Source organism: Pantoea graminicola (genome assembly GCF_048452665.1).
Taxonomy (GTDB): Bacteria; Pseudomonadota; Gammaproteobacteria; order Enterobacterales; family Enterobacteriaceae; genus Pantoea.
The window spans coordinates 516,800-573,061 of the sequence record NZ_JBLWSJ010000002.1 but is presented as its reverse complement, the minus strand read 5'-3'; the positions used below and the strand labels follow the sequence as shown (position 1 = coordinate 573,061).

Genomic DNA, 56,262 nt, shown 5'->3' with positions numbered 1-56,262 from the left:
GCCAGCGCCTCGGTGCCGTTGCTGGCTTCGGCAATCACCGACAAACGGGGCTCCAGCGCCAGCAGCTGACGCACACCGCGGCGCATCAGCGGATGGTCATCCACAATCATCAGGGTTAAAGCGGGCTGTTGCATAGTTTCTCCTGTTTTCGGTTTCAGACGATGACGGCGCAGGGGGGGGGGCACTGTCTGTGCTGTCCCGTAACGTCTGCTGTCAGGCTAAAGGATCGTTTTAATCGGGCCCGGCGCGCTACTCCAGCGCGCGTGCGGGCTGCGGTGGAAAGCGCAGCGCAACCTGGGTGCCGCGCTCCCGGGCGAGAATGGTCAGCTCGCCGCCGAGGCGCTGGGCGCGTTCCGCCATAATCGTCAGTCCGTAGTGGCCGGGCGGTTCCTTCGTGCTGCCGATCCCCGTGCCATCATCCGTAATTGTCAGTAAGTGCTCACCTTTATCGCTGTGCTGATAATCCACCCGGATGACTCTGGCGCTGGCGTGCCGGATGGCATTCAGTAACGCCTCCCGGGCAATCTGCAGGAGATGTACCTGCTGCTGCGCCTCCAGCGTCTGCAGGCCGCGCTGATAGTTAAATTCGATCGCTGCGCTGCTCTTCTCCTGCAGCGAGGCGATCATTGCTTCCATCGCCGCAACCAGATCTGCCTGTTCGATGGTGAGACGGAAAGTGGTCAGCAGCTCACGCAGCTGGCGATAGGCGTCGGCCAGCGCCTGATCGAAATCCGCGATAATGGTATGTGCGGCGTGGTCCTCTTTATTCACGGTGCGGCGCAGCAGGGTCAGCTGGATGCGTAAAAAGGAGAGGGACTGCGCCAGCGAGTCATGTAACTCGCGGGCGATCGTGGTGCGTTCTTCAATCAGCAGCATCTGCTGGTACTGCTGCTGCGTCTGCCAGATCCAGAGTGTTCGTCCCAGCATCCCCGCCAGGCTGCGCATCAGCGCCTCCGGCGGAGAGAGAGCGGCGATCTGCCAGCGCAGTTCGCCAATCGGCTGATCGGCCTGCTGCAACGGCAGGGCGTGCCACTCACCGGCGGCCTGTTCACTACCGGCGGAGAACGAAAACTGTTTGCTGTCGAGCCGGATGGCCCTCAGCTTCTCGCGCTGCAGCACCGTGGTTAATACCGCTTCAAACAGCGCCGGATGCAGTGGACTGGCGGTCAGCATCTGGGAGCTTTCATAGAGCAGCGACAGGGTGCGATTGGCCTGGGTCAGATCTTCCGTTTTCGCGCGTACCGTGCTTTCCAGCAGCTGGTAGTGCGAGTGCAGACGTGCCGCCATGCCGCTGAAGGCGTGCGAGAGTACCCGCAGTTCATTCTGCTGCTCCACCTCTAGCGGCGGAAAAGCGAAATTGCCGCTCTCGACGTAACGGCTGGCCGTGACCAGCGCATTCAGAGGGCGCACCACCTGCTGACGGGTAAAGCGAATCGTCATCAGCGCCAGCGCCACAATCGCAATGACCCCCACCAGACTGCTGGCGGCCACCAGGTGCATCTTCAGTTCGGTATAGCGTTGCAGGCTCAGCACAAAGCGGTCGATTTCGCCGACATAGATTGGGATCTGCTGCTGATAAGCCGCAATGTTTTCCTGCTGTAGCTGCTGCTGCAGCGCGGGCCAGGCGGCGCGCAGACGTTGATAGCGAACGCTTACTTCACGAGGTACCCAGGGCCGATCCAGTTTCTGCAACACCGGGGCATCCAGCGTTTGCTGATAGCGTGCCAGATGAACAGGCAGATTCTGCGGCTGACGGCTGGCATCCCAGGCCATGCGATAGCTCTGCATACGCAACGAGCCCGCCAGATTGATCGCCTCTGCATCACGCTGGCTGCTGAGCAGCGTGACGAGTGCCAGGCCGGTGGTCAGCAGCGACAGCAGAACGATGGCGCTGAGCGCCTGAGCGATGCTCTGAGTTACGGAACGTTTAACAATCACATGAATAGCCCTGTCTGAAGTGTGGGAATTATAAGAGGGCCGTCACCTCACGCCAATGATCCATTCCCTGTTTATCGCACAGGGCATTACACATCGCACACAAAATGACCGCAACTGACAGTTCCCAGGAATAGCTGCGGTTTGGCGGCTAAAAAACGAACAGGTTTACATCGGCCCGATGTTGCTTTTCATTGCAGCGCCAATAATTTCTCCAGTCATTACTCACCACCTCAATCCCTGAATGCAGATTAAGGAGCACCCAATGAAAAAACTGACTGTTGCACTGGCGGGCGCACTTCTGGCTGCCACCTCATTTGGTACCTTTGCCGCCGCGCCGGTCGACCCTTCTCAGGCGCAGAACATGCAGAGCCTCGGCAGCGTATCGGTATCCGGTGTACGTGGCTCACTGGATGACGCCAGCCGCCAGCTGTCGCAAAAAGCGGAGGAGATGGGCGCCAGTCACTACCGCGTGATCGGTGTCGATAACCCCGGCGACTCCAGCCTCTGGAGCGGAACCGCAGAGATTTACCGCTAACCTTACCCTCCTGTTTCCATCCCTGTAGCGTTTACCGGCCTGAATTGGCCGGTTTTTTTGTTTTTGTGCATCAGGATGGATTCTTACAAATCAGCCTGTGCATTCGCCCGGTATATTTTGCTTCGTTCTTGCAGAACGGGTAGGATTCATCGCCGTAAATTCCCGCGTTGCCTGGCACTCACTCACTGGCCAACGCATAGAGGAAATACCCCATTTCACAGAGCATTACGCCTGCACTGGGGTAGCAACGACTGATGGTTCGGACAAACAGGAATGCTATGAAATCTATAAAGAAAACCCCAGGCGAGATGCGCGCTGCGAAACGACGCTGGCTCAACTCTCATGACGCCGGTTACCAGAAGGCGATGGGTAACCGTCACGTACAGATGATTGCGATCGGCGGTGCCATCGGTACCGGTTTGTTCCTGGGCGCAGGGGGCCGTTTACAGGCTGCCGGCCCTGCGTTAGCCATTATCTATCTGGTCTGTGGCATCTTCTCCTTCTTTATTCTGCGTGCGCTGGGCGAACTGGTGTTACACCGTCCGAGCAGTGGCAGCTTCGTCTCTTATGCCCGTGAGTTCCTCGGTGAAAAGGCCTCCTATGTGGCCGGCTGGATGTATTTCGTCAACTGGGCGATGACCGGCATCGTCGACATCACCGCTGTGGCGCTCTACATGCACTACTGGGGCGCGTTTGGCGATGTGCCGCAGTGGGTCTTTGCGCTGGGTGCGCTGGCGATTGTCGGCACCATGAACATGATCGGTGTGAAATGGTTCGCCGAGATGGAGTTCTGGTTCGCGCTGGTCAAAGTGCTGGCGATTGTGGTCTTCCTGGTGGTGGGTGTCATCTTCCTGGGCACTGGCAAACCGCTGGATGGCAACAGCACCGGCTTCCATCTGATCACCGATAATGGCGGTCTGTTCCCGCACGGCTTGCTGCCTGCGCTGGTGCTGATCCAGGGTGTGGTATTCGCCTTTGCCTCTATCGAGCTGGTGGGCACGGCTGCGGGAGAGTGTAAAGATCCCAAAACCATGCTGCCGAAAGCGATTAACAGCGTGATCTGGCGTATCGGCCTGTTCTACGTGGGTTCTGTGGTTCTGCTGGTGCTGCTGCTGCCGTGGAACGCCTACCAGGCGGGTCAGAGTCCGTTCGTGACCTTCTTCTCGAAGCTCGGCGTGCCCTACATCGGCAGTATCATGAACATTGTGGTGCTGAGCGCGGCGCTCTCCAGCCTTAACTCGGGCCTCTACTCCACCGGACGTATCCTGCGCTCCATGTCGATGGGCGGTTCTGCGCCGAAATTTATGTCAAAGATGAACGGTCAGCAGGTGCCTTACGCCGGTATCCTGGTCACCATCTGCGTCTACGTGATCGGTGTGGTGCTGAACTACTACGTGCCTTCTCAGGTGTTTGAGATCGTGCTGAACATCGCCTCGCTGGGCATCATCTCCTCCTGGGCCTTTATCGTGATTTGCCAGCTCCGTCTGCGCAAAGCGATCAAAGAGGGCAAGGCGGATGATGTCAGCTTCAAGCTGCCGGGTGCGCCGTTTACCTCATGGCTGACGCTGCTGTTCCTGTTCAGCGTGCTGGTACTGATGGCGTTTGACTACCCGAACGGCACCTATACCATCGCCTCCATTCCGCTGATTGCCGTGGTACTGGTGCTGGGATGGTTCGGAGTGCGTAAGCGTGTGAACGCGATTGCCGCGACAGAACACGATCACCATGAAGAGGATGCGAAGCCTGCACAGCTGGCTGACGACACCTCACGCTAACCGGCCCTGCCGCGATCAGGCCAGCCTCCGGGCTGGCCTTTTTTATGCGCGCCGCCCGCCACGCGGCGGGTGAAAATAGGATAGTTTTTCCGCCAGCCAGCCCCTATGATGACAGGCTCCCTGTATGCGGTAGCGGAGTCATCGTGTCCTTTAAGATCAACATTATCAAAGACAAACTCCTGTCTGAAAACTGGTTTGTACTGCGTAACTACACCTATGAGATCACCGATGGCCGGGGTGAGCCGATCCGCCATAAACGCGAGGTTTACGATCGCGGAAACGGGGCGACCATTCTGCTTTATAACCGTGAAAAGAATAGCGTGGTGCTGACGCGCCAGTTCCGCATCGCCACCTACGTCAACGGAAACGAAGGCGGCATGCTGATCGAAGCCTGTGCCGGTTTGCTGGACGACGACTCCCCGGAAGATTGCATCCGCAAAGAGGCGATTGAAGAGACGGGCTATGCGGTAGGCGAGGTGGAGAAGCTCTATGCCTGTTACATGTCGCCGGGCGGCGTGACGGAACTGATCCACTTCTTTGCCGCCGAATATCACGAATCGTTGCGCGAAAACGCAGGCGGCGGCGTCGACGATGAGGCGATTGATGTGCTGGAACTGCGCTTCCCCGAGGCGCTGGCGATGGTCGCCGATGGCCGGATCTGCGACGGCAAAACGGTGATGCTGTTACAGCATGCGCTGATCGCGGGCTGGCTGACGCCCTGACCGGGCCTTTAATCGTGCTGAGCAGAGTAGCAGCAGAACTTAATGCTTTTATGCACGCTTTTTAAGCAGTTAGCTGCGCTTTTTGCACCGGTTCACAGAATGCGAACTCTGCCTGGCGCATTGATGCGCTATCCTCTTCTCTCTGGCTATTCGGAGATCGATTTTCTTAATGTCGTACTGGATGAAATCGCTGTGGCTGTTGCCATCTTTGTGGGCTGCCTCTGGTCAGGCGGAACCGTTGCAAAAGTCATTCAACGACTGGCAAATCACCTGTAACAACGAGGCCTTTTGCGTGGCACGCAATATTCCGGGCGACAAAGGGCTGGTGATGACGATTTCGCGTCATGCGGGCGTCAGCGATCGCCCGTTGCTGCGAATCGACTACGGCAGCGCCTACAGCGGGGCGTTGCCTGGCGGTCCGCTTAAAGATAACCTGCTGCTCGATCAGCGCCGTCTGAAACCCGACCTCAAGCACTGGACGGTCGAACCTCATCATCTCGCGACCAGCAACGCCATCGCCATCGACGAATTTCTCGATCTGGTAATGGAGGCGAAAGCCCTGCAGCTCACCTACGACCCGAATGCACTCATCTCCCTGCGGGGCATGAAAGCGGCCCTGCTACTGATGGATGATACACAGGGGCGGATTAACAGCATGAGTGCCTGGGTCAGGCGTGGCAATCGCGCCAGCTGGGACGTTCCACCGCCGCCTGCGCTGCCGCCTCTGCCGCCGGCCGTGATGCCGCCTGCGGCACTGACGCGCGAAGAGACCAGCGGCTTGATCGATTATGGCACCTGGCGGGTGAATACCGACGCCTGCTCGCTGGACCCGCTGCGCCGTGAGGTCAGCGTGGCACCGCTGACCGACCAGCGCGCGCTGCTGCTGGTGAGCTGTGAGATGGGGGCCTACAACGTGATCGATCTGGCATTTGAAGTGACGCGCAGCCCGCCTTTTGTGGCGCGCGGTATCACGCTGACGCTGCCGTTCACGCCACCGGGTGCCAGTGATCGGCAGCTTGAGCTGATCAACGCCGATTATGATGCGGCCAGCGGTCAGCTTTACACCTTTGGCAAGGGTCGGGGGCTGGGGGATTGCGGCAGCGCCACACGCTGGCAGTTCGATGGCACCCGCTTTGTGTTAGCGGAGTATGCGGAAGAGTCCACCTGTGACGCCTGGCACAGCAGTGACGACTGGCCAACCCTGTGGGTCAGCCAGCCTGATGGCGGTGTACAGCAGCGTTAGCGGATCGCCTGCACCATCATCGGGGAGCCGGACTGGTTGCCAACCAGTTCGGCCAGCAGGTTATTCACGCCGTCGCTCATCGGCGTAAAGCGGGTCAGCGGTGAGCGGGTCACCACCACAAAGACGCCCACGTTATGCTGCGGCACCATCGCCATATAGGTAATGAATCCGCCGCCGCCGCCGGTTTTCTGGATGATGCCAGGGCGACCGCTTTTCGGCCCCATATAGACCCAGCCCATACCCAGCGCATCCGCCTTGCCCGGCACATCCATGCCTTCCACTTTGTTCAGCTGGTCGCGACGATAGATCAGCGTCTGCAACCGGTCGATCTGCGGCGTGCGGTGGTTAACCGAAGAGTTCAGGAACTGCTGCATCCAGCGGCCCATGTCATCCGGGGTAGAGTAGACGCCGCCGCTGCCAATCGCCGCCAGGGTGTTGTTGCAGGGGCTTGCCCCTTTTTCCGCCACCATCAGGCGGCCGCACTGCTCTGGCGATGGCGTAAAGGTGGTATCTTTCATGCCGAGCGGGCGGGTGATTAACTGCTGAAACAGCGCCGGATAGGGGGTGCCGCTGGCGCGTGCCAGCGCATCGCCCAGCAGATCGTAGCCCAGGTTAGAGTAAGCAGCGCTGCTGCCCGGGGCTGCTTTGAGGTTCGCGTGCGACAGCCAGTTCCAGCGTTCGCTGCGTGTCGGCCAGACAAAGACCGGACGCTGCGCTTTACCGCCAGGCTGCTCACGCGGCAGTCCGCTGGTGTGGGTCGAAAGGTTAATCAGGCGAATCGGCTGGCCGTTCCAGGCGGGCACGCGGGTGCCGGGCGGCGCATATTTACTCAGGGGATCGTCGAGCCGAATCTGTCCGCGCTCCGCCAGCTTCACCATCACCTCGCTGGTCATCAGCTTACTCAGCGAGGCGATGCGAATCAGCGAATCTTTCTGCGGACGGATGTTGTTGCCGGGGCGGGTTTCACCGAAGCTGGCAAAGACCCGCTGATTGCCATCAATCGCCACCAGCGCCATGCCGGTCGCGCCACTGCCGTAGAAGATATGCTCGGCATAGCGATCGACAATCTGTGAAGCCAGCAGCGGATCGGGCGCGACCTGCGCCATGCTTTTCAGGGGAAGCAGTAAAACTATCAGGGCCAGTAAATAGGGAGTGCGCATGTTCAACGGAGGTAGCTTCGCTATAAGAATCAGTGGAAATCTGCCTTAACCCGGCGGGAACAGACCCGGTCAGCAGGGTGTCAGCCCGGGGAAACAACCGCAGGAACAGACGCACAGCCGTGCAGAGGCAGCATTAAACAGGTGTTCTATAGTAATCAGTTTACGCAGGGCGTGAAGGGGGGCGGGGAGATTTTTTTCGGTGGCGGACAATAAGATGAAATGGCCCTTCCCGCCGCAACGGAAAGGGCCAGTGCATTATGCAGGTTTCAGAAGTGCTTCAGCGTGGCTGACGATGTTCTCTACCGTGAAGCCAAACTCCGCGAAGAGATCGCTCGCTGGCGCGGATTCACCGAAGGTGGTCATACCGACGATCGCGCCTTCCAGGCCCACATACTTAAACCAGTAGTCGGCAATGCCCGCTTCGACCGCCACACGCGCTTTCACGCCAGAAGGCAGAACGGATTCGCGGTACGCGGCATCCTGTGCATCAAACAGATCAGTCGACGGCAGTGAGACGACACGGACCTTGTGACCGCCCGAGGTGAGCTTCTCCGCCGCGCCCAGGGTAATCTCCACCTCTGAACCGGTGGCGATCAGAATCACGTCCGGCGTACCGTCGCAATCCTTCAATACATAGCCGCCGCGTTTGATGTTGTCGATCTGCGCCGGGGTACGTTCCGGTTGCAGCAGATTCTGACGGGAGAGGATCAGCGCCGTCGGACCGTGATGGCGTTCGATCGCCGCTTTCCACGCCACCGCCGTTTCCACCTGATCGCACGGACGCCAGACGCTCATGTTCGGCGTGAGGCGCAGGCTGGCGATCTGCTCAACCGGCTGGTGCGTCGGGCCATCTTCGCCCAGACCGATGGAGTCATGGGTGTAGACCAGAATCTGACGGGCCTTCATCAGCGCCGCCATACGCGCAGCGTTACGCGCATATTCCACGAACATCAGGAAGGTCGCGGTGTACGGAACGAAACCGCCATGATGCGCGATGCCGTTACCAATCGCCGTCATCCCGAATTCACGGACGCCGTAGTGAATATAGTTACCGGCCGGGTCCTCTTTAATCGATTTAGAGCCTGACCAGATGGTAAGGTTACTCGGCGCGAGGTCAGCGGAACCGCCCAGAAATTCAGGCAGTAATTTGCCGTAGGCTTCCAGCGAGTTCTGCGAGGCTTTACGGCTGGCGATTTTCTGCGGATTCGCCTGCAGTTCCTGAATGAAGCGGGTCGCTTCAGTCTCCCAGGTGGAAGGCATCTCGCCGTTCATGCGGCGTTCATACTCTTTCGCCAGTTCAGGATGGGCCGCTTTATAGGCCGCAAATTTCTCATTCCAGGCTTTTTCGCGCTCGGCTCCGGCGGCTCTGGCATCCCACTGCTGATAGATTTCAGCCGGGATCTCAAACGCCGGATAGTTCCAGCCAAGCTGCTTACGCGTCAGGGCGACTTCGGCCTCACCCAGCGCGGCACCGTGCGACTCCTCTTTACCGGCCTTGTTCGGTGAACCGAAACCGATAATGGTGCGGCAGATAATCAGCGACGGCTTATCAGTCACGCTCTGCGCTTCCTCGATTGCCGCCCGGATAGCGTCGGCATCATGGCCGTCAATATCGCCGATGACGTGCCAGTTATAGGACTCGAAGCGTTTATGAGTGTCGTCGGTGAACCAGCCTTCGGTTTCACCATCGATCGAAATGCCGTTGTGGTCGTAGAAGCCGATTAATTTGCCCAGACCCAGGGTGCCTGCCAGTGAGCAGACCTCGTGCGAAATCCCCTCCATCAGACAGCCATCGCCCATAAACACATAGGTGTGGTGGTCGACGATCTCGTGGTCCGGACGGTTAAACTGCGCGGCCAGGGTGCGTTCAGCAATCGCTAAGCCCACTGCGTTCGCCAGCCCCTGGCCCAGCGGACCGGTGGTGGTTTCCACGCCGGGGGTGTAGCCGATCTCCGGGTGACCCGGCGTTTTAGAGTGCAGCTGACGGAAATTCTTCAGCTCTTCAATCGGCAGGTCGTAACCGCTCAGGTGCAGCAGGCTGTAGAGCAGCATCGAACCGTGGCCGTTGGAGAGAATAAAGCGGTCGCGGTCAAGCCAGGCGGGATTGGTCGGGTTGTGCTGAAGGAAGTCGCGCCATAACACCTCGGCGATATCGGCCATGCCCATCGGGGCGCCGGGGTGGCCGGAGTTTGCCTTCTGTACCGCATCCATACTGAGTGCACGGATCGCGTTTGCCAGTTCTCTGCGTGAGGACATAAAGTTCTCCCTTATTAAGCATCAGGGCGGGAAAGTCCCGCCCGACTAAAATGAAGACTACAGGCGTGCGGCAAGCACATCTTCCAGCTTCTGCTGGTCAACGGCGAACTGACGAATACCGTCAGAGAGTTTTTCCACGGCCATCGGGTCCTGGTTATGTTCCCAGCGGAACTCCGCTTCGGAGAGCGGCGACGGCTGATGGAAGCCTTCGGTAGAGGGCTCCAGCTTGCGCTCCAGCGGCGCATCGCTGTTCTGCAGCTCTTCCAGCAGGTTAGGTGAGAGGGTCAGGCGGTCGCAGCCGGCCAGCGCAATGATCTGCTCCACTTTACGGAAGCTGGCACCCATGATGATGGTGCTGTAACGATGCTTTTTGTAGTAATCGTAGATACGACGCACGGATTTCACGCCCGGATCTTCATCCGCCACGTAGGGTTCCATCGGTTTACGCGAGTTATACCAGTCGTAGATACGGCCTACGAACGGCGAGATCAGATAGACGCCCGCTTCGGCACAGGCACGCGCCTGAGCAAAGGAGAAAAGCAGCGTCAGGTTACACTGGATGCCGTTCTTCTCCAGCTCTTCCGCCGCGCGGATGCCTTCCCAGGTGGAGGCCAGCTTGATCAGCACGCGGGAGCGGTCGATGCCGTGCTCTTCATACATCCTGATCAGTTTTTCTGCTTTGGTCACACACATGCCACGATCGAAGGAGAGGCGCGCATCCACTTCGGTCGAAACACGGCCCGGTATGCTTTTGAGGATCTCCATACCGAGATTAATCGCCACTTTGTCGCTGGCGTTGATGATCTGCGTCTCTTTGCTGCCACCCTGCTTTTTCGCGTACTCAATCGCATCATCCATCAGGTGCTTATACCCTTCGAGACCGGACGCTTTCAGAATGAGTGACGGGTTGGTGGTGGCATCTTCCGGGTGATAATGACGAATCGATTCGATATCACCACTGTCAGCCACCACGGTGGTGAACTGTTTTAGGGCTTCTAGCTGGTTCATCTCTAAACTCCTTGAAAAGAAAAGTGACAGCGAACAGGGAGCACCTCAGGCCTTGCAGCCGGTCTGTGGCGAATTCTGCTACCGGTAACGTGAACCCATAACATTGCAACAGCGCGTTTCTGATGAAAATGCGGTTTCTCTGATTGTTGCGCTGCGAGGCGGTGCGAAGAAGCCGTCATGCGGTGTAAACCGTGGGGTGCGCCATATTCCATCCTTAAGCATAGCAGTCAGGACAAATGACGCAGGCAACACTGTAGCAATCCGTGCCCTGTGATTCGGGAGATGCAGAAGGGGAGAGCGGTAAGCGCAGCGCGGGGTCAGGCCCGCGCTGCGGCGGCAGGCGCAATCAGCGGGGCAGGTTGAGCCAGTTTTTCACCGGCAGGAAATCGCGATAGAGGGCGGCTTCCGGCGAGCCCGGCTCGGGCTGATAATCATATTCCCAGCGCACCAGCGGCGGCATCGACATCAGGATCGACTCCGTACGGCCACCGGTCTGCAGACCAAACAGCGTGCCGCGGTCCCAGACCAGATTGAACTCGACATAGCGGCCACGGCGATAGAGCTGGAACTGGCGCTCGCGCTCGCCAAACGGGTGATCTTTGCGGCGCGCCACAATCGGCCGGTAGGCGTCGATGAAACCACGGCCCACCGCCTGCATAAAGCTGAAGCTCTGCTCAAAGTCGGGCGTATTGAGATCGTCGAAGAACAGACCGCCGATGCCGCGCTGCTCATCCCGGTGTTTCAGATAGAAGTAGTCGTCGCACCACTTTTTATAGCGCGGATAGACATCCTCGCCAAACGGCTGGCAGAGATCGGCGGCCGTCTGATGCCAGTGCAGCGCATCTTCTTCGAAGCCGTAGAAGGGCGTCAGATCAAAGCCGCCGCCAAACCACCACACCGGATCGGCTCCTGGTTTCTCGGCGATAAAAAAGCGCACGTTGGCGTGGCTGGTGGGCACGTAAGGGTTGTTCGGGTGGATCACCAGCGACACGCCCATCGCTTCAAAGCTGCGACCCGCCAGTTCGGGACGGTGTGCCGTCGCCGAGGCGGGCATCTGATCGCCGTGCACATGGGAAAAGTTTACGCCTGCCTGCTCAAATACGGCACCGTTGCGCAGAACGCGGCTCTGACCGCCGCCGCCGCCGGGACGCTGCCAGCTATCCTCGGCAAACTGCGCACCGCCATCTTCAGCCGCCAGCTGGTTACAGATCTCATCCTGCAGGGCGAGCAGGAACGCTTTTACGCGGGAAATATCAGCCATCTTTTCGCTTATCGTTTGTCAAAGTCTGACGCGATTATACGCCAAACCGCGCCGCTTGCATGAGTGTGGCGCGCGGCAGGGCGCAAACCGGCCCGTCGCATCAGGCATTGCGCCGGTCAAACTCATCAAAGTAGTTAACGATGCCGCTGGCAATCGCAGAGGCGATTTTCTGGCGAAATGCGGTGGTGCCGAGCAGTTGCTCTTCGCGCGGATTGGTAATAAAGGAGGTTTCGACCAGCACCGACGGAATCGACGGTGACTTCAGCACCGCGAAGGCCGCCTGCTCCGTATGCTGGCTGTGGAGATGATGCACCGGACGGATCTGATCCAGCACATGCTTGCCCAGCGTCAGGCTGTTCCTGATGGTGTCGGTCTGCACCAGGTCGAACAGAATCTGCTGCAGATAGTGATCCTGCTGCTGCGCTTTCACGCCGCCCACTTTGTCCGCATCATTCTCGCGCTGAGAGAGGTAGCGCGCCATCGAGCTGCTGGCTCCGCGATTGGAGAGCGCAAACACAGAGGCGCCGCTGGCCTCAGGGCTGGTAAAACCGTCGGCGTGGATGGACATAAACAGATGCGCGCCGTGCTGATGGGCGATCTCCACCCGCTGATAGAGCGGAATAAAGTGGTCGCTGTCGCGGGTCAGTCGCACTTCGATGCGTGGATGGCTCTGAAGCTGGCGTTTCACATTACCGGCAATCTCCAGCACGATGTGCTTCTCTTCCGATCCCTCTTCGCCAACGGCACCCGAATCGATGCCGCCGTGACCGGGATCGATCATCACGATGCGCTTACCGTTTTTAGCCGGTGGTGCCGGGCGCGGATGACGCGGGTTCTCTGTAAGAGCCGACTGCTCTCTGGCCTGAACCGCGCGCGGCGATAAAATGGCCAGCGCCAGCCCGGAAAGCAGTAACTGACGACGGTGAATCAAACGTTTAAGCAGATGCATGTGCGGGTCCGGTAACAAAAATCCTGCCGGTGTTATAGCCTAAGGCTCGGCTGCCTGCGATCACAGAACCATTTCAGGGCATTACTTTGTATTGCAGGCCGCAAACGGAAAATTTGCGCTTTTTTGTTTGCCGCCACTCAGACCAGGGTTGCGTGTAGCAGAGAATGCGTGATAATCAGCAAATTGTGCTTATTTACAGGTAAAGAAGATGGAAATCCGCGCCTTCCGCCAGGAAGATTTTGAAGAAGTGATCACCTTGTGGGAACGTTGCGATTTGTTACGGCCATGGAACGATCCGGAGCTGGATATCGAACGCAAAATGCAGCACGACCCCGATCTCTTTCTGGTTGCGGAAGTGGGCGGGGTGGTCGTGGGCACGCTGATGGGGGGGTACGATGGTCATCGCGGTGCGGCCTATTATCTGGCCGTGCATCCTGACTATCAGGGACGCGGCTTTGCCAATGCCCTGATGAACCGGCTGGAGAAGAAGCTGATTGCGCGTGGCTGTCCGAAACTGCACCTGATGATCCGCGAAGAGAACGATCAGGTTGTGGCGTTCTATGAGAAGCTCGATTACGAACCGGTGGACGCGCTGCTGTTTGGCAAACGCCTGATCGAAGATCGTGAGTACTAAACCGTCGCCGCGCTATCTGCCGGACGAATATGATGCGAGAGGGCAGCTGCGGCTGCCGTTTCTTTTCTGGCTGATCCTGTTGCTTCAGGCGCGGACATGGCTGCTGCTGGTTATGGCCGGTGCCTCGCGTCAGCAGGGCAACGATCTGCTGGCGCTCTTTTATCCGGATCGTCAGGCGTTCTGGATTGGCCTGGCGCTGGGCCTGCCGGCGCTGGTCGGGCTGCTGCTGACCGGCTATCGTCTGCGCCTGCCGCGATTCTGGCAGCACTGGCGCAGCGTGCTCTCGCTGTCGCTGCTGGTGAACCTGATCTGGCAGACCATGCAGTTTATTCAGGGCGACCTGCTGAGTTCACCGCTGCCCCTGATGCTGACGCTGTTCGACCTGCTGGCGCTGCTCTGGCTGCATTTCAGCCAGCGCTGCCGCGACTGCTTTCTGCCCGAACATCATCTTAATTAAACTTTTTGGCGCTTTGCGACTCCAATCAGTTCCGCCTTTCCGGCCTCGTATTAACAGGAGTTTTCATGAAAGCTGTTCGTTCCACGTTACTGCTCGCCGCTGTGGTGTTGAGCGGCTGTGCCAGTTCGGGTTCCGGCACAGACAGCAGCCAGCAGGTAAGCTGGTGGAATCCGCTCAGTTATCACTGGTCCTCGGCGCTGCCGTGGAACTGGTTTGGTGGCACGTTAACCGCGACCGAACAGGGTGTGGGCGGCCTCACGGCCTCGACCGCCATGAAAGAGGACGCGATTAACGCCGGGCTGAACGGTGACTATACGCTGCGTCAGGGGATGCGCAGCCAGAATGGCCAGGTGGTCTCTTTCTGGCAGGCGCTCCGTGATAGCAGGGTCAGGCTGGTGATCGAAGGGCAGTCGCAGGTCGAGCGCATTGAGGTGATGGACAGTGCGATTGTCAGCCACGACGGCAGCAAAGTGGGTGACGCCTTCAGCGACAGGTTCACGAAAGCCTTCAACAACTGCACCCTGGCCAGCGGCGCCGATGCGCGTGACGTGGCCTGTCGTGCGCCGGGCAGTCAGCATCTGACCTATCTTTATCACGGCGACTGGCATGGCCCAGAGGGACTGATGCCTTCTGACGATACGCTGAAAAGCTGGAAAATCAGCAAGATTATCTGGCAGCGTTAAGTGCCCGCCCTGTCAGCGTGCCGCCCGCGAGGCGACCGCTGACGCACGCCCCATCCCGCTCCGCACACCGCTTATCATCCCCATCGGCTTTTGCTGAATTCAGCATAAACTCTGCCGCCGTCTTATGCTTTTTTCGACTTTGAAATCATCAAACGATATATAAAACCGTTACTCGTTTTCACGGAGTTATAAATAAACTGATGCATCAGCGGGCGAGATCCGCATCAAACTTTTTCAGGGTGCCAAATGACATTACAAGCGATGAATAAAATCGTGAGCGGTATCGCGTTGTCGCTGAGCCTGGCTGGCGCAGTCAACGCCACTGAACTCCTTAACAGCTCTTACGATGTGTCGCGGGAGCTGTTTGTTGCCCTGAATGCCCCCTTCGTTAAACAGTGGGATGCCGCGCATCCGGCCGATCCGCTGACCATTAAGATGTCACATGCCGGTTCATCGAAGCAGGCGCTGGCGATTCTGCAGGGACTGCGTGCGGATGTAGTGACCTATAATCAGGTCACGGACGTGCAGGTGCTGCACGATAAAGGCAACCTGATCGCCGCAGACTGGAAAAGCCGTCTGCCGAACAACAGCTCGCCTTTCTACTCCACCATGGCGTTTCTGGTGCGCAAAGGAAATCCTAAACAGATTCACGACTGGTCCGATTTAACCCGCAGCGATGTGAAGCTGATTTTCCCCAATCCGAAAACCTCCGGCAATGGCCGCTATACCTATCTGGCCGCCTGGGGCGCAGCAGATAAGGCGGACGGTGGCGACAAGGCTAAGACCCAGGCCTTTATGACGCAGTTCCTTAAGAACGTGGAAGTGTTCGACACCGGCGGCCGCGGCGCGACCACAACCTTTGCCGAGCGCGGACTGGGTGACGTGCTGATTAGCTTTGAGTCGGAAGTGAACAACATCCGCAACCAGTACGGCAAAGATGAATATGAAGTCATCGTGCCAAAAACCGATATTCTGGCGGAGTTTCCGGTTGCCTGGGTGGACAAGAACGTTGTCCTTAATAACACCAAAGACGCCGCCAGTGCCTATCTGAACTACCTCTACACGCCTGAAGCGCAGAATATCATTACCCGGTATTACTACCGCGTGAACAACCCTCAGCTGATGTCGGCGCAGAAAGATCGCTTTCCGCAGACGACGCTGTTCCGGGTAGAAGAGGCGTTTGGCGGCTGGGATAACGTGATGAAGACCCATTTCGCCAGCGGTGGCGAGCTTGATCAACTCTTAGCGGCGGGGCGCGGATAATGTTTGCAGCCAGCCATAAACGTGTTCTGCCTGGTTTTGGCCTCAGCCTTGGCACCAGCCTGCTCTTTACCTGTCTGATTCTGCTGCTGCCGATCAGCGCCGTCATCATGCAGCTGTCGCAGATGACGCTGCAGCAGTACTGGGATGTGGTGACCAATCCGCAGCTGGTAGCGGCCTATAAAGTCACGCTGCTCTCGGCTGGCGTCGCCTCTCTGTTTAATGCGGTGTTCGGCATGCTGATGGCGTGGATCCTGACCCGTTATCGCTTCCCGGGCCGCGCGCTGCTGGATGGCCTGATGGATCTGCCGTTTGCGCTGCCGACCGCAGTCGCGGGTCTGACGCTGGCCGGCCTCTTCTCCGTCAGCGGCTGGTACGGACAGTGGTTCGCCCATTTCGACATCAAAATCTCCTACACCTGGATCGGTATCGCCATTGCAATGGCCTTTACCAGCATCCCGTTTGTGGTGCGTACCGTACAGCCGGTGCTGGAAGAGTTAGGCCCGGAGTATGAAGAGGCGGCCGAAACCCTGGGCGCGACGCCGTGGCAGAGTTTCCGCCGCGTCGTGCTGCCGGAAGTGGCGCCGGCGCTGCTGGCGGGCACGGCGCTCTCGTTTACCCGCAGCCTGGGCGAGTTCGGTGCGGTCATCTTTATTGCGGGCAACATTGCCTGGAAAACGGAAGTGACCTCGCTGATGATTTTTGTCCGTCTGCAGGAGTTTGACTATCCGGCGGCCAGCGCCATCGCGTCGGTTATCCTGCTGGCCTCGCTGATTCTGTTGTTCGCTATTAACACATTACAGAGCCGCTTTGGCCGTCGTCTGGGAGGTCACTAATGGCTGAGGTTTCGCAACTCAATCACGCGGCGCGTCAGCCGGTGAACTGGAGCAAATGGCTGCTGATTGGCATCGGGGCGCTGGTCTCGATTCTGCTGCTGGTGGTGCCGATGATCTCCATCTTCTGGGAAGCGCTGAATCACGGGCTGATTGCGGCCCTGAGCAATCTCTCCGACCCGGACATGCTGCACGCGATCTGGCTGACGGTAATGGTGGCGCTGATCACCGTACCGGTTAACCTGGTGTTCGGTACGCTGCTGGCCTGGCTGGTGACGCGCTTTACCTTCCCGGGACGCCAGCTGCTGCTGACCCTGTTCGATATTCCTTTTGCCGTGTCGCCGGTGGTGGCCGGTCTGATGTATCTGCTGTTCTGGGGCGTCAACGGCCCGGCGGGCGGCTGGCTGGATGCCCACAATATTCAGATTGTGTTTGCCTGGCCGGGCATGGTACTGGCGACGGTGTTTGTGACCTGTCCGTTCGTCGTTCGCGAGCTGGTGCCGGTGATGCTGAGCCAGGGCAGTCATGAAGATGAAGCGGCGGTGCTGTTGGGCGCTTCCGGCTGGCAGATGTTCCGTCGTGTGACGCTGCCGAACATTCGCTGGGCGCTGCTGTACGGCATCGTGCTGACTAATGCCCGTGCGATTGGTGAGTTTGGTGCGGTCTCGGTGGTCTCGGGATCGATTCGCGGTGAGACCTATACGTTACCGCTTCAGGTTGAATTATTGCATCAGGACTACAACACGGTGGGCGCCTTTACCGCGGCCGCGCTGCTGACCCTGATGGCAATTGTGACGCTGTTTCTGAAAAGCATTCTACAGTGGCGCTTAGAGCAGCAGCACAAACGTCTGCAACAGGAGGGAAATCATGAGCATTGAGATTAACAAGATCAACAAATCCTTTGGTCGCACCTCGGTGCTGAACGATATCTCTCTGGATATTGCCTCGGGTGAAATGGTGGCGCTGCTTGGTCCATCAGGCTCGGGTAAAACCACGCTGCTGCGCATTATTGCCGGGCTGGAGCATCAGAACAGCGGCCAGATCCGCTTCCATGGTAACGATGTCAGCCGCCTGCATGCGCGCGATCGCCAGGTCGGCTTTGTGTTCCAGCACTATGCGCTGTTCCGTCATATGACCGTCTTCGACAACATCGCATTTGGTCTGACCGTTCTGCCACGCCGTGAGCGCCCTTCCACGGCGGAGATCCGGCAGCGTGTCACCCGTCTGCTGGAGATGGTGCAACTGGGCCATCTGGCGAACCGTTTTCCGGCGCAGCTTTCGGGCGGTCAGAAACAGCGAGTGGCGCTGGCGCGTGCGTTAGCGGTGGAGCCGCAGATCCTGCTGCTGGATGAACCTTTCGGTGCGCTGGATGCACAGGTGCGAAAAGAGCTGCGCCGCTGGCTGCGCGAGCTGCACGAAGAGCTGAAATTTACCAGCGTGTTCGTGACCCACGACCAGGAAGAGGCGATGGAAGTCGCCGATCGCGTGGTGGTGATGAGTCAGGGCAACATTGAGCAGGTCGGTACGCCAGACGATGTGTGGCGTGAACCGGCGACCCGTTTTGTGCTGGAGTTCCTGGGCGAAGTGAATCGCTTTGATGGCGAGATTCAGGGATCGCAGTTCCACGTCGGCGCGCACCACTGGCCGCTGGGCTACACCTCTGCCCATCAGGGCGCGGTGGAGCTGTTCCTGCGTCCGTGGGAGATCGACGTGTCGCGCCGCAGCAGCCTGGAAACGCCACTGCCGGTTCAGGTACTGGAAGTCAGCCCGCGCGGCCACTTCTGGCAGCTGGTGGTTCAGCCTGCGGGCTGGCAGAGCGAGCCGTTCTCGCTGGTGTTTGAAGGCGAGCAGACGGCCCCGATTCGCGGTGAGCGTCTGTTTGTGGGATTACAGCAGGCGCGCCTCTACAAGGGCGATAAGCCGCTGCGCGCAGTTGCCTTTGCGCAGAGCGCCTGATATTTTCACCTCAACAGCGGGCGGGAGTCTCACTCCCGCCTTTTTTTCGCCTCTCGTTTGTAACAGGCCAGGAACCACACCGTGACGACTCTTGAGAACACCATCGGCAATACGCCGCTGATCAAATTGCAGCGCCTGACGCCCGCCAACGGCAGTGAGGTCTGGCTCAAGCTGGAGGGCAATAATCCGGCCGGTTCGGTGAAAGATCGCGCGGCCTGGTCGATGATCCATCAGGCGGAACTGCGCGGGGAGATTTCACCCGGCGACCAGCTGATCGAAGCCACCAGTGGCAACACCGGCATCGCGCTGGCGATGATCGCGGCCATGAAAGGCTACCGTCTGCGTCTGCTGATGCCGGACAACATGAGTCAGGAACGGCAGGATGCGATGCGGGCCTACGGCGCAGAGCTGATTCTGGTGCCACGGGAGCAGGGCATGGAAGGCGCCCGCGATCTGGCGCAGGCGATGGCCGCACGCGGTGAAGGCCGGGTGCTGGATCAGTTTAACAATCCCGACAACCCGCTGGGCCACTATCAGACTACCGGCCCGGAGTTGTGGCAGCAGTCGAACCAGCGCATGACCCATTTTGTCTCCAGCATGGGGACCACCGGCACCATCACCGGCGTCGGACGCTATCTCAAAGAGCAGAACAGCGGTGTGCAGGTGATCGGTCTGCAGCCCAGTGAAGGCAGCAGCATTCCCGGCATCCGGCGCTGGCCGCTGGCCTATCTGCCGGGGATCTACCGGCCCGATCTGGTGGATGATGTGATAGATATGACGCAGAAAGAAGCGGAAGAGACGATGCGGGAGCTGGCACGACGCGAGGGGATTTTCTGCGGCGTCAGTTCAGGCGGTGCGGTCGCGGGGGCGCTGCGTATTGCGCAGGCCAATCCGGGCAGCGTGGTGGTGGCGATCGCCTGCGATCGCGGCGATCGTTATCTCTCTACCGGGCTTTATCATCAGTAATCTTCACTGAGACGGCATCAGATCTGTGCGCGCGTGCATCGCCCACAGGTCTTTTTTTTGGCCAGAATCGCCTGCTGCGGGGATAATGAATCTGTAAGGATCGCGTAAAACAGGCTGCGTGAACGCCGGCTACAGGACAAAATAGCGCCAGTTCTGCTGAGAGATAACAATGAAAATTTTGCTCGTTGATGATGATGTTGAGTTAGGCACGATGTTAAGCCAGTACCTGATTGCCGAAGGGTTCGATGCCCAGCTGGTTCTGACCGGCAGCGCCGGAATAGAGGGGGCGCTTTCGGGGGCGTTCACCGCCCTGATTCTGGATATCATGCTGCCCGATATGAGCGGCATCGATGTGTTGCGTCAGGTGCGTCAGAAAAGCCGGATACCGGTGATTATGCTGACCGCGAAGGGCGACAACATTGATCGGGTCATCGGTCTGGAGATGGGGGCGGATGACTATATGCCTAAGCCCTGTTATCCACGCGAACTGGTAGCGCGTCTGCGTGCAGTATTACGCCGTTTCGAAGAGCAGCCGCTGCAACCCGAGTCGAAAGAGCCGCTGCGCTGGGGCGAGCTTACGCTCAATCCCGCGACCCGCATCAGTGAGTGGCAGGGTACGCCGTTTGACCTGACCGCCTCGGAATTTAACCTGCTTGATCTGCTGCTGCGTGCACCGGACAGAGTGGTCTCTAAAGATGAGCTTTCAGAAAAGGGGCTGGGGCGCCCGCGCGAAGCTTATGATCGCAGTGTTGATGTGCATATCAGCAATATCCGCCAGAAGCTCAGTGCGCTGACGGCAGACAGCATTAATATCGAAACCGTTCGCAGCATCGGCTACCGCATCCGATGAAGCAGAGTTACCGGGGACGCATGTTCTGGAAGATCTTCATCGGCTTCTGGATCGTGTTCGTCATCATGAGCCAGCTTATCTGGCTCGGTTTTACGCTTTCGGGTAAACGGCATGAGCCGCCTGAAATCGTGGCGATTCGGCGCATTGTCGATCTGCAGATGACCTCTGCCGCGTCGGTGCTGGAGCGCAACGGTCCTGAGGCGCTGAATGCGATGCTGTCGGACTGGAATGAGAGTGACCGGCAGTTCTTCCACGTCACCCGGCAGGCACAACCGTTGCCCGCTGAGAATCGCGTCAATCAGGATATCCGTGGACGTTTTCCTGAAGAGGTGGTGCGCCAGGTGCAGGGCGCGGATGGCAACGCCTATCAGCTGCGCTATGACCTGGATGGCATGCGCAAAGACAGCATCATGAACAGGATGCCACGCCGGTTCCTGAACATCCCGGAACCGATGTTTATCTTTGCCGGCTCAGTGGGACTGCTCTTCAGTCTGCTGCTGGCCTGGAACCTGACGTGCCCCCTGCGTCAGCTGCGGGAAGGCTTTTCCCGGGTCGCAGAGGGGGATCTGCGCGTCCGGCTATTTCCGGCCATGCGTAAACGCCGCGACGAACTCTCTACCGTTGCGCAAGCTTTTGATGCAATGGTCGAACGGCTGGATACCCTGGTGCGCGCCCGTGAAGAGCTGCTGCACGACATCTCTCATGAGCTGCGTTCACCGCTGGCGCGGCTGCAGCTGGCAACCGGACTGGCACGCCAGACGCCCGAAAATGTCAGCAGTTCACTCGATCGCATTGATGAAGAGGCGCGCCGGCTGGATAAGATGATCGGTGAGCTGCTGACGCTGTCACGAGCCGGGCATGAAAGCATCCCGGATGAGCAATATTTCGATCTTACCGGCCTGCTTGAGGCCGTAATCGCCGACGTGCGCTATGAAGCGCAGATCCCTGGCGTGCAGGTGGTGCTGCAGGTGGACGATCGGGCGGATTACACCGTTCGCGGTAACGCGGAGCTGATACGGCGCGCCACCGAGAATGTGCTGCGCAACGCGCTCCGCTTCTCCCTGCCGGGGCAGCGTATCGACGTGCATCTGCGCACGGATCAGCAGTGGCTGGCGATTCAGGTGCGCGATCAGGGCCCGGGCGTGGATGAGGAGAAACTCTCCAGCATCTTTGACCCCTTTGTCCGGGTTAACTCTCCGCTGATGGGGAAGGGGTATGGTCTGGGGCTGGCTATCGTGCGTAAGGTGGTGCTGGCACATCATGGGGAAGTCGAGGCGCGGAATCGTCCCGAAGGGGGGCTGGAGCTGACGCTGCGTCTGCCACGCTGGCAGCCTTAAGCCTTAAGCGCGTACAGCAGAAACAATAACGGCACCCGCAGGTGCCGTTATGTTACAGATAAACGCTTACTTTCTGATGCGAATTACCGGGGTTTCCCCCACGGTAACCTGGCCAGACAGCTTAATCAGTTCCTTGATCTCATCCATGTTGGAGATGACGACCGGGGTCAGGGTTGATTTTGCTTTCTCTTCCAGCAGCGGCAGATCGAACTCGATGACCACATCGCCTTTTTTGACCTTCTGGCCTTCTTCAGCGATACGCTTGAAGCCTTCGCCTTTCAGTTCAACGGTATCGATACCGAAGTGGACGAACAGCTCAATGCCGTTGTCAGATTCGATCGAAAAAGCGTGATTGGTTTCAAAAATCTTGCCGATAGTCCCATCAACAGGGGCAACCATTTTGTTGCCGCTTGGCTTGATGGCAATACCGTCGCCCACGATTTTTTCTGCAAACACCACATCTGGTACGTCTTCAATATTCACGATTTCGCCTGACAGAGGCGCTACGATATCAATAGTCCCAGCGCTATCCGTTTTTTCGCCAAAAAGTTTAGAAAACAAACCCATGATCTTCTCCTAAGCAGTAATTTGGGGCCAGCATCATGCAGATTAGCAGAGCGTTTTTTCCTTAATGAATCTGTTGACCAGGTTCATTAAATCTTCCGCAGTCGGTTGAGCCAGTGCCTGCTCTGCTAATGCCTTCGCATCTTCAAAATTAGTATTACGAATGATTTTCTTGATGCCAGGGATAGAAATGGCACTCATGCTGAACTCGTCCAGCCCCATTCCCAGTAACAGTAGTGTAGCACGTTCATCACCTGCCAGCTCACCACACATGCCGGTCCATTTACCTTCAGCGTGAGATGCATCAATGACTTGCTTAATTAAGTTAAGCACAGACGGCGTCATTGGGTTGTACAGGTGCGAGATCAAATCATTACCACGATCGACCGCCAGAGTATACTGCGTCAGATCGTTTGTGCCGATACTGAAGAAATCAACTTCTTTCGCCAGGTGGTGGGCGATCACAGCTGACGCCGGGGTTTCCACCATGATGCCGACTTCGATGCTTTCATCAAAGGCTTTGCCCTCTTCGCGCAGCTGCGCTTTCAGCAGTTCGAGTTCGGCTTTCAGGCTGCGGACTTCTTCAACCGAGATGATCATCGGGAACATGATGCGCAGTTTACCGAACGAGGAGGCGCGCAGGATAGCACGCAGCTGAGCATGCAGAATCTCTTTGCGGTCCATGGCGATACGGATTGCGCGCCAGCCGAGGAACGGGTTCTCTTCTTTTGGCAGGTTCATGTAAGGCAGATCTTTGTCACCGCCGATATCCATGGTACGCACGATAACGGCCTGTGAACCCATCGCTTCCGCGACGGCTTTGTATGCCTGGAACTGCTCTTCTTCGCCTGGCAGCGAGTCGCGGTCCATGAACAGGAATTCGGTGCGGTAGAGGCCTACGCCTTCTGCGCCGTTACGCTCAGCCCCGGCGATATCGCGCACGGTACCGATGTTGGCACAGACTTCAACCTGATGACCATCCAGCGTGACCGCGGGCAGATCTTTCAGCTTGGCTAATTCATGTTTTTCCGACAGATACTGGTTCTGTACGGCTTTCAGCTCTTCCTGAATCGCTTCTGAAGGGTTGACGTGAATCGTGTTGTTGACACCATCCAGAATCAGGAAATCGCCGTTTTTGATCGTGGCGGTGACGTTACCGGTGCCGACAATGGCCGGGATCTCCAGCGAACGCGCCATGATAGAGGTGTGCGAGGTACGGCCACCCAGATCGGTAATAAAGCCCAGCACCTTTTTCAGGTTCAGCTGTGCGGTTTCTGACGGCGTTAAGTCTTTGGCCACCAGAATGGATTCTTCCTGAATCGCGCTCAGGTCAACGATGTGCAGACCGAGAATGTTTTGCAGCAGACGCTTACCGATGTCACGCACGTCAGCCGCACGCTCTTTCAGGTATTCATCATCTAACTCTTCCAGTGCTTTCGCCTGGCCATCGATGACTGAGTAGGCAGCGGCATCGGCAGACGCGTGATCTTTCTTGATCAGGTCAATGATTTCCTGCTCCAGCTCTTCATCTTCCAGCAACATGATGTGGCCTTCGAAGATCGCTGCTTTCTCTTCACCCAGGGTTTCACCCGCTTTGACGCGAATCGCTTCCAGTTGTGTTGCCGCTTTGCTACGGCCATCAAGGAAGCGCTGAACTTCCTGCTCAACCTGGTCATCAGAAATTTTCTTGCGATTGATGACGATCTCGTCTTCTTTCAGCAGCAGTGCTTTGCCGAAAGCGATACCTGGTGATGCTAAAATGCCTGAAATCATAACGCTACCTTTTAATCACGATGGCTGATGGGACTCTTTGCGGTGCCATTGTCGCGGGACACGTACTCTACGAAAGCAATAACGCGGACAGGTTGTCCGCGATCAAGATGTTTGCACTCAATGGCGCAGAGGAGTCGATTTGCTGGAGAGCTGAGCGGAGATTACTCCAGTTCAGCCATCAGTTTGACCAGATGTTCAACGGCCTTCTGCTCATCTTCACCTTCTGCAGAGAGTGTCACGACGGTGCCCTGAGTCAGACCCAGCGTCTGCAGTTTGAACAGGCTTTTCGCACTCGCTGATTTACCGTTAGAGGTCACGGTAATTTCTGACTGGAAAGCTTTGGCTTCTTTAACGAATTGCGCAGCTGGGCGAGTATGCAGGCCGTTTGGTGCAGTAATAGTAACTTCTTGCTGGAACATTCTATTTCCCCAACGTTATCAGAATGAGTTTTATGGATCTAAAGTCTAGCCTGGAGCCTCTACTTTAGCCTGTGTCGGTGCGCGGGTATAGCATCCTGCTGACCAGAGACGCGCATGCGTCAATACGACAATCCGTTGCGTCTCAAAACCGATTCTACACGTCACCGGTTAATTATGCCGTGATTCGCCGTTTCACTGAATCCGTAAATCGATTCAGCTTGATCCACTTCAAACGCGGATTAATTTCAGGCATCGAAATAATTGGCAGTCTAAATACCAGAGCGGCATCACTGAAATCAATCTGCCGGGTGATGAAAGTGAGATCTGCGCCACAAAAAAGCACCCGTGCGGGTGCTTTTTTATCCATTTTAAGACTTTCGCCGCGACTAGGGCTGCAGCTCTTTTTCGGTGAAAAGATCGGCAAACAGCGCAGTACTCAGGTAACGTTCACCGGAAGAGGGGAGGATGACAACGATATTTTTGTTGGCGAAGGTCTCATCTTCCTGCAGCTTCAGCGCAGCAGCAACCGCAGCACCGGAAGAGATACCGGCCAGAATACCTTCCTCTTCCATCAGACGACGCGCCGTGCTGATCGCCTCTTCGTTGGTAATCGCCACGACGCGATCCACCAGGTTCAGCTCCAGGTTACCTGGAATAAAGCCTGCACCGATGCCCTGAATCTTGTGCGGGCCTGGTTTGATCTCCTCACCGGCCATCGCCTGAGCAATCACCGGCGAATCGGTCGGTTCAACCGCAACGGTAATCAGATCTTTTTTGCCTTTGGTGTTTTTGATGTAGCGGCTCACGCCGGTCAGCGTACCACCGGTGCCGACACCGGCAATAAACACGTCTACTTCGCCATCGGTGTCTTCCCAGATTTCCGGGCCGGTAGTCTTTTCATGAATTTCCGGGTTGGCCGGGTTGCTGAACTGCTGCAGCAGAACATATCTGTCTGGATCGCTGGCGACAATCTCTTCCGCTTTGCCGATAGCGCCTTTCATACCCTTTGCGCCTTCGGTCAGAACCAGCTTCGCGCCCAGCGCTTTCAGCAGCTTACGACGCTCAACCGACATGGTTTCCGGCATGGTCAGCGTCAGTTTATAACCGCGTGCGGCTGCCACATAGGCCAGCGCGATACCGGTGTTGCCGCTGGTCGGCTCCACCAGTTCAACACCCGGTTTCAGAATACCGCGTTTTTCTGCGTCCCAAATCATATTGGCACCGATACGGCATTTTACGCTGAAGCTCGGGTTACGGGATTCAACTTTCGCAAGGATGCGGCCGTTACCGATGCGGTTCAGTCGAACCAATGGCGTATGACCAATTGTCAAAGAGTTGTCTTCATAGATCTTACTCATAGCCTGTCCTTAACTGTATGAAATATTGGGAACCCTATGAGCATACCTGTTCTGCCTGGGGGCGGAAGGAAAGAAATCGTATATCTATATGTCACCCGGCAATAAGCCTCTGTGAAAAGAGCATAAGGCGCGCTGATGGTTTCAGCGCACGTCGCTGCGAGCCAGCTGCGACCGATAGCGATCCACCCACATAGCCGTCGCACCGCAGACGGCCACCGGCATGATGACCAGGTTCAGCACCGGAATCATGGTGAACAGGCTGGTCAGCGCGCCAAACTGCATGTTGGCCGTTTTGTGCTGACGCAGGGCATTACGCATCTGCCGGAACGGCACTTTGTGGTTATCGAACGGATAGTCACAATACTGGATAGAGAGCATCCAGGCGCTGAACAGAAACCAGAGCACTGGCGCAATGGTCTGACCAAACCCCGGAATAAAGTAGAGCAGCAGCAGGCCCAGCGCGCGGGGCAGGTAGTAGCCCAGTTTCTGCAGTTCCCGCTTCATGATGCGCGGCACATCTTTCACCATCGCCGCCCAGCCGCTGTCGGGCAGTGGTTTACCGGTCAGACGCCCTTCAAGCTGTTCTGCCAGCAAACCGCAGAACGGGGCGGCAATCAGGTTGGCCAGCGTCGAGAAGAAGTAGCTGAACACCAGCACAATCGCGATAACCGACAGCGGCCACAACAGATAACTCAGCCACTGCAGCCAGTCGGGAATATGGGCCATCAGGCGCGGGATCCAGTCGCCCAGCCGATAGAAGAGCCAGACGAAAGCGCCGCCCAGCATGATGATGTTGATCAGCAGCGGCATCACGACAAAGCGGCGAAGGCCAGGCAGGCGCACCAGTTTCCAGCCCTGGTTAAAATAGTGCATGCCATTAAAATCTGAGACGGAATTCTCACGGGCCATAAAGCCATTTCTCCTGAAGGTGTGAAGGCGCGCTCACTATAACCTGGCTTTTTCTCCAGTCCAGGTACCGTTTGGGTAAAAAAACAGCGAAAAAGCGTGGGTTGCCTATCTTATTTGTCAGAAAATAGTGCACAGACTTGCACTTGTGTAGCAGGGCAAATACAGTTAGAGGATAAAGTTTGCCGCGGTGGCAAGGTATTGGAACAACAGAGAATACAATGATGCAGGATTTGCGTCTGATATTAATCGTTGTTGGCGCGATCGCCATTATAGCGCTCCTTCTTCACGGACTGTGGACCAGCCGTAAAGAGCGTTCGTCAGTGTTTCGCGATCGCCCGCACAAACGTCTGAAACAACGTGATGACCATGATGAGCAGGACCTGACAGACGACGAAGATGACGGCGTCGGCGAGGTTCGTGTTCGTTCTGAGCGCAGCGTACACCAGGAACCGCGTTTCGATGCGATCCGCGACCCTCAGCCAGAAGCGCCGCGTCAACAAGCGCCTGCTGAGCCTGTGCGTCAGCCTGCGCCACGTCCCGCACCGCAGCCCGAACCTGAAAGCGATCCGCTTTTCAGCTCAGCACCGCAGCCTGCTCCGCAGCCGCGTCCTGAACCGGTTCGTCAGCAGCCTGCGCCGACTTTTGTCGCGCCGCCTGTTCAGGCCGATCCGCTGCTGGATCTCGATCCGCTGGAACCGGTACAACCTGCACCGCAGTACCAGGCAGAACCTGAGCCTCAGCCTCAGCCTCAACCCGTGCAGCCTGAACCGGCCCCGGCGCCTGCGCCAAAAGCCGCAGCGGAAAAACCGAAAGAAGCGGTGCTGGTGCTGCATGTTGCCGCGCATTCGGGTGGTGAGCTGAACGGTGAAGCGTTGCTGCAGGGGATTCTGCAGGCGGGCTTCCAGTTTGGCGAAATGAACATTTTCCACCGTCATCTTAGTCCGGCAGGCAGCGGTCCCGTGCTGTTCAGCCTGGCGAACATGGTTAAGCCTGGCTCGTTCAACCCGGACCTGATGACCGATTTCAGCACGCCAGGCATCTCTATCTTTATGATGGTGCCTTCTTACGGCGATGCGAATCAGAACTTCAAGCTGATGCTGCAGTCGGCGCAGCGTATCGCTGATGATGTCGGTGGCGTTGTGCTGGATGATGAGCGTCGCATGATGACGCCGCAGAAGCTGGAAACCTACAAAGCGCGAATCCGCGATGTGACTGGCGCCTGAGCATTGCGCTAATCACTGTCTGAATTGTTAAAACAAACCCCCGCCTGTCGGGGGTTTTTTATCTGATGGGGCTTTATGAAATCCGTCCAGGATCACATCACCGAACTGCGCACCACGTTGCGCCATCATGAATACCTCTATCACGTCATGGATGCGCCGGAAGTCCCGGATGCTGAGTATGATCGCCTGATGCGCGAACTGCGTCAGCTGGAAGAGGATCACCCCGAGCTGGTTACCCCTGACTCGCCCACCCAGCGCGTCGGGGCGGCACCGCTGACGGTATTTGAGCAGGTACGTCATGAGGTACCGATGCTGTCGCTGGACAACGCCTTTGATGAAGCCACCTTTATGGCCTTCAACAAGCGCGTGCAGGACCGGCTGAAAAGCAGCGATGATCTGACCTACTGCTGTGAACTCAAGCTCGATGGCGCGGCGGTCAGCCTGATGTATGAAAATGGCCTGCTGGTCCGGGCCGCCACGCGCGGCGACGGCACCACCGGTGAGAACATCACCGCCAACGTCCGCACCATCCGCGCCATTCCACTGCGGCTGAAAGGGGACAACATCCCGGCCCGGCTGGAAGTACGTGGTGAAGTCTTCATGACGCAGCGTGGCTTCGAAAAGCTGAACGAGGAAGCGCGCCGAACCGACGGCAAAGTCTTTGCGAATCCGCGCAACGCGGCAGCAGGATCGCTGCGTCAGCTGGATCCGCGCATCACCGCCAGACGCCCGCTGACCTTCTTCTGCTACGGGTTTGGTCTGCTCGAAGGCGGCGAAATGCCGCACAGCCACATGGGGCGTCTGCAGCAATTTAAAGCCTGGGGCCTGCCGGTCAGCGATCGCATTAAGCTGGTGCATAACGCGGAAGAGGCTCTGGCGTTCTACCGCGATATTGAGCAGCAGCGGCCGACGCTGGGCTTCGACATTGACGGCGTGGTCATCAAGGTCGATTCGCAGGCGCTGCAGGAGCAGCTGGGCTTTGTGGCGCGCGCCCCGCGCTGGGCGATTGCCTTTAAGTTCCCGGCGCAGGAGCAGCTGACCTGGGTGCGGGATGTTGAATTCCAGGTCGGGCGCACAGGGGCGATTACGCCGGTTGCGCGTCTTGAACCGGTGCAGGTGGCGGGCGTGATCGTCAGCAATGCCACCCTGCACAATGCGGATGAGATAGAACGCCTGGGCTTACGCATCGGCGATCGGGTCGTGATTCGCCGCGCAGGGGATGTGATCCCGCAGGTGGTCAACGTCGTTACCGCCGAGCGCCCCGCAGAGACGCGTGAGGTGGTGTTCCCGGCGCATTGTCCGGTCTGCGGCTCCGAAGTAGAGCGGGTCGAGGGCGAATCGGTCACGCGCTGCACCGGCGGCCTGATCTGCGGCGCTCAGCGTAAAGAGGCGCTCAAGCACTTTGTGTCGCGCCGGGCGCTGGATGTGGACGGTATGGGCGACAAGATTATCGACCAGCTGGTCGAGAAAGAGTATGTCAGTACGCCAGCCGATCTGTTCCGGCTGACGGCGGGCAAGCTGACCGGGCTGGATCGCATGGGGCCGAAATCGGCACAGAACGTGGTCGACGCGCTGGAAAAAGCGAAATCAACCACCCTGGCGCGCTTCCTTTATGCGCTGGGGATACGCGAAGTCGGCGAAGCGACCGCGGCGAATCTGGCCAACCATTTTGGCGAGCTGCAGAAGGTTATGGATGCTGATCTTGATGCGCTGATTGCGGTGCAGGATGTCGGCAAAGTCGTCGCTACTCATGTGCGCAACTTCATGGAAGAGGAGAGCAACCGCGAAGTTATCCGCCAGCTGACAGAAGAGATCGGCGTGCACTGGCCGCAGGTGGTGGTGGTGAAGGCTGACGAGATCGACAGTCCGTTCGCCGGTAAAACCATTGTGCTGACCGGTTCCCTGTCACAGATGAATCGCGATGATGCCAAAGCACAGCTTATCGCGCGGGGGGCTAAAGTCAGTGGCAGCGTTTCGAAGAAAACCGATCTGCTGATCGCCGGTGAGGCGGCCGGGTCAAAGCTGGCGAAAGCGCAGGAGCTGGGCATTGAGGTGATTGATGAAGCCGAAATGATCCGTCTGCTGGGAGCCTGAGATGGATGAGCACCAGCTGGTGGCGATAGCCAACACGCCGATGCCGTTTGGCAAATACAAGGGGCGGATGCTGATCGACCTGCCGGAGCCTTATCTGCTCTGGTTCGCCCGCAGTGGCGATTTTCCATCCGGTCAGCTGGGCGATCTGATGCAGCTTACGCTGGTCATCAAAACAGAGGGTCTGGAGGGGTTAGTCAGACCGCTCCAGACCCGCAGCTAATCGTGCCCGCGCAGGCGGGCCCGGTTACTTCTGTGACTCCATTACGGAACCTTTCACCTGCAGCGCCTGCTGCTTCTCGTTGCTCTTCTTGTAGCGTCCGGCAATAAACGAACAGACCATCAGCTGCACCTGATGGAAGATCATCAGTGGCAGCACGATAATCCCCACCGTACTGGCCGGGAACAGGATGTTCGCCATCGGCACGCCATTCGCCAGACTCTTCTTCGAGCCACAAAACAGCACCACGATCTCATCGGCGCGTTTAAAGCGGAACAGGCGCGACGCCAGCAGATTGATAATCAGCACGGCCGCCAGCAGCAGAACAGAACCCGCCACGATCCACATCAGCGTCGTCAGACCCACGCGATGCCAGATGCCGTTCACCACCGCTTCGCTGAAGGCGGAGTAAACCACCAGCAGGATCGAGGTCTGGTCGGTTTTACCAATCAGGCTGCGGTGTTTCTCAATCCAGCCGCCAATCCAGCGACGTGAGAGGTGGCCCAGCACGAACGGGACCATCAGTTGCAGCATGATTTTGCCAATCTGCTCCAGACCGTCGCTCGGCGCGCTGCTGTGAATATCCATCACCAGATTGACCAGTAACGGCGAAATAAAGACGCCCAGCAGACTGGATGCCGAGGCGCTGCAGACAGCAGCCGCAACGTTACCCCCGGCCATGGAGGTAAATGCAATGGCGGACTGCACTGTGGCAGGCAGGATACAGAGATAGATAAAGCCGGTATAAATTTCCGGGCCGACATCGACCGGATGCCACCAGACCAGCAGCAGGCCCAGCGCCGGGAAGAGCACAAAGGTGCTGAACATAATCCAGAGATGCAGCTGCCAGTGGCTGCTGCCGGCGATGATCTTTTCTCGCGACAGTTTGGCACCGTGCATAAAGAACAGCAGGGCTATCGCGGCCGTCGCAAGGTAGCTGAAGATATCGACATAGATCCCTTTTGCGGGCAAAAAGGAGGCCAGTAACACCGTGATGATGAGTTTCACCATCATCGGATCAAACTTTAAAAATCCCATTGTTAAATTCCGGTAAATTTTCAATAGGGCGATTGTGCGTGAAACGTGTTTAGAAATAAAATTGATTTATTAAATTAATCTATGAGCGTAATCGATGAATTATACCCTTCGGCAGCTTCGCACCTTTATCGCCGTCGCACACTACGGGGGTTTCAGTCAGGCCGGACAGGCGATAGGTCTGAGCCAGTCGGCGGTCAGCCACAGCATCAAAGAGCTGGAGGCGGAAACCGGCGTCCGTTTGCTGGATCGCACCACCCGCGAAGTGATGCTGACCGAAGCGGGTAAACAGCTGGCGTCACGCATGGAGCGGCTGCTGGAGGAGATCCACACCACGCTGCTGGATATCCGCAGTTTTGGCGAGCAGCGCAGCGGCACGGTCAGAGTCGCAGCCAGTCAGACTATCTCCGCCCATCTGATGCCCCAGTGTCTGGCCGCCAGCCAGCACCATTTTCCCGATATCAAAGTGATCCTGCACGATCGTGCTCAGCATTGGGTGCTGCAGAGTGTGCGGAATGCGGAAGTGGATTTTGGCATTGTGATCGGGCCACTCAGCGACACCGACTTCGACAGCATCGCGATTCTGGATGAGCCTTTCCTGCTGTTATGCCGTGAAGACGATCCGCTGGCGCAGGTGGAAAGGGCGGAATGGCCGATGCTGGAGGGGCGGATGATGGTGTTGCAGGATTACGCCTCCGGCAGCCGGATACTGATTGACGCGGCAATGCAGCAGCAGAATGTCAGGGCCGAAGTGGTACAGGAGATCGGCCATCCCGCAACGCTCTTCCCGATGGTGGAAGTGGGGATTGGCATCAGTATTCTGCCCGCGCTGGCGTTGCCGTTGCCCGCCGATCGCGCATTAACGGTGCGGCGGATCTACCCGGAAATTAATCGCAGCCTGACCCTGATAAAACGGAAAAACCGCTCGCTGACGCCCGCAGCCGAAGCGATCTGGCAGGAGGTGCGCCAGCAGGCGGCGCTGCTGGCGCAACAACGCGCGGCCAGACCGGCGTTTTAGGGTCAGATATAAACGTTTACTTTATTGCTGTCGGTTGGCCGGTTAATGCCATCCGCCTTGTTCTCACTGACGGTCATCGGGTCACTTTTCGGCTGATCCTGCTCGGCCTGCTTCTGTTCCAGCTGTGCAATCTGAGCCTGAATCATGGTGATTTGTGACTGGTACATCTGCTGCATTTCGGCTTTCTGTTCGTCAGTCAGCTCGTGGTTGTCGGCCAGTTCTTTAACCTGGGTTAAAACGTTCTGAATCTGTTTATTCAGCGCAGAGATCTGCGAGGCAATACTGCCACCGCTGCTGTCACCGCCACTGACGGCACTGCTTAAAATTCCGGAAATTGAAGACATCATTTTCTCCCTGTAAGTCGTCACCTACGTTATCGGCACGCAGCGAAACGACTTGAATGAATAGGGTAGTAAAAGGACGTAAAGAGGAAAGCCCGTAAATGGCGGTTCAGCAGAAACGAAAAAAGCGCCTTAAAGGCGCTTTCTTCTGAATGGGTGGGTCGTGCAGGATAGCCATCAGCCCGATGGGTGAGGCTGTCGCCTCAGCCTGAATCGCCTGCGATTCAGTCGAACCTGCTGCAGGTTCTCATCCTGCACGATTATCACTGTGCGTCAGAAACGAAAAAAGCGCCTTAAAGGCGCTTTCTTCTGAATTGGTGGGTCGTGCAGGATTCGAACCTGCGACCAATTGATTAAAAGTCAACTGCTCTACCAACTGAGCTAACGACCCGAAGTGGTGGGTGATGACGGGCTCGAACCGCCGACCCCCTCCTTGTAAGGGAGATGCTCTACCAACTGAGCTAATCACCCACTTCGTACTTCAGTACTGCTTTAACAGATAAGATATGGTGGGTGATGACGGGCTCGAACCGCCGACCCCCTCCTTGTAAGGGAGATGCTCTACCAACTGAGCTAATCACCCATATCTTCATACCTGTTCACTGCGGGCACCCTGTTAAGAGTGGTGGGTGATGACGGGCTCGAACCGCCGACCCCCTCCTTGTAAGGGAGATGCTCTACCAACTGAGCTAATCACCCCCGCTGTGTGGAGTCGCATTATAGGGATAGTTGATTTTGAGTCAACGCTTTTTAAAACATAAATGTGCGTTCGGTTTATTTTTAAACATCCTGTCGCGCTTTTAGCCAATGTGCTGGTTTTTCTGGCAGAAAAGCGCCTTTTCACGGCGGCCAACTGGCGGGCACGCATTGAGGATTCACCATCAGATGCTAGAATGTGCCCACTGTTTTTCGCGTCTAACCTGTTTTTTGTCATCCAGACAGAGAACCTGCGCATCTAAGGCACTATTTAATGAAAATCAAAACACGCTTCGCGCCCAGCCCGACGGGCTATCTGCATGTCGGTGGCGCTCGTACCGCTCTTTACTCCTGGCTCTTTGCCCGTCACAACCAGGGCGAGTTCGTACTGCGCATCGAAGACACCGACCTGGAACGCTCCACGCCGGAAGCGATCGAAGCCATCATGGATGGCATGAACTGGCTGAGTCTCGACTGGAATGAAGGCCCTTACTACCAGACTAAACGTTTCGATCGCTACAACGCGGTCATTGATGAAATGCTGGAAGCCGGTACAGCCTATAAATGTTACTGCTCCAGAGAGCGTCTGGACGCGCTGCGTGAAGAGCAGATGGCGAATAATGAAAAGCCGCGTTATGACGGCCGCTGCCGTGACAGCCATGAACACCACGCCGACGATGAGCCGTGCGTCGTGCGCTTCCGCAATCCGCAGGAGGGGTCGGTGATCTTCGACGACCAGATCCGTGGCCCGATCGAGTTCAGCAACCAGGAGCTGGATGACCTGATTATCCGCCGCACCGATGGTTCGCCAACCTACAACTTCTGTGTGGTGGTGGATGACTGGGATATGGGGATCACCCATGTTATTCGCGGTGAAGACCATATCAACAACACGCCACGTCAGATCAACATCCTGAAAGCGATTGGTGCACAGGTTCCGGTTTATGCTCACGTTTCAATGATTCTGGGCGATGACGGCAAAAAACTCTCCAAACGTCATGGTGCGGTCGGGGTGATGCAGTATCGTGATGATGGCTATCTGCCAGAAGCCCTGCTCAACTACCTGGTGCGTCTTGGCTGGTCACATGGCGATCAGGAAATTTTCAGCGTAGCCGAAATGGCAGAGCTGTTCACCCTGGATGCCGTCAGCAAGTCCGCCAGTGCGTTCAACACCGAAAAACTGCAGTGGCTGAACCACCATTACATTAATGCGCTGCCGCCGGAATATGTGGCAACCCATCTGCAATGGCATATCGAGCAGCAGAATATCGATACCCGCACCGGCCCCGAGCTGGCGAAGCTGGTGAGTCTGCTGGGCGATCGCTGCAAAACGCTGAAAGAGATGGCGGCATCCTGTCGCTACTTCTATGAAGACTTTGCTGAGTTTGACGCCGATGCGGCGAAGAAACATCTTCGTCCGGTGGCGCGTCAGCCGCTGGAAGTGGTGCGTGACAAGCTGGCTGCCATCACGGAGTGGACAGCAGAAAACGTGCACCAGGCTATTCAGAGTACCGCAGATGAACTGGAAGTCGGGATGGGCAAAGTCGGCATGCCGCTGCGTGTCGCCGTGACCGGTGCCGGTCAGTCACCCGCTCTGGATGTCACCGTCGAGGCGATTGGTCGCAGCCGTAGCGTGGCCCGTATCGAGCAGGCGCTGGCCTTTATCAGTGAGCGTGAAGCGCAGGCTTAATCTATACAGCCGGAAGCATCACGCTTCCGGTTTCTTTATGCTTCCTCACCAATACCCAGTCGCTGCAACACGCCTTTAATCCCTTCACGTAAGATTAATGCGGTGAACTGATCCTGCTCATCCTGACTCATTTGCTGGACTGAACTTATCAATAACGCAGGTAACGAATTGGTGACCGCGCCATAGGTTGCTGCGGGTTCATTGAGATTGCGGGTTGACTGAATAAAACTTTTTACACGTTCGTCAATATGGATAAGACGTGCCTTACCGCCCTGTACGCCGGGCTTTGGCGTGGTTGTCCAGTTTTCCCGCTTGATCCATTTATTTACCGTTTGCCGACTGTAACCCGTTTCTGCAGCCAGCTCTTCGGGAGTAAGCCATTCCTTTTTCACGATGCTGTCCCTGTTCAATACATTAGCGGTACATATTACAGCAAAACGTAACGGGAGAAAGTAACTGAAGCTGAAATTGCCTTTTGTCACCGGACAAAAGGCAAAACAGAATTACTGCGGATTGCTGACAGGTTCAGCGGCAGGACGGAAGGCCAGGAAGTAGGCCAGACCGACGAAGACGGCACCACCCACAGCATTACCCAGGAAGACGGCAACAAAGTTTGGCAGGTATTCTGCCCAGCTCATCTGACCGGCAAAAATGGCGGCAGGGATGATAAACATGTTGGCAACAACGTGCTGGAAGCCGATCGCGACAAACGCCATAACCGGGAACCACATACCGAAGATCTTGCCGACCATATCTTTACTGGCAAACGCCAGCCACACCGCCAGACAAACCAGCCAGTTACAGCCGATACCGGAAATAAAGGCGTGCAGGAAATCGGCATGGACTTTGGCAGAAGCGATTGCCACGGTTTTCTTCAGGTAGTCACCTTCAGTCATGCCCAGCATGTGTCCAAAGAACCACGCCACGGCCACGCTGCCGATAAAGTTAGCCAGGATAACCCAGAACCAGTTGCGCGCCACGCTCGTAAAACGGATGCGGCGGGCGAACCAGGCGACTGGTAAGGTCATCATATTGCCGGTCAGCAGTTCACCGCCAGCCAGCACGGTCATGATGATCCCGACCGGGAACACGGCCGCGCCTAACAGGCCGCCAAAGGAGCCCCATTCGGCAGGCAGGGAGTTAATCACATGCAGATCCAGCAGGAAGCCGGTCGCAATAAATGCGCCCGCCATAAAGCCAAGGATCAGGAGGGTGCTGACAGGCGAACGGCTTTTAGCCACGCCTGACTGGATCGCCAGTTGGGCGATTTCTTTGGGTGTATGCAGCGACATAGTATCTCAGTAATTTTTTATGATTAAGGGGACGTTAACGCCTGGTGGACGCGGGGTGCGCGGGAAAGGGTCCCGGCTGCCATTCAATTAGCGGGCTAAGTTTTGCATGTGAAAAAGCCGAAGACAAGAAAATTCCTATAACATATTTAACCGGGAATTAACCTGAGGAGAGTCTTAATAACAGTTCAGAGGCGCTATCTGTTGAGCTGGCACGATTTTCCCCTGCGGCATGCTACTGAAATCTGGCAGGTTGCCGCCTTTTTCAGCGATCAGACACAGAATGTCATTTTGCCGTTGACACCCAGAGGGCGGTTTCATATTATGCCGTCCGTCGCTTAACGCGATAGTTTTTCGGTTCGGGGCTATAGCTCAGCTGGGAGAGCGCCTGCATGGCATGCAGGAGGTCAGCGGTTCGATCCCGCTTAGCTCCACCAAACTTCTTCCCAAAAGTTTGGCACTGAAAAACGATTCCAGATGTGGGGGTATAGCTCAGCTGGGAGAGCGCTTGCATGGCATGCAAGAGGTCAGCGGTTCGATCCCGCTTATCTCCACCATTTTCTGACACGTCGCTGTCAACTTTCTGCTTATCAATCATCACGTCGTCGTTTCGCACGGATCTGAATCGCTGTTGCGTATTCTGCTGCAATCCAGTTGTCGTCTTAAATCGCTTTACTGTCGCATCTGGCAGGGCTTTGTGCTGTCTGTGGCATGGCGCTAAGACGTGGTCATGGCGTGCAAGCGAGAGAGGACAGAAGGGGATTCAGGGGGGCAGAGAAGAGAACGGTAGAGAAGGGCGAGACCGGCTCGCCCTTTTATCGCTGGAAGCGTGCTTAGAAGGCCAGAACCAGACCGGCGATAGCGGCAGAGAGCACGCTGACCAGGGTTGAGCCGTAGAGCAGTTTCAGACCAAAGCGGGAGACCACGTTGCCCTGTTCTTCGTTCAGGCCTTTGATCGCACCGGCCACAATCCCGATAGACGAGAAGTTAGCGAACGACACCAGGAACACGGACAGAATCCCTTCTGAGGTCGGCGACAACTGACCGGCGATTTTCTGCAGATCCATCATGGCCACAAACTCATTCGAGACCAGCTTGGTCGCCATAATACTGCCGACCTGCAACGCTTCACCAGACGGTACGCCCATCATCCAGGCAAACGGATAGAAGACAAAGCCCAGCACGCCCTGGAAGCTGATGCCGAAGATCAGGTCAAACAGCGCATTCAGACCGGAGATCAGCGCGATAAAACCGATCAGCATCGCAGCTACGATAATCGCAACGCGGAAACCGGCCAGGATATATTCACCCAGCATCTCAAAGAAGCTCTGACCTTTGTGCAGATCCTGCAGCTGCAGATCTTCTTCGTTCTCGACGCGGTAAGGGTTGATCAGCGACAGCACGATAAAGGTACTGAACATGTTGAGTACCAGCGCGGCGACCACATACTTCGGCTGCAGCATGGTCATGTAGGCACCGACGATAGACATCGAAACGGTCGACATCGCGGTTGCGGCCATGGTGTACATGCGGCGCTGTGACATCTTGCCCAGGATATCTTTATAGGCGATGAAGTTTTCTGACTGTCCCAGTATCAGCGAACTCACGGCGTTGAAAGATTCCAGTTTTCCCATGCCATTCACTTTCGACAGCACCGTACCGATAGCGCGGATAACCCACGGCAGGATACGGAAATGCTGCAGAATACCGATCAGGGCAGAGATAAAGACGATAGGGCAGAGTACGTTCAGGAAGAAGAAGGCCAGACCTTTGTCGCTCATGTTACCGAAGACAAAGTTGGTTCCCTGTGCAGCATACTTCAGCAGGTGGTCAAAGAAGCCGGCGAAGCCTTTGACAAAGCCCAGTCCCGCTTCGGAGGTCAGGAAGAACCAGGCGAGCACAATCTCAATCACCAGAAGCTGTATAATGTAGCGAACGCGAATAGATTTACGATCGTGACTGACCAGCAGGGAGAGTATCCCGACCACCACCAGTGCGAGAAGAAACTGCAAAATATGGGACATGATTGCTCCAAATTTGAGGAGGATTGTATTTTGCTGCGTATTCTATGTAACGCGTTACTTAAAAACGAGATCTGAACCACAATATAAGTATTCGCTATCGCTATATTTTCCAGAAAAGTTCCAGAGATCACGTCCTGTTTACAAATCATTCACCTCAAATATCCACATAATGATTGTCTATATTTTACTCCGGGCGTAGAGTGACATCATTGCTCACATTTTTAGCAATCACGTCCTTTACTGTAAGATATAGCAATGGCTATACTTTATAGCAGCATCTATTACACCGATAACAATAAACAAATTTCACTTGCACAGGCTAACCCCTAAGCTGCCGGGGCAGGCTAATCGTCGACAGGGTACCGGATATGTTTGAGAGTCGTACCGCCGAGCGTGCCGCTCGCGGAGTCAGAAAAGTCAAACTCGCACTGCTGGGGCCCGCCTTTATTGCCGCTATCGGCTATATCGATCCGGGTAACTTTGCCACTAACATTCAGGCGGGCGCAGCCTATGGCTATAAGCTGCTGTGGGTGGTGGTGTGGGCCAACGTTATGGCCATGCTTATTCAGCTGATGTCCGCCAAGCTGGGTATCGCCACCGGCAAAAATCTCGCCGAACATATCCGTGACCGCTTTCCCCGTCCTGCCGTCTGGTTCTACTGGGTGCAGGCGGAGATCATTGCGATGGCGACAGACCTGGCGGAATTTATCGGGGCGGCCCTGGGGTTCAAACTGCTGCTCGGCATTTCATTGATGCAGGGCGCGGTGCTGACGGGGATCGCCACCTTTCTGATACTGATGCTGCAGAGCCGTGGACAGAAACCGCTGGAGCTGGTGATTGGCGGGCTGCTGCTGTTTGTAGCGGCAGCCTATATTGTCGAACTCTTCTTCTCTCAGCCCAATGTCCGGGAGCTGGTCGCGGGTATGGCCGTGCCCGCATTGCCAACGTCGGATGCCGTTCTGCTGGCGGCGGGCGTGCTCGGCGCCACCATTATGCCGCATGTGATCTATCTGCACTCTGCACTCACCCAGGGCAAGAGCGAGGACAGCAAAGCGCAGCGTTACTCTTCGACCAAACTGGATGTGGCTATTGCGATGACCATTGCCGGATTCGTCAATCTGGCGATGATGGCGACTGCTGCGGCGGCCTTTCACTTCAGTGGCCACAGTAAAATCGCTGAACTCGACCAGGCCTACCTGACGCTGCAACCGCTGCTGGGTCAGGCGGCGGCGACGGTATTCGGTCTCAGCCTGGTAGCCGCAGGCTTATCTTCAACGGTAGTGGGCACCCTGGCGGGACAGGTAGTGATGCAGGGCTTTATCCGCTTTCATATTCCGCTCTGGGTGCGGCGTACTATAACCATGCTGCCCTCTTTTATTGTGATATGGGCTGGCTGGGACCCGACCCGGGTGCTGGTCATGAGTCAGGTGCTCCTGAGCTTCGGTATTGCGCTGGCGTTGATTCCGCTGCTCGCCTTTACCGGCAATCGCGAGCTGATGGGGGAGGATATGGTTAACTCCCGTCTGATGCAGAACACCGGACGGCTGATCGTCGTGCTGGTGATCGCGCTGAATCTCTATCTGCTGGTGGGAGAGGCGCTGGGGCTGTAAGGGCTTCGCAAAAGAAAAAACGCCCGGGTTTGCCGGGCGTTTTTTTAGTGGCGATCGTGACCGTGCGGGCCGGGACCACCGGGACCACCGGGGCCATGAGGCCCAAAGCCGTGCGGGCCAGGGCCGCGATAGTCATGACGATCCCAGTCGCGATCGCGGCGATGCTGATGTTCCCAGCGGCGTTCACGGTCGCGCTCATGCCAGCGGCGCTCACGCTCCCACTGCTGGCGACGACGCCACTCCTCATGACGCCACCAGCGCCGTTCGTTGTAGGTATAGCGGTCATTCCACCAGCGTGGTTCACGCCAGCGTCCCCCATCCCAGTAATATCCCCGGCGATCGCGATCGCCAAGATTCAGGGTGACGCCAGGAGCCAGAGTAATAGAGGCGCTGGAGGCCTGGGCTGTGTGGTGTGCCAGCGGCGACAAGGTGGCCAGCAGGGCAGCAAAAATAAGCGCTTTTTTCATTTTATTCTCCTCATCAACAGTCTGATGCTGTTGCGGCGCAGTCAGCCTGCGTAGTGCTGTTGTTACCACATTATTGTGTCGGAAAATTGTGAGGAAATTGGGGAGAAGCGGGGGTTTGAGACTATTCTGGCGCAGAAATCGCCCGGCCTGCACCGGGCGGTAAAACTGTTACAGCAGGGCCGCGTCAATCGCCGCTAATTCGCTGTCACTAAACTGACGGCGTGCCAGCATCGCCACCGCGTCATCGATCTGCGCTGTTTTACTGGCACCAATCAGCACCGAGGTAACACGTTCATCGCGCAGGACCCACGCCAGTGCCATCTGCGCCAGCTTCTGTCCGCGCTGCTGCGCTATCAGGTTCAGCTTACGGACCTTCTCCATCTTCTCTTCGGTCAGCTGACTCTCACTCAGGAATTTGCTGCCGCTCGCCGCGCGTGAATCATCCGGGATGCCCTGCAGATAGCGATCGGTGAGTACGCCACCGGCCAGCGGCGAGAAGGCGATACAGCCGACGCCTGCATCTCCCAGCGTCTGAAGCAATCCCTGCTCGGGCGTGCGTTCAAACATCGAATAGCGCGGCTGGTGAATCAGGCAAGGCGTGCCGAGATCGCACAGGATCGCGATCGCCTGCGCAGCCCGATCTGCCGGATAGTTAGAGAGGGCCACATACAATGCTTTTCCCTGGCGCACAACGTGGTCCAGCGCCCGCATCGTCTCTTCCAGCGGTGTGTCCGGGTCGGGACGATGATGATAAAAAATATCGACATACGACAGCCCCATGCGCTTCAGGCTCTGGTCCAGGCTGGCGACGAGATATTTGCGCGAACCCCAGTCCCCATACGGCCCCTCCCACATGGTATAGCCCGCTTTGGTTGAGATAATCAGCTCATCACGATGGGCACGAAAATCTTCGCGCAGGATCCGGCCAAAATTTTCTTCCGCAGAACCGGGTGGCGGGCCGTAGTTGTTGGCTAAGTCAAAGTGCGTGATGCCCTGGTCAAACGCGTGACGCAGCAGGGCACGGCTGTTATCGACCCGGGTCGCGTCACCAAAGTTATGCCAGAGCCCCAGCGAAATAGCGGGCAGTTTAATACCACTGCGACCGCTGCGACGATATTCCATCTGTTGATAGCGATCGGGATGAGGAAAAGAGGACATTCAACGCTCCAGGTTAAAAAACGGGAATTTGTGCCAGAACGCTATCAGTGTATACGGTTACACTCAGTGACAGCGCGCTGCAGATCGCGCTTTTACAGAATATTCCGCCAGCGTAACGCCGGCTTTCCAGGCATTGTGGCTGGCGAAAAGCGTTCTACACCTCGCTAATTTAATCGTCTGTCAGATACTTAACCCAACTCTTCCCTGAAAGGAATGCACAATGTCCACGTTCACTGTTGGAGATTACCTGCTGACCCGTCTGCAGGAGATTGGTATCAGGCATCTGTTTGGCGTGCCGGGCGACTACAACCTGCAATTTCTCGATCGGGTTATCGCGCATCCGCTCATCAGCTGGGTGGGCTGTGCCAACGAGCTGAATGCCGCTTACGCGGCAGACGGCTATGCCCGCTGCAAGGGCGCAGGCGCGCTGCTGACCACCTTCGGCGTCGGTGAGCTCAGTGCGATTAACGGCATCGCAGGCAGTTATGCGGAGTATCTGCCGGTGATCCATATTGTCGGCGCACCGGCGACCCAGGCGCAGCGTCAGGGTGACTGTGTGCATCATTCGCTGGGGGATGGCGATTTTCAGCACTTCATTCGCATGGCCGGAGAGGTGAGTGCGGCTACGGCACTGCTTACCGCCGATAACGCGACGGCCGAAATTGATCGGGTGATTGCCAGTGCGCTGCAGGCCCGCCGCCCCGGCTATCTTTCAATCGCTGTTGACGTCGCGGCCCATGAAGTCGCTCCGCCGACGCAGCCGCTGCAGATCGTGCAGCCCGCATCGGCGGCGGTTCGTCATGCGTTCCGCGAGGCGGCGCAACGCCTGCTGGCACCCGCAGAGCGGGTTTCCCTGCTGGCTGACTTTCTGGCGCTGCGCTGGCAGCAGCAGTCTGCGCTGGCCGCGCTGCGCAGAGAGCGTGCCATTCCCTGTGCCTCGCTGCTGATGGGTAAAGGAGTAGTGGATGAGCAGCAGCCCGGTTTCGTCGGCACCTATGCCGGTGCGGCGAGCGCGGGTCAGGTTCGTGAGCAGATAGAGCAGGTGGATGTGGCCATCTGCGTTGGGGTGCGCTTTACCGATACTCTGACCGCAGGCTTCACGCAGCAGTTTGACGCGGCACGACTGATCGATCTGCAGCCGTTCAGCGCCACGGTGGCGGGTGAAGATTTTGCGCCGCTGTCGATGGCGGACGCGCTCGCTGAACTGCAGCCGCTGTTCAGGCGCTATGGCGCGCAGTGGCAGCTCGCCGCCGCGCTGCCTGAAACGTCGTCAGCTGAACCGGCGGCCGCGATCAGTCAGCACGCCTTCTGGCAGGCGATGCAGCGCTTCCTGCAGCCGGGCGATCTGATCGTGGCCGATCAGGGTACCGCCGCCTTTGGCGCGGCGGCGCTGAGGCTGCCTTCGCAGGCGCAGCTGCTGGTCCAGCCATTGTGGGGCTCAATCGGCTATACTCTTCCGGCAGCGTTTGGCGCACAGACCGCCCATCCCGATCGCCGGGTGATCCTGATTATCGGCGACGGTTCGGCGCAGCTGACCATTCAGGAGCTGGGTTCAATGCTGCGCGATCGGCAGCCGCTGATACTCTTTTTACTGAACAATGAAGGGTATACTGTCGAACGCGCGATTCATGGCGCCACGCAGCGCTACAATGATATCGCGCAGTGGAACTGGACAGCCCTGCCGCACGCCTTCAGCCTGCAGGAGCAGGCGCAGAGCTGGCGCATCAGTGAAACGGTGCAGCTGGATGAGGTAATGGCGCGGCTGGCTGAACCTCAGACGCTGTCGCTGATTGAAGTGATCATGCAGAAAGAGGATCTGCCGCCACTGCTTCGAAAAGTCACCGCCTGCCTGAATCAACGCAACGGCGGCTAAGATTCAGATAGTTGCCGCTGTGCAGGGTGGCCTATCGCGGTTAGGCTGTAGCGCACCTGAGTAAGACGCTCACCAATCGCACCGGTGAGCGTTGTTGTTTTATGGGCAGAAATTTATAGTGTCCTCCAACTCTTAAGACCCCAAGCGGAGCAACAGAAGAATGACAACTTATGCCTTGGTCGGCGATGTCGGCGGTACTAACGCACGCCTCGCCCTTTGTGAGGTGGACAGCGGCAGCATCACCCAGGCCAAAACATTCTCAACATCAGAATACGACAGCCTCGAAGCCGTCATCCGCCACTACCTTGATGAACAACAGCAGGATGTTAAAGATGGCTGTATTGCCATTGCCTGCCCGATTACCGATGACTGGGTTGAAATGACCAACCACGACTGGGCGTTTTCCACGCGCAAGCTCAAAGAGAACATCGGTTTTGAACACCTGGAAATCATTAACGACTTCACCGCGGTATCTATGGCGATCCCGATGCTGACTGCCGATAACGTGATTCAGTTTGGCGGCACCGAGCCGGTTAAGGATAAACCTATTGCGATTTATGGTGCCGGAACCGGACTGGGCGTCAGCCATCTGGTGCACGTCGACAAGCGCTGGGTGAGTCTGCCGGGCGAGGGCGGTCATGTCGATCTCGCGGCCAACAGTGAGGAAGAAGATCAGATTCTGGAAGTGCTGCGCGAAGAGCTGGGCCATGTTTCAGCCGAACGTGTGCTGTCAGGCGCGGGTCTGGTTAACCTCTACCGGGCGATTGTGAAGGTCGATAATCGCGTGCCGGAAAACCTGAAGCCGAAAGATGTGAGCCAGCGTGCGCTGGATGACAGCTGCATCGACTGCCGTCGTGCCCTGTCAATGTTCTGTGTCATCATGGGGCGTTTCGGCGGTAATCTGGCGCTGAATCTCGGCACCTTTGGCGGCGTCTATATCGCGGGCGGCATTGTGCCTCGCTTCCTGGAGTTCTTTAAGGCTTCCGGCTTCCGTGCTGCTTTCGAAGATAAAGGACGCTTCCGTGACTATGTGGCCAGCATCCCGGTCTATATGATCACGCACGATCAGCCAGGCCTGCTGGGCGCGGGCGCGCATCTGCGTCAGACGCTGGGTCGCATTCTCTGATTCTGCTTTATCCCGCCTGAATTTCCGGTCCGCCCTGTCTGACGACGCCGGATCGGAAATTCCGCCACCCTTATTATTCTCTCTCCTGCCTGACCAGGTCTACAGACGCATCAGCTGTCGGAACTGCTTCACCTTACTGCGGCTGACGGGCACCTGAAACTCCAGATCGCGCAGCTTCAGCAGATAGGTATTATTAAACCAGGGTTCGATTTCGCGAATCTTGCTGAGGCTGACGCAGAAGGAGCGGTGGCAGCGGAAAAACTGCTGTTCCGGCAGGCGTGAGCAGAACTCGGTGATGTTCATCGACATCACGTAAGATTCGCGCCGGGTATAGACAAACGTCAGCTTTTCATGCGCTTCCACGTAGTAGATATCATTCACGTCAGTAACGATAATCCGCTCATCCTTAATCAGGTTCACCGTCTGCGGCGCGGAGGCGGCGTGAAGCGGATTGACCGCCTGCTGCGCCTGAGCCGTGGCCTCCAGTTTGTTCAGCATGGTGACGATCCGCGACTCCTGATAGGGTTTGAGTATGTAATCAAACGCCTCCAGCTCAAACGCCTCCACGGCATGCTCTTTCCACGCGGTGATAAAGACAATCAGCGGCTTATGCGCAAACTGATGGATATTCTTCGCCAGCAGCATCCCATCCAGTGAGGGGATGTTGATGTCGAGGAAAATCACATCAACCCGATGCTGCTGCAGATACTTCAGCACGTCGAGGCCGTCGTCGAAACAGGCCGCAATCTCAATGTTGCTGTGATGCTGGATCATCCAGCTCAGCTCCTGCTGGGCCAGAAATTCATCTTCCACAATAATGGCTTTCATAACAGATTCTCCGCCAGGCGCTGGCCGTTCTTGCTGAGCGTAAAGGCTATCTCTGTGCCTGGCTGATGACGCTCGATCTGTAATCCCTGGCCCGACAGCAGTTTAACCCGGTGATGAACGTTGAGCAGGCCGATTTTATTGCCGGGCATCTCGTTGCGCGCCACCCGCGCCATCACATCATCGCTGATGCCCTGGCCGGTATCCCGCACCGCGATCCGCACCCGATCGCCCAGATCCCTCACGCTCAGCGTCACCACGCCTTTACCCTTACAGGGCTGGATGCCGTGCACGATGGCGTTCTCCACCAGCGGCTGGATCAGCAGGCTCGGCAGAAGAAAGTGCAGATCGTCATCAACGTCATAGATCATCGTCAGCTTGTCGCCAAACCGTGCCTGCTCAATAGCGATGTAATCTTTGACCTGCCAGAGCTCCTTGCGGATGTCGATCAGCTCGTCGTCATTCAGCTCCAGGTTGTAACGCAGATAGCGCGACAGGTTAATGACCAGCTGGCGGGCAGTATCAGGATTGAGGCGGATAGAGGAGGAGATCGCATTCAGCGCGTTGAACAAAAAATGGGGATTTATTTTGCTTTGCAGCGCGCGCAGTTCCGCTTTATTGGCCATCTCGCGCAGCTGCTCCGCGCGGGAGACCTCAAGCTGAGTGGAGATGATTTGCGACAAGCCGATCGCCATCTCCTTCAGCGAACCGGTGATCCGGTGAGCGCGGCGATAGTAGATTTTCAGCGTGCCGGTCACCTTGCCTTTCTCCCAGAGCGGGATCACGATCATCGAATGGATATCTTTGGTGCGGTGCGCTTCATCGTTGTTTTTGATAATAATCTTACCGCTGGCGATCGACTGTGCCGTGGTGGGGCTGATGCCATCATCCCCGTGCTGATAGTTGTGTTCACCGTAGCCGACATAGGCCAGAATCTGCTTTTTATCGGTCATTGCGACGGCATCAGCCTTAATCTCCCGCCGGATAATGTCACAGACGTTGCGCAGCGAGTCGCTGTTGACCTGCCGGAACAGCGGCAGGGTTTTGTTGGCGATCTCCAGGGCCAGCTTGGCCTGACGGGCAGCGATCGCCTCTTTTTCACCCTCCACGCTCTGCACCAGCAGCACGATAATCCCGATGCTGGAGGCGCCGAGGATCATCGGCAGGGCGATCTCCGATACGATCGCCAGCCCGAGTGAGGTGGGGCGCGCCCACAGCACGATCAGCACCATCGTCAGGGCTTCGCACAGCATGCCGCCGAGGATTCCGGCGCGCCAGCGATGCTCTTTTAACACCCGGCGGTTGATGCCGCCCGCAACGATCCCGGCAATGACGCTGGTAATCAGGCAGGGCACGGAGGTCACGCCGTGAATGTCGATCAGGAAACGGTGCACGCCGGCAATCATGCCGGTTGCGATGCCGACCCAGGGACCAAACAGGATGCCGCCAGCCATCACGGCGATCACCCGCACATTCAGCAGCGAGCCATCGACATTCACACCCGACCAGGTACTGAACAGCGCAAACAGAGAAAAGATAACGGTAACCGCGATTTTCTCCGCGCGGGTATGTTCATCCTTCTGCAGCAGCTGGCGAAACGAACGGGTACGCGTCAGAAAAAACAGGCAGATCAGCATCAGGGCGGCGCGATCAAACACTGCCAGTAACATCGTAAAGTGGGAGGACACGGGCGCCTCGTCGGCAATGGAAAGTCTCTCTATGATAAAAAATGTGATCGGGAACCGCTAGCGTCCTGACAACGCATGCCGTCAGAGGCTGTTCCAGATCAATTCTGGCACCATCCGGTTAAAAAGGGGAAAAGTTGAGTCAGCATAAGGGGAACTGTTTTTCCCCCTCCGGGACTGGTCGCTGCGATCGCGTTTTGCTATGTTGCGCGATAACGCATTTCAGCGACTGCTGGAAATCGCGTCCATCGGGAGCCGCACATGCAACTTGTTACCCCCAGACTCACCCTGAGTAAACTGCAGCCGGAAGACTGGCAACTGTTCCGCGCCGTACACGAAGATCGCGACACCATGACCTGGGTCAGCGACATTCCGGACGAAGCGGATATCCGTCAGCGTTTCACTGAGCGTCTGGCCCCCTGGCAGCCGGGCAGTTTTCATATGCTCTGTCTGGTGGCGCGGCGTCGCGACAACGGCGAGCCGATTGGCCTGTTTGGCTGCAGCCCGGAATGGGAGCCGCACCGCCAGGCGGAGATCGGCTACATGCTGCTGCATCGCTACTGCGGCCAGGGATATGGCAGTGAGGCGCTGGCCGCGCTCTGCCAGTTTCTGTTCGACGCCGATTTCCACAAACTCACCGCAATGGTCATCGAAGGAAACGGGGCCTCACGGCGTATTCTGGAGAAGAACGGCTTTCAGCTTGAGGGAGTACTACGGGATAATTATCTGCTGAACGGCTGCTGGGTGAACGATTGGCTGCTGGGACGACTGAATCCGCAACAATAAAAATATTTTCCCCCACGCTCGACAAAATGATCCTCAGCACGTTATGTTCGTAACGGGTCACCACCGTGACCCGCGTCGCTCGGACGGTCCGGGCGCTTACGTAATCCAGAGGTCATCATGGCTGATAACAGCACACCCCGTCGTTTCTCGCGTATTGAACGTTTACCCCCTTACGTTTTCAACATCACCGCTGAACTGAAGATGGCTGCGCGCCGGCGCGGCGAAGATATTATCGATTTTTCGATGGGCAACCCGGATGGGGCCACACCGCCGCACATCGTCGAAAAGTTATGTCAGGTGGCACAGCGTGACGATACCCACGGCTACTCCACTTCACGCGGCATTCCGCGTCTGCGTCGGGCGATATCGCGCTGGTACGCTGAACGTTATCAGGTGGAGATTGATCCCGAATCTGAGGCGATTGTCACCATCGGCTCCAAAGAGGGACTGGCGCACCTGATGCTGGCGACGCTGGATCACGGGGATACCGTGCTGGTGCCGAACCCCAGCTATCCGATTCATATCTACGGTGCGGTGATCGCCGGGGCGCAGGTGCGCTCGGTGCCGCTGGTGGCGGGCGTCGACTTCTTCAACGAGCTGGATCGCGCCATTCGCGAGAGCTACCCCAAGCCAAAAATGATGATCCTGGGTTTCCCCTCTAACCCAACGGCGCAGTGCGTGGAGCTGGACTTTTTCGAACGGGTTATCGCGCTGGCGAAACAGTACAACGTGCTGGTTGTTCACGATCTGGCCTACGCTGACATCGTCTACGATGGCTGGAAAGCGCCGTCGATCATGCAGGTGCCAGGCGCACGCGACGTTGCCGTCGAGTTCTTTACGCTGTCAAAAAGCTACAACATGGCGGGCTGGCGCATCGGTTTCATGGTCGGCAACAAAGAGCTGGTCGCCGCGCTGGCGCGGATCAAAAGTTATCACGACTACGGCACCTTCACACCGCTGCAGGTGGCAGCAATTGCGGCGCTGGAGGGGGATCAGCAGTGCGTGCGCGATATTGCAGAGCAGTATAAACGGCGGCGCGATGTGCTGGTGAAGGGCCTGCATGAGGCGGGCTGGATGGTGGAGAATCCGAAAGCATCCATGTACGTCTGGGCAAAAATTCCCGACCACTATGCGCAGCTGGGATCGCTGGAATTTGCCAAAAAGCTGCTGCAGGATGCGAAAGTCTGTGTCTCACCCGGCATCGGCTTTGGCGACTATGGCGATACACACGTACGTTTTGCGCTAATCGAAAACAGCGATCGCATTCGTCAGGCGGTACGGGGGATTAAGGCGATGTTTCGTGCCGACGGTGTCCTGCCAGGCAGTCTGAAAACAGAAGAGGCGGAGTAACGGCTAGCAGGGGCGACTCAGAGGTCGCCCCGTAGCGGCACTGTCGCGCCATTACTTCAGCAGCAGAACGAAGGTTCCGAACCAAAGTAACGCGAAAAATGATATTCCCATCAAGGCATATTTCACAAAGCAACTCCTCTGAGCGGTTACGATGATGGCGATCCCAGACCAGTGCAACGCGAACAGACAGGGAATCGAGGTCACCATTATTCTGTATGGCTTACTCTCTTCCGGGTTGATCTGAATAACTCAGAACAGGATCGAGCGCTAATTTACGCGGAATCCGGACCAAATGAAATAGGTCCGTTCTGAGATATTGCTCACAATTCTATTTCACGTCAATTTCGGGGATCGCCGACATGCCGACACGTAACTGGGCCAGATGCTGTTGGTCACTATCCAGCACAATTTTCACCGGCAGACGCTGAACGACTTTAGTGTAGTTGCCCGTGGCGTTATCGGGTGCGATGGCAGAAAAAGTTGCACCCGTCGCCGGGGCGATGCTGTCGACATGGCCGGTAAAGGTCAGACCCGGCAGGGCATCGATCCGCACGCTGACCGGCTGACCCGGACGCACATCGCGTAGCTGCGTCTCAAGATAGTTAGCCGTAATATAGGTCTGCTGCAGGGGCACCACCGCCAGCAGGCGGGTGCCGGCTGAAACATAGGCGCCGGTGCGCACCGCGCGCTGACCGACCATCCCATCCACCGGCGCGGTAATCCGGGTATAGGAGAGATTCAGCCTGGCCTGATCGACGCTGGCTTTCGCCGCCGCGACATCCGCCTCCGCTGAACGTACCGCAGCCTGGAGCACCCCCACCTGTTTCATGGCCGACGCCAGCGCCGCCTGACTCTGCTGTACGGCCGCCAGCGCGGAACGCTGGTTTGAGCTGGCTTTCTGCTGGTCGTCGGCAGCTACCGTGCCGCTCTTATAGAGACGGTTGTAGCGATCGGCGCTCTGCCCGGCATACTGCGCGGACGCCTGGCTCGCCGCCACGCTGGCTTTCTGCTGATCGATGACTGACTGCTGCTGTTCCAGCTGCGCCTGGCTGCTCAGCAGCTTTGCCTGACTCACCTGCAGATCGGCTTCGGCACTCTCCAGCGCCACCCGGTAATCGCGATCGTCGAGCGTGGCCAGCAGCTGGCCCGCCCTGACCGGCTGGTTATCCTGCACCTCAACGCGGCTGACATAACCCGATACCCTGGGTGCGACCAGGGTGTAGTCGGCGTTGACGTAAGCGTCATTGGTTCGATGATCGTTGCCGCTCATCAGTGACCAGACCACAAAGGCCACGGCCAATAACACCAGCAGCATCAGGCTCAGCAGCAGGGTTCTTCTCATTTCGAAAGCACGCATATTTATTTATTCCGGAGGGGGTTTTGAATCAACGTCTGCGGCGGCCAGACCCGTTTAGGCAGGATGGCGGTCAGCATTAACAGGCAGGCGGCGAAGCCGATCAGCATCAGCCAGCTGTCGCTCAGGCCGAGCACCGTCGCCTGGTGTCTCACCAGGGTGGCAAAGCCGCTGAGATTTTCGCCGTTGCTGATGCTGCCATCCGGCAGCAGCGGCAGGCTTCGGCTGGCCTGACCGGCCACCGGCGCGGTCATCAGCCAGCTGCGATCGGCCGCCTGACTGAGCAGGACACTGGAGTGAAACTGCTCACGATGTGAAAGAAAGACCTCAACCAGCGTGGAGGCGGCGATGCTGGAAAAACCGCGCACGGTATTAAACATCGCCGAGGCAAAGGGACCTTCGGGTGGCGCGACCACGCTGGTGGCGCTCATCAGTATCGGCAGAATAATCATCGGCTGTCCGAACGCCTGCAAAATCTGTGGCAGCCAGAAATTCTGTCGCGCCCACTCACTGGTGATCTGCGAGCCGAGCAGGCAGGCGGTCACCAGCAGACCGACGCCCGCCGTCAGTACCCAGCGGCAGTCAATCCAGCGGATAGTGAGCAGGGCGGCAATCAGCGGTGCAATCAGCAACTGTGGCAGACCGACCGTCAGCGCCAGCGGAGCAAACTCAAGCGGACGGAAACCGCTGACCTGCGCAAAATAGACTGACGGCAGCGCGGAACCGGAAAGCCCGAGGATCAGTACGCAGGCCAGCCCCAGCAGGCCGTGCGCCAGATTGGGGCGGCGGAGCATCTGCAGTCTGAACAGCGGCAGTGGGTGATACCACTCATTGATCAGGAAGACCAGCAGCAGCGGCAGTGCGGTCAGCAGCATGCCAGCAATCAGTGGCGAATTGAGCCAGTCAAGGCGTTCGCCCTGCGTCAGCACCAGAACCAGCAGCGCCACACTGCTGCAGCCGGTGACCATGCCAAACAGATCGATCTGCTGAAAACGTTCCGGCCGCAGCGGATCCTGAGGTACGCCCCAGCCGATCAGCAGCATCGCAATCAGCATGCCGGGCACCACCTGCCAGAACACCATCATCCAGCTGACATGATCGGTCCATAACGACGCCAGCGAAGCTGCCATGTTGGGGCCGAACGTGGCAGTAAGGGCATAGCCCGCCAGACCAAACAGCTTAAACGGCGGCGGCAGAAAGCGCAGGGCGACGGTCATCAGCATCGGCGGTAAGGCACCGCCAAACAGCCCCTGCAGAACGCGCAGGCTGATAAACAGCGTGGGATCCGGCACCAGCGGCAGCAGCAAACCGGTCAGCATAAAGCCCGCCGAGACGCCGAGCGTAAAACGCCGCAGCGACAGGGTGACGGCAAACCAGGGCGCGATCATCATGGCGGCGACTTCGGCCGCCTGATAACCGGAAATAATCCAGCTACCCTGATCGTAACCGAGGCCAATAGCGGCACGGATATCGGCCAGGGCAATATCACTGACGCGATCGTTCAGCCCGGAGGTCAGTGCGGCGATAAGCACGCCAATCAGACCGAGTGCCAGTCGCAGTGTAAAAGGATGGGGGGCCGGCGCAGGCGCAGGCTGGGTAGTCATGGCAGGCGATCTCGTTATTATGATGCAGTGTACTGCAATGTGATACAGCGCGTAATATTACATCCCGGTATGCTGTATTGCAATGTGGTACAGGGTGTAAAACGTGCGCCATTCGCGCTACAGTAAGGCAGCTCAAACAGGACGACGCTATGGCACATCAACCCTCCAGCCGTGAGGATGAAAAATCGGGCGGTATTCAGGTCATTGCCCGTGCGGCAAAAATTCTTAATGCCCTCGGCGAACAGCCGGGCGGCATGAGTCTGGGTGAGATCGCCCAGGCGGTCGCGCTGCCCCGCTCAACGGTTCAGCGTATTGTCGCTGCGCTCGACAGCGCAGAACTGGTGCGCAGCACCGGTGCGGGCGGCCTGCGCCTGGGACCGGCGCTGTTAAAACTCATCTCCAGCGTTCATACCGATGTGGTTGATCTGGTCAGCCCGCTGCTGGAAAAACTCTCCTCTGACACCAACGAAACCGTCTCACTGGCACGCGCCAGCGGCAGCCAGCTGGCGATAATCCATCATGTGGTGGCGTCGCGTGAACTGCGGGTGGTGCCGCATATGGGCCTCAATCTGCCGCTCTACAGCACCTCCGGTGGCCGGGCATTACTGGCGCTGGAGTGCGAAAAAGATGTGCAGACGATCGTTGGCGACGCCTGGCAGGAGTTAACCGATATGACGGTAAAAACGCTGCCGCAGTTGCTGGAATTGATCAGGGAGGTGCGCGAAACCGGTATCGCCGTGGATCGCGGTGAAACGCTGGAAGGTATCTCGACTATGGCGTTTGCGCTGGATACGCTGTTTGGACGTTTTTCTGTCTCTTTGCTGGTGCCCTCTGCCCGTTTTCTGCGTCATGAAGCGCGTTTTCGTGACGAGATGCTGAAGTGCAAAGAGGCGCTGGTGCGTGAAATCGGCAAAGTCGCCGCGATTGAAGGATAAGCCCCTGATGAAAACTCTGCTGATGGCCATCGACCACTCTCCGATCGCCGAAAAAGTGGTCGCGTTAACGATTGAAGAAGCGCTGGCGCATCGCGCCGGGGTCGTAGTGCTCTGCTGTGTCGATCCTGCCTACTCCGCCTGCAATCAGCCGATGGAGATCGATGCGGGTGAAGATCCCACTGATTTTGTGGCGGCACAGGATGAGCAGAATACGGCTGAGATGGCGGTACGCCATGCCCTTGCACCGCTGCTGCGCGCGGGTATCGATGCGCGTGGCATGATTCTGGCTGGCGAAGCGGCCGATACCATCGTCGCGCAGTCGCAACAGCTCAAGGCCAGTATGATTATCATGGGCCGACGCCATCTCTCCTCGTTCAACCGGCTGTTAAAAGGCTCAGTTAGCGCGTCGGTCATCGAACGCGCTCACTGTCCCGTGCTGATTGACGTGCGTAAGGATTAACTCCGCAGCATGAACTTACTGCCTGTTATGACGCTGGCGGCGTTTGCGCTGCTGGCACTGATCGTCATTGTGTTGATCAAAACTACCCGGCTGCGTCTCTGGCAGGGGCTGCTCATCTTCCTGCTGCCGCTGATCGTGGCGAATCTGCTCTGGTTCAGCTGGGTTGCGCCGCAACAGAGACAGGCCGCTCAGCGTGAGCAGGCGGTCAGCCAGCTGTCAGCGATGCCCGGCTTCCGGGTGCTGCAGACGCAGGAACCAACGCTCTGGCTGCTGCTGACTCAGGAGCTCACGCGACGTATCCGCGCCGGAGAACCGGCGGATAAGGCCACGGGCGAGCTGCGGGGCTGGCTGATTGAGGTGATCAATCAGCGGCTGATGCGCGGTACAGATGCCGCCGTTGTTCATTACATCAGCGTCTCGGTCGAAGAGATGCAGGCGCTGAACCAGATCGATCCGGGCCTTTGCTTCCGCTATCTCTATCCGCAGGTGAGCGGGGGCATTAATCTGCAGACCACGCTGTCACCGGCGCTGAACCGCAGAGAGGCGGAAGCGATGGAGCAGCTGCTGCTGAACAGCCCGCCGCCGGAGCAGCCACTGGATAAAACGCAGGCGCAGGCCGATCTGCAACAGATCACAGGCCAGCTTTATCAGAAGTGGGGCGACAGGCTGCAGCAGCTGAATATGCCTGCCGACACCGCCGTGGATCGCTCATCGCTGTGTGCCATGTCAATTGACCTCTACAGTGCGATTCTGGCATTACCTGACAAGCGCGCCGCAAACCTGTTACGTAGAATGATTGCCCTGACTGGCCAGTAACCGGCAGCGATAGCGGGCGAAAAAAAGCCCGCTAAGCGCGGGCAGGGAAGAGAGAGGCAGAGTCTTATTATTGGCATTTCCTGGTGTGGTGCACTTTTCGTATCGTCTGAGTGCATACTGTCATGCCTGACACGATAGTAAAAGCCATTTAATCGAATTGAATTAATCGGTAAAAGCTTCGTAATTTTTCGTTTTTTCGCGCATTTATCCTATGGATGCGTGACAGGCTGCGTCTTAAACTGCGCGGCAACGTGAGGACAATCTGATGAAAAAACTCATTACCGGCGCGGTAGCGCTGATATTGCTGACAGGCTGTACTGCCAGCAAACCCGGGGCATTTGAACGTGTTGATGAAGATCCGACCTCAAATACTGTGCAGTATCGTTTTGATCCGCTCAAGGTCAATCGTGATGCGATGGATATCGATCTGGCGAATTACTGCAGTAATAAAGGATTCGATAAAGTCGAGGCGCTGCCAGCGCAGGAAAGTCATATTCCGGGACTACAGAAAGCGTGGTTCCAGTGTAATTATGCGTTGAAAAGTTAAATAAATCGGGCGGGATAATTATCCCGCCCTTAAAGTGTGTTTCTTTTATTTTATGCTGTGTGACATCTTTGCCCGTCAGTGGCGATGGTGACCGCCATGATACCCACCGTGATAGCCTCCATAGTAGCCTCCGTGATACCCGCCGCCACCTCCGCGGTGCCAGCCGTTATCATGTCTGGGAGTGATGATACATCCGCTTAATAACGTCATCAGCGCAATGACCGAAGCGACTTTTATCAATCTCTTCATAGGAATTCTTCTCCTCTTTTCCCATGAGGACGACACTACGCTGAAAAAGTGGAGTGAAGATGCAGGCTTTGTAGAGTTATTTAATCAGATATGACGAAATATTTCAGAATGCGGATTTTTGCAGCGGATCGAAATAAGAGAATCAGAATGGGCTGAATAATAAATACTCTCAGAGAGAATAGTCTCAAAATCAAGCGAAAATAATCTTCCTCTGAAAGTTTTTACAACTACATTATTAGCATGTCAGTTCAACAGGAGAGAAACATGGCGCACGACGTGAAACATAGACTGGCTTTGCAGGCAGAGCTGGGCGAATGTCCGCTCTGGTCGGTCAGGGAACAGGTGCTGTGGTGTGTCGATATTCTGGCACCCGCCATTCACCGGTTTGACCCGGTCAGTGGCGAGCTGCAAACCTTTCCGCAGGCGGAGCATGTGGGCTGCATCGGTCTGCGTGAGCAGGGAGGGCTGATCGCCGCTCTGCGTAGTGGTGTCTGGCTGCTGGATGCGCAGGGTAAACCGGAGAAAAAGATTGCAGACAACCCTGGTGAGGCCGCGCAGAGCCGTTTTAACGATGGCCGCGTCGATCCGTGGGGCAATTTCTGGTGCGGCAGCCTGTGGGAACCACAGGATAAAAATGGGGGGCTGCTGTGCCGCGTAACACCCGACCTCAGGCTGGAGGTGAAAGCGCGCGACATTAAAATCTCCAACGGACTGGCCTTTTCGCCTGACCGGCGCTGGATGTATCACAGCGACACGCCGAATGCGGCGCTCTACCGCTATCCGTTAGATGAACAGGGCGAACCGGGTGAGCGCACGCTGTTCCGCCGTTTCGACGCCAAAGGCGGCTTACCGGATGGCGCAGCGGTGGATAGCGAAGGTTTCTACTGGTCAGCACAGTTCGATGGCGGGCGCGTGGTGCGTATCGATCCTCAACGTGGAGAGAT

The 56,262-nt window shown here is 57.2% G+C and carries 54 protein-coding genes, 6 tRNA genes and 1 pseudogene (2 of these 61 only partly in view); 32 read left to right on the top strand and 29 right to left on the bottom strand.

What is annotated here, in order from left to right:
* Together ACNY69_RS06695 and narQ are read right to left on the bottom strand one after the other, a co-directional pair.
* Window positions 1-134: the 5' end (the start) of a response regulator gene (locus tag ACNY69_RS06695; RefSeq protein WP_111139341.1), read on the bottom strand. The gene continues 496 nt to the left of window position 1, outside the view; the window shows 134 of its 630 coding nt (coding positions 1-134); its start codon is at window positions 132-134; its stop codon lies off the left edge, out of view.
* 115 nt (window positions 135-249) lie between these two features.
* Window positions 250-1,938, bottom strand: a complete 1,689-nt coding sequence (narQ, locus tag ACNY69_RS06690) for a nitrate/nitrite two-component system sensor histidine kinase NarQ (protein ID WP_367395686.1) — start codon at window positions 1,936-1,938, stop codon at window positions 250-252.
* Between the two features lie 262 nt (window positions 1,939-2,200).
* Between narQ and ACNY69_RS06685 the strand changes: the two genes are divergently transcribed.
* The 5 genes from ACNY69_RS06685 to ACNY69_RS06665 all read left to right on the top strand — a co-directional run bounded on the left by ACNY69_RS06685 (window position 2,201) and on the right by ACNY69_RS06665 (window position 6,213).
* A complete protein-coding gene (locus tag ACNY69_RS06685; RefSeq protein WP_111139343.1) occupies window positions 2,201-2,473 on the top strand; it encodes a YdgH/BhsA/McbA-like domain containing protein in 273 nt (90 codons plus the stop codon).
* 278 nt (window positions 2,474-2,751) lie between these two features.
* A complete protein-coding gene (ansP, locus tag ACNY69_RS06680; protein WP_111139344.1) occupies window positions 2,752-4,248 on the top strand; it encodes an L-asparagine permease in 1,497 nt (498 codons plus the stop codon).
* A gap of 143 nt (window positions 4,249-4,391) precedes the next feature.
* Window positions 4,392-4,970 (top strand): GDP-mannose pyrophosphatase NudK, encoded by a 579-nt coding sequence (gene nudK / locus ACNY69_RS06675; protein WP_111139345.1) that lies wholly within the window; start codon window positions 4,392-4,394, stop codon window positions 4,968-4,970.
* A gap of 99 nt (window positions 4,971-5,069) precedes the next feature.
* Window positions 5,070-5,246 (top strand): hypothetical protein, encoded by a 177-nt coding sequence (locus ACNY69_RS06670; RefSeq protein ID WP_233498973.1) that lies wholly within the window; start codon window positions 5,070-5,072, stop codon window positions 5,244-5,246.
* Entirely contained in the window at window positions 5,209-6,213 is a 1,005-nt protein-coding gene (locus ACNY69_RS06665; protein ID WP_233498974.1) for a DUF1176 domain-containing protein, read from the top strand. The genes ACNY69_RS06670 and ACNY69_RS06665 overlap by 38 nt, the downstream gene beginning before the upstream one ends.
* Here ACNY69_RS06665 and ampH read toward each other — a convergent pair.
* From ampH to amiA, 5 genes are all read right to left on the bottom strand, one after another.
* Window positions 6,210-7,373, bottom strand: coding sequence for a D-alanyl-D-alanine-carboxypeptidase/endopeptidase AmpH (gene ampH, locus ACNY69_RS06660; RefSeq protein WP_418797667.1), 1,164 nt, complete (start codon window positions 7,371-7,373; stop codon window positions 6,210-6,212). The genes ACNY69_RS06665 and ampH overlap by 4 nt on opposite strands.
* 255 nt (window positions 7,374-7,628) lie before the next feature.
* Window positions 7,629-9,629, bottom strand: a complete 2,001-nt coding sequence (gene tkt / locus ACNY69_RS06655; RefSeq protein WP_111139348.1) for a transketolase — start codon at window positions 9,627-9,629, stop codon at window positions 7,629-7,631.
* 57 nt (window positions 9,630-9,686) lie between these two features.
* A complete protein-coding gene (gene tal / locus ACNY69_RS06650) occupies window positions 9,687-10,637 on the bottom strand; it encodes a transaldolase (RefSeq protein WP_111139349.1) in 951 nt (316 codons plus the stop codon).
* A 346-nt stretch (window positions 10,638-10,983) separates the two neighbouring features.
* On the bottom strand, window positions 10,984-11,898 hold the full coding sequence (gene hemF / locus ACNY69_RS06645) for an oxygen-dependent coproporphyrinogen oxidase (RefSeq protein ID WP_111139350.1): 915 nt from the start codon (window positions 11,896-11,898) through the stop codon (window positions 10,984-10,986).
* Between the two features lie 100 nt (window positions 11,899-11,998).
* Window positions 11,999-12,847, bottom strand: a complete 849-nt coding sequence (gene amiA / locus ACNY69_RS06640) for an N-acetylmuramoyl-L-alanine amidase AmiA (protein WP_111139351.1) — start codon at window positions 12,845-12,847, stop codon at window positions 11,999-12,001.
* Between the two features lie 208 nt (window positions 12,848-13,055).
* Here amiA and ACNY69_RS06635 point away from each other — a divergent pair, with 208 nt between their 5' ends.
* The 10 genes from ACNY69_RS06635 to ACNY69_RS06590 all read left to right on the top strand — a co-directional run bounded on the left by ACNY69_RS06635 (window position 13,056) and on the right by ACNY69_RS06590 (window position 21,823).
* Window positions 13,056-13,481, top strand: a complete 426-nt coding sequence (locus ACNY69_RS06635; RefSeq protein WP_111139352.1) for a GNAT family acetyltransferase — start codon at window positions 13,056-13,058, stop codon at window positions 13,479-13,481.
* A complete protein-coding gene (locus ACNY69_RS06630) occupies window positions 13,471-13,938 on the top strand; it encodes a DUF2919 domain-containing protein (RefSeq protein WP_111139353.1) in 468 nt (155 codons plus the stop codon). Before ACNY69_RS06635 ends, ACNY69_RS06630 begins: the two co-directional genes overlap by 11 nt.
* Window positions 13,939-14,003: 65 nt before the next feature.
* Window positions 14,004-14,621: an RpoE-regulated lipoprotein gene (locus ACNY69_RS06625; protein WP_418797663.1), complete on the top strand. Its 618-nt coding sequence runs from the start codon at window positions 14,004-14,006 to the stop codon at window positions 14,619-14,621.
* A gap of 246 nt (window positions 14,622-14,867) precedes the next feature.
* The gene (locus ACNY69_RS06620; protein ID WP_418797662.1) at window positions 14,868-15,884 is read left to right on the top strand and encodes a sulfate ABC transporter substrate-binding protein; all 1,017 of its coding nucleotides are present in this window, start codon (window positions 14,868-14,870) and stop codon (window positions 15,882-15,884) included.
* Window positions 15,884-16,717 (top strand): sulfate/thiosulfate ABC transporter permease CysT, encoded by an 834-nt coding sequence (gene cysT, locus ACNY69_RS06615; protein ID WP_111139356.1) that lies wholly within the window; start codon window positions 15,884-15,886, stop codon window positions 16,715-16,717. The genes ACNY69_RS06620 and cysT overlap by 1 nt, the downstream gene beginning before the upstream one ends.
* On the top strand, window positions 16,717-17,592 hold the full coding sequence (gene cysW / locus ACNY69_RS06610; RefSeq protein ID WP_418797659.1) for a sulfate/thiosulfate ABC transporter permease CysW: 876 nt from the start codon (window positions 16,717-16,719) through the stop codon (window positions 17,590-17,592). The genes cysT and cysW overlap by 1 nt, the downstream gene beginning before the upstream one ends.
* Window positions 17,582-18,670, top strand: coding sequence for a sulfate/thiosulfate ABC transporter ATP-binding protein CysA (gene cysA, locus ACNY69_RS06605; protein WP_111139358.1), 1,089 nt, complete (start codon window positions 17,582-17,584; stop codon window positions 18,668-18,670). The genes cysW and cysA overlap by 11 nt, the downstream gene beginning before the upstream one ends.
* An 81-nt stretch (window positions 18,671-18,751) precedes the next feature.
* Window positions 18,752-19,636 carry a cysteine synthase CysM gene (gene cysM, locus ACNY69_RS06600; RefSeq protein ID WP_418797657.1) on the top strand — a complete coding sequence of 295 codons (885 nt, stop codon included), beginning with the start codon at window positions 18,752-18,754 and terminating at the stop codon, window positions 19,634-19,636.
* Between the two features lie 169 nt (window positions 19,637-19,805).
* The gene (locus ACNY69_RS06595) at window positions 19,806-20,486 is read left to right on the top strand and encodes a response regulator transcription factor (protein WP_111139360.1); all 681 of its coding nucleotides are present in this window, start codon (window positions 19,806-19,808) and stop codon (window positions 20,484-20,486) included.
* A complete protein-coding gene (locus tag ACNY69_RS06590) occupies window positions 20,483-21,823 on the top strand; it encodes an ATP-binding protein (protein WP_418797656.1) in 1,341 nt (446 codons plus the stop codon). The genes ACNY69_RS06595 and ACNY69_RS06590 overlap by 4 nt, the downstream gene beginning before the upstream one ends.
* A 66-nt stretch (window positions 21,824-21,889) precedes the next feature.
* On the opposite strand, the gene crr is transcribed toward ACNY69_RS06590, so the two are convergent.
* The 6 genes from crr to cysZ form a co-directional block, all read right to left on the bottom strand.
* Window positions 21,890-22,390 carry a PTS glucose transporter subunit IIA gene (gene crr / locus ACNY69_RS06585; RefSeq protein ID WP_008926530.1) on the bottom strand — a complete coding sequence of 167 codons (501 nt, stop codon included), beginning with the start codon at window positions 22,388-22,390 and terminating at the stop codon, window positions 21,890-21,892.
* 42 nt (window positions 22,391-22,432) lie between these two features.
* On the bottom strand, window positions 22,433-24,160 hold the full coding sequence (gene ptsI, locus ACNY69_RS06580) for a phosphoenolpyruvate-protein phosphotransferase PtsI (protein ID WP_293772846.1): 1,728 nt from the start codon (window positions 24,158-24,160) through the stop codon (window positions 22,433-22,435).
* 161 nt (window positions 24,161-24,321) lie between these two features.
* Complete coding sequence (gene ptsH, locus ACNY69_RS06575; RefSeq protein WP_003848868.1) at window positions 24,322-24,579, bottom strand: phosphocarrier protein Hpr; 258 nt, start codon at window positions 24,577-24,579, stop codon at window positions 24,322-24,324.
* A 172-nt stretch (window positions 24,580-24,751) separates the two neighbouring features.
* Window positions 24,752-24,946, bottom strand: coding sequence for a hypothetical protein (locus ACNY69_RS06570; protein ID WP_111142243.1), 195 nt, complete (start codon window positions 24,944-24,946; stop codon window positions 24,752-24,754).
* A 19-nt stretch (window positions 24,947-24,965) separates the two neighbouring features.
* Window positions 24,966-25,937: a cysteine synthase A gene (gene cysK, locus ACNY69_RS06565; RefSeq protein WP_111142244.1), complete on the bottom strand. Its 972-nt coding sequence runs from the start codon at window positions 25,935-25,937 to the stop codon at window positions 24,966-24,968.
* A gap of 141 nt (window positions 25,938-26,078) precedes the next feature.
* Window positions 26,079-26,846 carry a sulfate transporter CysZ gene (cysZ, locus tag ACNY69_RS06560; protein WP_293772843.1) on the bottom strand — a complete coding sequence of 256 codons (768 nt, stop codon included), beginning with the start codon at window positions 26,844-26,846 and terminating at the stop codon, window positions 26,079-26,081.
* Window positions 26,847-27,064: 218 nt separating this feature from the next.
* Here cysZ and zipA point away from each other — a divergent pair, with 218 nt between their 5' ends.
* The 3 genes from zipA (at window position 27,065) to ACNY69_RS06545 (ending at window position 30,383) form a co-directional block, all read left to right on the top strand.
* Complete coding sequence (gene zipA, locus ACNY69_RS06555; RefSeq protein WP_111142092.1) at window positions 27,065-28,069, top strand: cell division protein ZipA; 1,005 nt, start codon at window positions 27,065-27,067, stop codon at window positions 28,067-28,069.
* A gap of 75 nt (window positions 28,070-28,144) precedes the next feature.
* A complete protein-coding gene (ligA, locus tag ACNY69_RS06550) occupies window positions 28,145-30,163 on the top strand; it encodes an NAD-dependent DNA ligase LigA (protein WP_111142091.1) in 2,019 nt (672 codons plus the stop codon).
* Between the two features lies 1 nt (window position 30,164).
* On the top strand, window positions 30,165-30,383 hold the full coding sequence (locus ACNY69_RS06545; RefSeq protein ID WP_128085986.1) for a DUF3820 family protein: 219 nt from the start codon (window positions 30,165-30,167) through the stop codon (window positions 30,381-30,383).
* 24 nt (window positions 30,384-30,407) lie between these two features.
* On the opposite strand, the gene ACNY69_RS06540 is transcribed toward ACNY69_RS06545, so the two are convergent.
* Window positions 30,408-31,418, bottom strand: coding sequence for a bile acid:sodium symporter family protein (locus tag ACNY69_RS06540; RefSeq protein ID WP_418797654.1), 1,011 nt, complete (start codon window positions 31,416-31,418; stop codon window positions 30,408-30,410).
* Window positions 31,419-31,512: 94 nt separating this feature from the next.
* Here ACNY69_RS06540 and ACNY69_RS06535 point away from each other — a divergent pair, with 94 nt between their 5' ends.
* Window positions 31,513-32,433, top strand: coding sequence for a LysR family transcriptional regulator (locus ACNY69_RS06535; RefSeq protein WP_293772837.1), 921 nt, complete (start codon window positions 31,513-31,515; stop codon window positions 32,431-32,433).
* A 2-nt stretch (window positions 32,434-32,435) separates the two neighbouring features.
* On the opposite strand, the gene ACNY69_RS06530 is transcribed toward ACNY69_RS06535, so the two are convergent.
* The 5 genes from ACNY69_RS06530 to ACNY69_RS06510 all read right to left on the bottom strand — a co-directional run bounded on the left by ACNY69_RS06530 (window position 32,436) and on the right by ACNY69_RS06510 (window position 33,473).
* Complete coding sequence (locus ACNY69_RS06530) at window positions 32,436-32,777, bottom strand: FlxA-like family protein (RefSeq protein WP_111142087.1); 342 nt, start codon at window positions 32,775-32,777, stop codon at window positions 32,436-32,438.
* 312 nt (window positions 32,778-33,089) lie between these two features.
* Window positions 33,090-33,165 (bottom strand) — tRNA-Lys (locus ACNY69_RS06525).
* Window positions 33,166-33,169: 4 nt separating this feature from the next.
* Window positions 33,170-33,245: transfer RNA gene (locus ACNY69_RS06520), tRNA-Val, on the bottom strand.
* A gap of 36 nt (window positions 33,246-33,281) precedes the next feature.
* Window positions 33,282-33,357, bottom strand: a tRNA-Val gene (locus tag ACNY69_RS06515).
* A 40-nt stretch (window positions 33,358-33,397) separates the two neighbouring features.
* Window positions 33,398-33,473: transfer RNA gene (locus tag ACNY69_RS06510), tRNA-Val, on the bottom strand.
* A 271-nt stretch (window positions 33,474-33,744) separates the two neighbouring features.
* On the opposite strand from ACNY69_RS06510, the gene gltX reads away from it, so the two are divergent.
* Complete coding sequence (gene gltX / locus ACNY69_RS06505) at window positions 33,745-35,160, top strand: glutamate--tRNA ligase (protein ID WP_293772835.1); 1,416 nt, start codon at window positions 33,745-33,747, stop codon at window positions 35,158-35,160.
* A gap of 35 nt (window positions 35,161-35,195) precedes the next feature.
* Here gltX and ACNY69_RS06500 read toward each other — a convergent pair whose 3' ends face one another.
* Together ACNY69_RS06500 and ACNY69_RS06495 are read right to left on the bottom strand one after the other, a co-directional pair.
* Complete coding sequence (locus ACNY69_RS06500; RefSeq protein ID WP_111141162.1) at window positions 35,196-35,552, bottom strand: YfeC-like transcriptional regulator; 357 nt, start codon at window positions 35,550-35,552, stop codon at window positions 35,196-35,198.
* 111 nt (window positions 35,553-35,663) lie between these two features.
* Entirely contained in the window at window positions 35,664-36,452 is a 789-nt protein-coding gene (locus tag ACNY69_RS06495) for a formate/nitrite transporter family protein (protein ID WP_418797651.1), read from the bottom strand.
* Between the two features lie 358 nt (window positions 36,453-36,810).
* Here ACNY69_RS06495 and ACNY69_RS06490 point away from each other — a divergent pair.
* Window positions 36,811-36,886 (top strand) — tRNA-Ala (locus ACNY69_RS06490).
* Between the two features lie 44 nt (window positions 36,887-36,930).
* Window positions 36,931-37,006 (top strand) — tRNA-Ala (locus tag ACNY69_RS06485).
* A 276-nt stretch (window positions 37,007-37,282) separates the two neighbouring features.
* Here the strand turns inward: ACNY69_RS06485 and ACNY69_RS06480 are convergent.
* On the bottom strand, window positions 37,283-38,473 hold the full coding sequence (locus ACNY69_RS06480) for a NupC/NupG family nucleoside CNT transporter (RefSeq protein WP_111141164.1): 1,191 nt from the start codon (window positions 38,471-38,473) through the stop codon (window positions 37,283-37,285).
* A 368-nt stretch (window positions 38,474-38,841) separates the two neighbouring features.
* Between ACNY69_RS06480 and ACNY69_RS06475 the strand changes: the two genes are divergently transcribed.
* Complete coding sequence (locus tag ACNY69_RS06475; RefSeq protein WP_293772832.1) at window positions 38,842-40,083, top strand: Nramp family divalent metal transporter; 1,242 nt, start codon at window positions 38,842-38,844, stop codon at window positions 40,081-40,083.
* A gap of 119 nt (window positions 40,084-40,202) precedes the next feature.
* On the opposite strand, the pseudogene ACNY69_RS06470 reads toward ACNY69_RS06475, so the two are convergent.
* Together ACNY69_RS06470 and mgrA are read right to left on the bottom strand one after the other, a co-directional pair.
* Window positions 40,203-40,550, bottom strand: a pseudogene (locus tag ACNY69_RS06470) (DUF2502 domain-containing protein); the annotation flags it as partial.
* A gap of 168 nt (window positions 40,551-40,718) precedes the next feature.
* A complete protein-coding gene (gene mgrA / locus ACNY69_RS06465; protein WP_367395682.1) occupies window positions 40,719-41,708 on the bottom strand; it encodes an L-glyceraldehyde 3-phosphate reductase in 990 nt (329 codons plus the stop codon).
* A 220-nt stretch (window positions 41,709-41,928) separates the two neighbouring features.
* Here mgrA and ipdC point away from each other — a divergent pair, with 220 nt between their 5' ends.
* Complete coding sequence (ipdC, locus tag ACNY69_RS06460) at window positions 41,929-43,581, top strand: indolepyruvate decarboxylase (RefSeq protein WP_418797648.1); 1,653 nt, start codon at window positions 41,929-41,931, stop codon at window positions 43,579-43,581.
* A 160-nt stretch (window positions 43,582-43,741) separates the two neighbouring features.
* Window positions 43,742-44,707 carry a glucokinase gene (glk, locus tag ACNY69_RS06455; RefSeq protein WP_111141169.1) on the top strand — a complete coding sequence of 322 codons (966 nt, stop codon included), beginning with the start codon at window positions 43,742-43,744 and terminating at the stop codon, window positions 44,705-44,707.
* A 99-nt stretch (window positions 44,708-44,806) separates the two neighbouring features.
* Here the strand turns inward: glk and ACNY69_RS06450 are convergent, their stop codons facing one another.
* Both ACNY69_RS06450 and ACNY69_RS06445 read right to left on the bottom strand, forming a co-directional pair.
* Complete coding sequence (locus ACNY69_RS06450; protein ID WP_111141170.1) at window positions 44,807-45,535, bottom strand: LytR/AlgR family response regulator transcription factor; 729 nt, start codon at window positions 45,533-45,535, stop codon at window positions 44,807-44,809.
* A complete protein-coding gene (locus ACNY69_RS06445; protein WP_111141171.1) occupies window positions 45,532-47,202 on the bottom strand; it encodes a sensor histidine kinase in 1,671 nt (556 codons plus the stop codon). The genes ACNY69_RS06450 and ACNY69_RS06445 overlap by 4 nt, the downstream gene beginning before the upstream one ends.
* Before the next feature lie 276 nt (window positions 47,203-47,478).
* Between ACNY69_RS06445 and ACNY69_RS06440 the strand changes: the two genes are divergently transcribed.
* Entirely contained in the window at window positions 47,479-48,003 is a 525-nt protein-coding gene (locus ACNY69_RS06440; RefSeq protein WP_111141172.1) for a GNAT family N-acetyltransferase, read from the top strand.
* Between the two features lie 117 nt (window positions 48,004-48,120).
* Window positions 48,121-49,353: an alanine transaminase gene (alaC, locus tag ACNY69_RS06435; protein ID WP_418797645.1), complete on the top strand. Its 1,233-nt coding sequence runs from the start codon at window positions 48,121-48,123 to the stop codon at window positions 49,351-49,353.
* Between the two features lie 51 nt (window positions 49,354-49,404).
* Here the strand turns inward: alaC and ypdK are convergent, their stop codons facing one another.
* The 3 genes from ypdK to ACNY69_RS06420 form a co-directional block, all read right to left on the bottom strand.
* A complete protein-coding gene (gene ypdK, locus ACNY69_RS06430; protein ID WP_099257831.1) occupies window positions 49,405-49,479 on the bottom strand; it encodes a membrane protein YpdK in 75 nt (24 codons plus the stop codon).
* A gap of 202 nt (window positions 49,480-49,681) precedes the next feature.
* Entirely contained in the window at window positions 49,682-50,710 is a 1,029-nt protein-coding gene (locus ACNY69_RS06425) for an HlyD family secretion protein (protein ID WP_111141174.1), read from the bottom strand.
* A 2-nt stretch (window positions 50,711-50,712) separates the two neighbouring features.
* Window positions 50,713-52,311 carry an MFS transporter gene (locus ACNY69_RS06420; RefSeq protein ID WP_111141175.1) on the bottom strand — a complete coding sequence of 533 codons (1,599 nt, stop codon included), beginning with the start codon at window positions 52,309-52,311 and terminating at the stop codon, window positions 50,713-50,715.
* Window positions 52,312-52,460: 149 nt separating this feature from the next.
* Here ACNY69_RS06420 and ACNY69_RS06415 point away from each other — a divergent pair, with 149 nt between their 5' ends.
* From ACNY69_RS06415 to ACNY69_RS06395, 5 genes are all read left to right on the top strand, one after another.
* The gene (locus ACNY69_RS06415) at window positions 52,461-53,246 is read left to right on the top strand and encodes an IclR family transcriptional regulator (protein WP_111141176.1); all 786 of its coding nucleotides are present in this window, start codon (window positions 52,461-52,463) and stop codon (window positions 53,244-53,246) included.
* Window positions 53,247-53,253: 7 nt separating this feature from the next.
* A complete protein-coding gene (locus ACNY69_RS06410; RefSeq protein WP_111141177.1) occupies window positions 53,254-53,706 on the top strand; it encodes a universal stress protein in 453 nt (150 codons plus the stop codon).
* A gap of 9 nt (window positions 53,707-53,715) precedes the next feature.
* Window positions 53,716-54,522, top strand: coding sequence for a hypothetical protein (locus tag ACNY69_RS06405; protein ID WP_293772820.1), 807 nt, complete (start codon window positions 53,716-53,718; stop codon window positions 54,520-54,522).
* Window positions 54,523-54,787: 265 nt separating this feature from the next.
* The gene (locus tag ACNY69_RS06400; RefSeq protein WP_111141179.1) at window positions 54,788-55,069 is read left to right on the top strand and encodes a lipoprotein; all 282 of its coding nucleotides are present in this window, start codon (window positions 54,788-54,790) and stop codon (window positions 55,067-55,069) included.
* Window positions 55,070-55,582: 513 nt separating this feature from the next.
* Window positions 55,583-56,262, top strand: the 5' portion of a protein-coding gene (locus tag ACNY69_RS06395; protein ID WP_111141180.1) for an SMP-30/gluconolactonase/LRE family protein. It continues 196 nt past the right edge of the window; 680 of the gene's 876 nt are visible here — the first part of the coding sequence; its start codon is at window positions 55,583-55,585; its stop codon lies off the right edge, out of view.

Coding starts and splice junctions, on each gene's coding strand:
- ACNY69_RS06685 (WP_111139343.1), top strand. CDS start 2,201: ATGAAAAAACTGACTGTTGCACTGGCGGGCGCACTTCTGGCTGCCACC.
- ansP (WP_111139344.1), top strand. CDS start 2,752: ATGAAATCTATAAAGAAAACCCCAGGCGAGATGCGCGCTGCGAAACGA.
- ACNY69_RS06670 (WP_233498973.1), top strand. CDS start 5,070: ATGCGAACTCTGCCTGGCGCATTGATGCGCTATCCTCTTCTCTCTGGC.
- ampH (WP_418797667.1), bottom strand. CDS start 7,373: ATGCGCACTCCCTATTTACTGGCCCTGATAGTTTTACTGCTTCCCCTG.
- tkt (WP_111139348.1), bottom strand. CDS start 9,629: ATGTCCTCACGCAGAGAACTGGCAAACGCGATCCGTGCACTCAGTATG.
- tal (WP_111139349.1), bottom strand. CDS start 10,637: ATGAACCAGCTAGAAGCCCTAAAACAGTTCACCACCGTGGTGGCTGAC.
- hemF (WP_111139350.1), bottom strand. CDS start 11,898: ATGGCTGATATTTCCCGCGTAAAAGCGTTCCTGCTCGCCCTGCAGGAT.
- amiA (WP_111139351.1), bottom strand. CDS start 12,847: ATGCATCTGCTTAAACGTTTGATTCACCGTCGTCAGTTACTGCTTTCC.
- ACNY69_RS06635 (WP_111139352.1), top strand. CDS start 13,056: ATGGAAATCCGCGCCTTCCGCCAGGAAGATTTTGAAGAAGTGATCACC.
- ACNY69_RS06625 (WP_418797663.1), top strand. CDS start 14,004: ATGAAAGCTGTTCGTTCCACGTTACTGCTCGCCGCTGTGGTGTTGAGC.
- ACNY69_RS06620 (WP_418797662.1), top strand. CDS start 14,868: ATGACATTACAAGCGATGAATAAAATCGTGAGCGGTATCGCGTTGTCG.
- cysT (WP_111139356.1), top strand. CDS start 15,884: ATGTTTGCAGCCAGCCATAAACGTGTTCTGCCTGGTTTTGGCCTCAGC.
- cysW (WP_418797659.1), top strand. CDS start 16,717: ATGGCTGAGGTTTCGCAACTCAATCACGCGGCGCGTCAGCCGGTGAAC.
- cysA (WP_111139358.1), top strand. CDS start 17,582: ATGAGCATTGAGATTAACAAGATCAACAAATCCTTTGGTCGCACCTCG.
- ACNY69_RS06595 (WP_111139360.1), top strand. CDS start 19,806: ATGAAAATTTTGCTCGTTGATGATGATGTTGAGTTAGGCACGATGTTA.
- ACNY69_RS06590 (WP_418797656.1), top strand. CDS start 20,483: ATGAAGCAGAGTTACCGGGGACGCATGTTCTGGAAGATCTTCATCGGC.
- crr (WP_008926530.1), bottom strand. CDS start 22,390: ATGGGTTTGTTTTCTAAACTTTTTGGCGAAAAAACGGATAGCGCTGGG.
- ptsI (WP_293772846.1), bottom strand. CDS start 24,160: ATGATTTCAGGCATTTTAGCATCACCAGGTATCGCTTTCGGCAAAGCA.
- ptsH (WP_003848868.1), bottom strand. CDS start 24,579: ATGTTCCAGCAAGAAGTTACTATTACTGCACCAAACGGCCTGCATACT.
- ACNY69_RS06570 (WP_111142243.1), bottom strand. CDS start 24,946: ATGGATAAAAAAGCACCCGCACGGGTGCTTTTTTGTGGCGCAGATCTC.
- cysK (WP_111142244.1), bottom strand. CDS start 25,937: ATGAGTAAGATCTATGAAGACAACTCTTTGACAATTGGTCATACGCCA.
- cysZ (WP_293772843.1), bottom strand. CDS start 26,846: ATGGCCCGTGAGAATTCCGTCTCAGATTTTAATGGCATGCACTATTTT.
- zipA (WP_111142092.1), top strand. CDS start 27,065: ATGATGCAGGATTTGCGTCTGATATTAATCGTTGTTGGCGCGATCGCC.
- ligA (WP_111142091.1), top strand. CDS start 28,145: ATGAAATCCGTCCAGGATCACATCACCGAACTGCGCACCACGTTGCGC.
- ACNY69_RS06545 (WP_128085986.1), top strand. CDS start 30,165: ATGGATGAGCACCAGCTGGTGGCGATAGCCAACACGCCGATGCCGTTT.
- ACNY69_RS06540 (WP_418797654.1), bottom strand. CDS start 31,418: ATGGGATTTTTAAAGTTTGATCCGATGATGGTGAAACTCATCATCACG.
- ACNY69_RS06535 (WP_293772837.1), top strand. CDS start 31,513: ATGAATTATACCCTTCGGCAGCTTCGCACCTTTATCGCCGTCGCACAC.
- ACNY69_RS06530 (WP_111142087.1), bottom strand. CDS start 32,777: ATGTCTTCAATTTCCGGAATTTTAAGCAGTGCCGTCAGTGGCGGTGAC.
- gltX (WP_293772835.1), top strand. CDS start 33,745: ATGAAAATCAAAACACGCTTCGCGCCCAGCCCGACGGGCTATCTGCAT.
- ACNY69_RS06495 (WP_418797651.1), bottom strand. CDS start 36,452: ATGTCGCTGCATACACCCAAAGAAATCGCCCAACTGGCGATCCAGTCA.
- ACNY69_RS06480 (WP_111141164.1), bottom strand. CDS start 38,473: ATGTCCCATATTTTGCAGTTTCTTCTCGCACTGGTGGTGGTCGGGATA.
- ACNY69_RS06475 (WP_293772832.1), top strand. CDS start 38,842: ATGTTTGAGAGTCGTACCGCCGAGCGTGCCGCTCGCGGAGTCAGAAAA.
- mgrA (WP_367395682.1), bottom strand. CDS start 41,708: ATGTCCTCTTTTCCTCATCCCGATCGCTATCAACAGATGGAATATCGT.
- ipdC (WP_418797648.1), top strand. CDS start 41,929: ATGTCCACGTTCACTGTTGGAGATTACCTGCTGACCCGTCTGCAGGAG.
- glk (WP_111141169.1), top strand. CDS start 43,742: ATGACAACTTATGCCTTGGTCGGCGATGTCGGCGGTACTAACGCACGC.
- ACNY69_RS06450 (WP_111141170.1), bottom strand. CDS start 45,535: ATGAAAGCCATTATTGTGGAAGATGAATTTCTGGCCCAGCAGGAGCTG.
- ACNY69_RS06445 (WP_111141171.1), bottom strand. CDS start 47,202: ATGTTACTGGCAGTGTTTGATCGCGCCGCCCTGATGCTGATCTGCCTG.
- ACNY69_RS06440 (WP_111141172.1), top strand. CDS start 47,479: ATGCAACTTGTTACCCCCAGACTCACCCTGAGTAAACTGCAGCCGGAA.
- alaC (WP_418797645.1), top strand. CDS start 48,121: ATGGCTGATAACAGCACACCCCGTCGTTTCTCGCGTATTGAACGTTTA.
- ACNY69_RS06425 (WP_111141174.1), bottom strand. CDS start 50,710: ATGCGTGCTTTCGAAATGAGAAGAACCCTGCTGCTGAGCCTGATGCTG.
- ACNY69_RS06420 (WP_111141175.1), bottom strand. CDS start 52,311: ATGACTACCCAGCCTGCGCCTGCGCCGGCCCCCCATCCTTTTACACTG.
- ACNY69_RS06415 (WP_111141176.1), top strand. CDS start 52,461: ATGGCACATCAACCCTCCAGCCGTGAGGATGAAAAATCGGGCGGTATT.
- ACNY69_RS06410 (WP_111141177.1), top strand. CDS start 53,254: ATGAAAACTCTGCTGATGGCCATCGACCACTCTCCGATCGCCGAAAAA.
- ACNY69_RS06405 (WP_293772820.1), top strand. CDS start 53,716: ATGAACTTACTGCCTGTTATGACGCTGGCGGCGTTTGCGCTGCTGGCA.
- ACNY69_RS06400 (WP_111141179.1), top strand. CDS start 54,788: ATGAAAAAACTCATTACCGGCGCGGTAGCGCTGATATTGCTGACAGGC.